Source organism: Nonomuraea zeae (assembly GCF_005889725.1).
In the GTDB taxonomy this organism is placed as follows: Bacteria; Actinomycetota; Actinomycetes; order Streptosporangiales; family Streptosporangiaceae; genus Nonomuraea; species Nonomuraea zeae.
On sequence record NZ_VCKX01000002.1, the window covers coordinates 55,169 to 111,666 of the forward strand.

The window sequence follows — 56,498 nt, forward strand, 5'->3', positions numbered from 1 at the left end:
CCGGGCGCCATCGCAACAGCCAGGTTGTGCACATCGGGCAGGTACGCGCTCGCATCCAGGCGGGCAACGTGCCTGGTCTCCGGACGCGAACAGCTCACCTGCGCGCAGAAGACGAGGGAAACGACGTCCTTGGTCGGACTGTCGTCACCGTTCACCGGCTCCTTGTCGGCGAAGGCGACGACTAGGCCGCCGTCCTTCCGTACGGCCAGCGCCACCCCTGTGTATTGCGACGGGTAGTACGCCCTCGCGATGTTCCAGCTGCCGGGGGTGGGCAGGCACTTGTTCGCCTCACACGTCAGCAGCCTGAGCGCCTGATGTGACCAGGTGGTCAGCAGGAGCCGCCCGTCAGGCAGGCGTGCGCTGACGGCGCCGGGAGCCGCGTCTGTATTGGTGTCCGGCGGCTCCGCCCACGTGAAAGTCGTCTTCCGGCAGGAGACGTCGGAACAGGTCAGCAGGCTGGCATAGTCCTCGAAGCCGTCGATGACCATGGTCGGGTCCGTGCCGCGGCCGGGGTGCACGTCCCGCAGGTCGAAGGGTCGCAACTCAGGCCCGTCGCTGGAGGAGCCGGAGCGCTCTGCCGACTGCCACGACTCGGTCACGTTCGTCTCGACGATCACCGGCCACGCGAACGGATTGACCAACACGACTCCGCTGAACAGCAGTCCGGGCAGCAGCGCCGCCGGCAGAAGGCCATGTCTTACCGGGCGTGGCGGCGGGCCGTCGGGCAGGCCGTGCGCCAGGTCCGAATCGTCCACCTCGGTGCGCCAGGCCATGCAATGGAGGAACTGGCGCGCGACCACGGCGGCCTGGAGGGGTGTCACGCTCAGCGCGAGCATGGTCCCGGCCAGGCCCCATCCGAAAGTTGCGAGCGGGCCAGGGAGCAAGCCCAGTCCTGACTCGAGAGCCCACGCCGCCGCGCCGGGGACAAGCACCACCCCCAAGGCGAGCGTCAACGCGGTCGGCAGGAATCTCAGCTCGGTCAACCGGTAGGCGCGGCGGATCGAGCCCAGCCCCGAGCAGTCGCGCAGCAGAATGCCAGGCACGGCCAGCAGGCCCGGCATCGCCGCGTACGCGGCCACCATCAACACCACCGTGGCCAGCCACCGCTGATCAGTCGCCATCAGTACGCCGGCCCCCGCGGCCGCGGCCGCCCCGAACGCCAGCGAGCCCGCCATGAGCAGGACGAGCAGGGACGGCAGCCGCCGCACCGTCGTCCGCAGCGCCCCGATGGGCGACACCTGCCGGTCAACCAGATGACCCGCGGCGATGATCACCGTCGCGGGGAACACCACGATCTCCCCGGCGAGCGCGACCGCCGCCAGCACAAGCGTCCACATCAGCAGCGGAGCATCGGAGGTCCCGACCAGCTCGAACCGCCCATTGACCACCGCCGCCGAGTCACCGGACGCCACCGTCAGCGCCAGCAGGGACAGCACGGCGAGCGGCACGTGCACCAGCACACCGGGCAGCGCGAGCCGCACAAGGTGCCGCCCGCCGTCCAGATGGCTCCGGAACAGCACGCCGTTCTTGCGCAGCCGTTCGACGTGCTTCATCGAGGTCACCGACTTTTGTGTCATCGAAGGGTGAGCGGCGTGGTCACGACCAGGTCCCAGTCATCCCCACGCTTGTCTATCCAGGCGAGCACCAGCCGGTCGCGGCCGTCCAGCGTCATGGTCAGGCCGTAGTCGCCACCGCGCGAGATCGTCGTGACCGGGGTACGTGTGCAGTGCGTTCCCGTACAGGTGGCGATGACGATCTGCTTGCGGCCGAGTTCCTGGAACGCCACCAACGCGCGCCCCGCCCGATCCAGCACCATCGCCGGCCCCGCGTGACGCTCGTCAGGTGCGGTCAGCGTGGCCGTGTCAGCCTGTGAACAGGTGCGTGTACGGCAGTCGAGCAGCTTGATCGTGTCATCGGCCACGTCCTCGTAGGCGATCAGCGGACGACCGTCGGCGCGGATGGCCATCTCGGCGTGGGGCTGGTTGCGGCGGTCGAACAGGTAACCGGGCCGACCCTTCCCGACGGGCTGCTCGACGCTCGCCCTGGTGCAGGTGGGGTCGTCGCAGGAGACCACGTGGATGGCGCCACTGTCCCGGTCCAGGCGGAGCACGACAGGGCGGTCGTCGTAGGCGACGGCGGCGATGAGGTCGCGTCCGCCTCCCGTACGCGTGTTCACGGGGACCTTGGCGACCTTCCTCATGCGCGGACGGATACACGCCGGATCGTCGCAGGTGGTCAGCGAGAGCACTTCCTCATCGGCCTCACTCCCCGCTGGGAGCCCGTGGAGTTGGGCGACCACCAGGCCGCCGCCCGGCCGCGCCGCCAGGGCGACCACCTTGTTCCGGCCGCCCCACCTCACCTCCGCCAGAGGCTTGCCCCCGGGGGCCGGCGCACAGGCCGTCGCGTCGCAGATCAGCAGTCCGAGCCGGGCGCGCCAGTTCTCGTCGTAAACCCGTCGGTAATGCTCATCGATCGCCCATGTCGTCACGGCGATGCGGCCGTCCGCAAGCTGGGCGCTGACCGCTGTTCGCTCGCCGTCCACGGCGGGCGGCTCGGCCCAGGAGAGCCGGGGGCGGGCGCAACCGATGTCCGCGCAGGTCAGCAGCTTCGCCTCGCTGGAGCCGTCCATGAGCATGATGAGACGTCCGCCCGGCCCGGCGTACAGGGCCTGCAGGTCCGACGACTCCAGGCTCGGTTGCGGCGGGCGGCCGTCCACCTCAGGCGCCTCGTCGCCTGAGCCGTGGGGCAGGTTCGCCGTGACGGCCGTCTCGGAGACCTCCAGCCAGCCGAGCGGGTTGACCAGCGCCGCGCCGCCGTACAGCAGGCTCGGCAGGAGGAACGCCGCGAGCACCAGGACGGGCCTGGCCCGGCGTGGCGTGCTCGGTGGCAGGCCGTCGGCGATCTCCTTGAACTCGGTGGTCATCCCCGCGAGCGCCAGGCGGTGCAGGAACAGGCGTGCGATCACGCTCGCCTGGAACGGCACCGCGACCAATCCCAGAACGAAGCCTGTCCCCGCCTGCAGGACGGGGTTTCCGGACGTGGCCCACTCCAGCACCTGCTGGATCAGCGCGGGAAAGATCACCACGCCGAAGGCCAGCGTGAGGGCAGTCGCCCAGGGGGCGTAGGACGTCAGCCGGTAGGCGAGCGCGAGCGCGCTTCTCGCGGACCGTTGCTTCAGCACCACGCCCGGCACGGCCAGCAGGCACGGCAGCGAGAACAGGAGCAGGAGCACCGTCATGGCATAAGCCGGGACCTGCGCCCCGTTCCACGCGAGAATGCCAAAACCGACCGCCAGGTCCGCCACGATCACGACCACGCCGACCAGGACCAGTGCCAGCATCGCGGGCCAGCGCCGGGCCGCGGCCCGCATCGCGCGCAAGGTGGAGACGTTCTTGCCGACCAGTCGCCCAGCGGCGAGCATCGTCGTCGCGGGCAGCACCACCATCTGCCCGGCCACTGCGGCGGCCAGCACCACCGCCGACCACCTCAGCAACGGCGCGCCAGGCGAGCCGATGAGTTCGAACCCGCCGTTGACCACAGCTGCCGACCCGTCCACGACCATGACCAGTGCCGATGCGGCGATCAAACCGAGGGGCAGGAACACCAGCAAGGCCGGCGCCGACAATCTGATCAGGTTCCGCGCCGTGAACGCGTAGGCCAGCCAGACCACGCCGAGTCGCCGTACGTCGTTCCAGGCGTGCGGGTGGCGGTCATCCTTCGGGTTCTCGTCGATCAGCTGGCTCATCGGCCGTCCCGTCGCCCCAGGTCTTGGGCCCGCTCCGTGCCCGTGACCGGGATATTCAGGGCGCAGGAGCAGGAGCTGCACCCAGAGGCGGGCCCGCGCCAGCCTGGCCCGTGACCTGGCGATCAGTTGATCGGGCATGGACATGGATGCCTCCAGCGGGACAAGGGGTGGCCATGAGCCTAAGATCCGCGCCGATCGTGAACAGGGCCGAAGACCTCCTCGGCATCGGATCGAACCCGGCTCTGGACGCGTTCCGTACTCCAACGGCACGTACGGCACCTTTTCGGCCTACTGCACAGTGAGGAGCAGGCAAGAATGAAACGGACACGGATTCTTCTGCTGCTGGCGCTGATCTGCACGGCCTTGTCCGCGTGCCAGAGGGATACGGAACCGGTTGACCTCAGCCCGTTGCCCTCCGTCCCCCCGGACCCCACTTCTTACGGGCGTACATCTGCGATGAGGAAGATGCCGTCATTCCAGCCAAGGCGGTGGAGCGCCTGCACCTCGGCTGTACTTCTACGACGACACCTCGGCCACCGGCCTCCTCTACGTCGGCTGGATCGGCCCCCACCTGGCCAGTGGCCGGACAAACTAAGACCTCTCCGACTGCAACCCGACCTGTCACCGGACCGCCTTGAGGCAGGTGGCCCGGTGATCAAGACGTGGCTGCGGCGGCAGCCGAACGTGCTCACTCTGTCCGAGGCAGCGGGCGCGCATGACGATGGTCGAGAAAGGCTTCCTTGGCCGCGGCCCGTGCTTCGTGCAAGTTTTCAAGAGTTTGCCGATGCAAGTTGGGCTCTGTCCGCTCGTCCGTGAGGTAGACGAACTCCCTGTAGAGCTCCACTTTCCTTCGGTGGAGGTTGAACTGCTCGCCAGCCTTCGTCTGTGACGGTGGGATCCCGTCGAGTTCGGCGATCCGGTTGTCGAGGTGCCGCAGTTCGTCATGGATGGAGAGGCGGGTCAGCCCGTCCGACGGTCGTTCCCCTACGGGCCAGTCCGGAGTCGGCGCCACTTGCTTGTACCGGGTCAGCCAGAAGTCGAGCTGACGGGGATTCGTCTCCGGCCTCGACGAGATTCGGCGTGCGGCCCGCAACCGGCGCCGCACGTCCTTCGTGGTCTGATCGAGACTGCGAGCGATGTCTTCCTCGTCTCGGCCATGCGCGGCGAGGTACGCAATGCCCATGTCCAGTACCTGCTCGGAAAGCAGAGCTATCTGGTGAAGAGCCTGATCGAAGGACTCCTCATTGATGCCGGTCTGGGTATCGGCGGTCGGAACGGCTACCAGTCTGGCGGCCTGATCGGCGAGAGCCTGTGCCAGCAGGCAGGTCTGTAGGCGAATCTGCTCCAACGATGCCAACTGCTTGGACTTTGCCGGATTCCGGCCCCTGCCGGGACCCTGGCTGGGCATGGACGCTGCGAGTCTGTCCAACTCCGACACGGCATCTTCCACGGCCTTGATCGTTATGAAGGCCCGTGGCAGACACGTCAACACCTCTGCCTGCAGCCACCTCTTCGGGCGCTTCTGGATTGGCTCTGGAAGAGCTCCTCTCTTCACTTCCTGATACACGGCAGCCGGGGACGGGATGCCTGTCTCCGCCATCAGGCCCTGCTCGTCGATCAGTTCCTCGTCGGCGAAGCCGTCGCCGGCAGACCCGCTCTTCACCAGTTCCTCTTCAGGGACACGGTGAGACGAACGTCGAGGGTGAGCTGCGGGATTGCCGCCGCCGACCTCGCGCGAGACCTCTTGGGCGGAAGCAGGACGAGAAACAGCATCGCGAAGACGGCCAGCCAGGGCGCATGCGTGGCCAGGGCGCGGCCAAGCTCTTCGAGGAGGGCGACGTGTTCGCTGGAAGCCTCAACAGGCATCGAGTCTCCTTTGGGGATGATCACTTGTTTCAAGGCACCATCATGGCCGTCGGGCATGCCAAAGAGATCGGATAGCGCAATGTTCGCCCAAACCCAACATAGTTAGGATGTGCCAAGGACCTGCAGAAACAGGGCTGATCTCGGGAGCTTGTGACACCGGAAGAGGTGCGTTCGGGTCAAGTGGGCGGCACGCCGCCGACGGGCCGAGAGATCGCTCGCCTGGAACCGAGGACTAGGAACTTCGCCATCGCGGCGTTGCAAGCCGCGCCCCACTGTGTGGCGCTGGGGAAGGCGGCGGGCAAACTCCGCCGTCCAGCTATGAGCGCAGTGGGTTATCCAGCGTCGTGTGCATCCCGAAGAGCTAGTAGCAGGCGAATGGGCTGCATGGCGAAGCGCTCTCGTGTCCGGCCCGACCTCAAGGGAGCGTTCGTCTCCGTGACCACTACGGTCGATCACGTCGTACGGCGCTCGCCACCCTCTCAGCCGCCTCTTCAGGGTCCTCGTGCTCCCAGACCCGGATCACTGTCCAGCCTTCGGCCGCCAGGAATCGATCCGTCTCAGCGTCGCGTTCCTGGTTGCGGCGAACCTTCTCGGCCCAATATTCCGAGTTGGTCGTCGCGACGGTGTGATGCTGCGGGCAGCCATGCCAGAAACACCCGTCCATGAAGACCGCGACCCTGGCGCGGGTGAAGAGCAGGTCCGCGGTCCTTCGTATGCCGGGTAGAGGACGAGCGGACACGAGGTAGCGCAGGCCACGGGCGTGAACGGCTCGCCGGAGAGCGAGTTCGGGCTTTGTGTCGCGAGACCTGTTCGCCTGCATGCTGGCCCGAACGGAGGCACTGGACGCCCACGAGGTTGTCGCCACAAAAATCACCCTACAGGGGCGCATATCGAGCCGCCTGATGTCTGGACGGACGATCCGGCGGCACCCGAACCGACGAAACGTGTTGCGGCCGGGACTCCCGTCTGTCACCGTTAACCGCTAACGCATTAGTGGTTAACGGATAAGGGGGTGTCATGGAGAGCGCCAACGAGCGTGGCGAAGGCTCCGAGGACAAGCCGGGTGACGAGTACACGGGTCCCGTAGTCCCCTGGCTAATCCCCGGAACCGGCAAGGGAAGCGAGGAGGTGCTGGACGGCTCCATCGTCGACCGGCCTGTTCGCGAGGGGGAGCAGGCCGGGACGAGCGACGACGACTACGAGCTGCTGGGCACGGTGATCAGCGACGGCGACTCGCCGACCTTCCAGGAGATCCACTTCCGGCTGACCGCTGACCAGGCGGTCAGCCCGGGAGAGTTCGTCGCCGTGGAGGGCCGTGACCGGCAGGGGTCCCTGGGCTGCTGGGTGCTGTGTCGGGTGCTGAACGTGCACGAGATCAATCCGCACGAGGATCCGCAGAGCGCCACGGTACGCGACGTCCTGCCGTTCGACAGCACCTACGCGACCGAAGGGGAGTCCACGGTCATCTACCGCCTGGTGCGGTGCGAGCCCATCGAGGAGTTGCCGGTCGTCGGGCGGAACGTGGGCGATCCGACCGAGATCCGGACGCTGCCCCGGGCTGGCGACGCGGTCGTCCGCGCCCGGCCTGGGATGGTCACCGCCGCAATGGGCTTCCCTGCCGACCCCGACGACGGACTCCACATGGGGAGCCTGCATGGCGAGGGCTCGATCCCGGTGACGCTGGACAAGGGGGCGGTGCAGCGGCACATCCTGATCGTCGGCGGCATCGGAAGCGGCAAGAGCTACACCAGAGGTGTGCTGGGCGAGGAACTGCACCGATTGGGTGCGCCTCAGGTCAACATCGACGTGAACGGCGAGATGATCGAGGCCGCGCTGCAGATGGGCGGAATCAACGTCAAGCCCGGCGCTGGCTTCACCCTGCCGCTGGGCTCGCTCACCCGCGAGGATCTGCTGGACGCGGTGTCCGGGGTGAACCGCGGCACCAACATCGAGACGTTGATCGGGTACACCTTCGACGTGCTGCGCCGCGAGATCGGCCAAGGCCGACGGGGCGCCTTCAGCGTGGACGATCTGGTTGAAGAGCTGGGCAGGCAGGCTCCGCATCTGAAGATGGAGGACGCCCGCACCCTCCGCCCTGCCGAGCAGCGGGTCAAGGCCTTGGAGAGGCTGGACTACATCGGCCGGCGTTTCGACTGGGTCGGCACGCTGCGCCCGGGCGCGTTCGTCAACATCGACTGCCGGGGCAGGCTGCTGGGCGACCTGCGCGTGATCGTCGCGGCGGTGGCGCGGGACTTGCAGGACCTGGCCAGGCAGAAGAAGATCCCGTTCACCGTGCTGTCGATCGACGAGTTCCACCTGGTCGCCCCGAACGACGACAAGATCGTCTCGACCCAGGTGCTGCGTGAGATCGCCCGCATCGGACGGCACTATCGTCTGGGACTGGTGCTGACCACCCAGAGCCCCGCCGACGTGGACCGGTCGGTGCTCAAGCGGCTGCTCACCCGGTTCGTGCACGCCATCGAGCCGGACCAGCTGGAATCCCTGCGCGGCATCTTCGCCGACGCGCCCGCGGAGATGATCCGTTCGCTCCCGAAGCTCCCGCAGGGCGTGTGTGTGCTCACCGGCGTCGCCGAGACCGTCCGGCACGCCGCCGTTGTCGACGTCCGCGAGCGCGTCACCGCGCACGGCGGCGCCACCCCGGACGCTTTCGGTGACCTGCGCGAGCGCGGTTGGCCGGGCAAGAAGCCGCTGTCGGATATCCTCGATCAGGACCGTCGGGAGAACGGAGACGACGGCCATGTCAGTTGAGCAGCGCAAGCTCGACGTCGTCGAACGCGAGCAGGCGATCTTCAAGGTCCTGCGCGGGATCGACCCCGCCGTCGGTGCCACCGTGCGTGAGCTCCACGAGCACCTGACCGTGCGCGGGACCGACCTGGCTACCACCGGCCCGGTGCGCGACACCGTGACCGTCCAGGCCTACCACAAGTTGATCGCCCGTTTGGTGCTGGACGGCCGGCTGGTCGAGGTCGACCCGCCTGCCGCCGACGCGCAGCGGTACGCGCTCGCGCCGGCGGTGCATGCCGACACCGCGATGAGCCTCGACGACATCGAGCAGCTTCTGGCCGGGCTGCGGCCCACCGAGGCGATCGCCGCGCTGATCGAGGCCCGTGAGAGCATGCGCGGCGACCGCCGCGACATCCTGCGCAAAGCGGCCGTGGCGCTGCAGAAGGTCGACCCGCGCGACCTCATCCGCGACGTGATCGCGAGGAAGGCCGAGCTGTACAACGCCGACCTTGCCGCGTGGCGCGCCCACGGCGGCGACGACGAACGCCACCTGCAGCGTCTCAAGGCCGATCGCGGAGAATTGGAACGGCTGTGCTACCGCGGGCTGGGCTTGAGCCACCAGGCCGTGTACGTGCCGCCCGCCAGCGCAGCTCCCGACGGAGACAGGTCCGAGATGCGCGTCACGCTCTCGCGGCTCGAGGCCGAGCTGCGGCGGCGCGTGTTCGGCGACACGGTGATCCAGTGTCTGCGGGCCGACAACGCCGCCGCCCCGAAGGACTGGTCGAACGTCGTCGTGGCGGGCAGCGACGGGAGCACCTACTCCAGCGTGATGAGCATCGACACCGCCAGGGCGTTCGTCGACGACGGCGGCAGCGAGGTCGTCACCTTCAACAACTCCATCGTGTTCCTGCGCATGGAGGGCCTGAATCGGGACCGGCACCGCAGCCCGCTCTACAGCGTGCCCATCACGCGCAGCGCCATCGACAGCCCGGACAACGCCGGCATGGTGATGGCGCCCTTCATGTACCGCGATCTGGACGAGAGCGAATACGAGCACATGGCCAAGTGCGCCACCGACGTGGTGCAGTGGCGTGCCGACGAGCGCGTCTTCACGGGCGTCGCCCCCGCCCTGGGATCGGGCGGCACCGGCCAGTTGCTGCCCCCGCCCCGCGTGCACCTGCGCGACGGCACGGTGACCCTGCAAGAGCGCGAGTCGCACCACTACATGCGCAACGACGCCTACGGCGACATGGTGCGCTCCGGGGTGCACCTGTCCAACAAGATCCTCACTCACATCCAGTCACGGCGAGAGCCCCCGGTCTTCGCCGGCGCGGTCAAGGGCAGCCAGCTCCACTTGTTCGGCACATTCATCAACTGGTTCATCACCCACGGTCATCCTGCCTCCGGCGTCGAACCGATCGCCGTCGACTGGAACGTGTCGAAGGCATCCCTGATCGCCGACAACGAGATGGTCAGCTCCTTGCTGGCCACCCTGAATCCCGACCGTGACCGCGACGAGTACTTCTGCACCTTCGCGCTGCTGCGGCCCTTCCACGCGCTGACCGACATGTATCGCGACTACGCGCGGGAGGAGGAGGGGTTCTGGACGGACAAGATGGACAAGCGCCGGCACGAGCACATGAGCAGGCCCACGATGGACAGCTACTGGAAGACGGTAGACGTCATCGAGGACGACCCGTACGTCCGCATGTGCGAAGAAGCCGACTACGTCCTGTTCTACGTAGGGCATGTCCATGGAGACCCGCTCCCGCTGGCGCCGCGTTACGAGTTTCTGGAGTCGCTGCGCTTCCGCGGCGACGCGCAGGCCGCAGCCCGGGTGCGCCGCAACGTCGAGCTGCTGGTCGCGTCGCTGCACCACGTCGCCTTCACGACCGACATGGACCACAATTTTCTGACCGGCAAGCGGCTGGTCAAGGTCGTCCCCAGCGTCATCTACCGGGCGCACGAGTACTGCAAGGCGCTTGGCCGGCAGTTGGAGAGCGAGCTCAAGTCGATGATCGTCGCTCAACTTCACCGGCTTGGCCTGGCGCGTCGCGCCAACGACTCTGCGATCAGCCTGCGGCCAGAGCCCGCACACCGCTTCGCCGACCGGCGGGCTCGCCTGAGCGGTGGCCGTCGGCAGATTGAGCGCGGCGAGGAAGGGCGGCAGACGGGGTGAACCCGCGGCGGCCCCGGCTGCGCCTCGCCTCAGCGGTGCAGCGCCTCGCCCAGTTCGGCCGCGACATGGCGAGCGATCTGTTCCGCCCACAGCGGGGGAAAGGCATTGCCGACCAGGCGTTCCTGCCCACTCGCGTGCCCGACGAAAACGAAGTCGTCGGTGAAGCCCTGCAACCGAGCCGCTTCGCGGACCGTCAGCGTGCGCGGCAGACGGTAGTGCAGGAACCGCCCACTCCCCGGATTGTGGAAGTTGGTGGTAATGGTCCGGGCCATGCCCCTGCGGTGCAAGCGGGTGTAGGCCTGGGAGTAGTAACGCCGCTGGTTGGTCGCCTCGGCTGGAGGACGGCCTCCCTCAGGGACCAGCCTCATCCGGTCGATGAGCTGGCGTCCGTGCCCCCACGGCCGGTGGTTTTGCGGATCGGAGGTGGAGCCACGCAGCCTTCTGCCGTACGCCGAGACCCTTCGAGGGGATTCGGCGTCCAGATCTCCGACCGCGTCCCCGACGGTGACGAAGTCCGCCAACGCGGCCAAGTCGGCCGGATAATGCTGGCGCATGCTGTGCCCGGCGGCTTTGCGCACTCCGATCCGCGGTGCCGCTCCCAGCAAGGAGTCCAGCAGGTCGGGCGTCGGGCGGACCAACTGCTCGGTGCGGTAATCCCAGACGCGACGCTTCCCAGCATGGGTAGGCGGTGGAGGGGTCGGAATCACCCCGGTGTCACTGCGGTAGCCGATCACGATGGTGCGCTGCCGCGACTGCGGCAGCCCATAGGCCGCCGCGTTCAACACGCCATGCCACGTTCGGTACTGAGGAGCCAAGGCCCGCAGCGCCGCAGCGAGCTCTTCGCGGTCGCAGACACTGGGCACGTTTTCCATGACGAAGAACAACGGCTTGATGTCCGTCACGAGCCGGAAGAAGTCGCCCAGCAGCAGATTGCGCGGATCGCCGGCGTCCCGCTGCCCCGCTGCGGACCATCCCTGGCAGGGCGGACATCCCAGCAGCCCGGCCATCGGCCGTCCGTCGGCGGCCTCGAGAATCGTCGCGGCGGTCACGTCTTTCACATCGCGCAGATCGTAACGGGCGTGCTGACCGAAGTTGGTCCGGTAGGTGTCGCGCGCAAGTGGGTCGATGTCGTTGAGGTATGCGACCTCGAAGCCAGCGGCCCGGGCGAATCCGTGCGCGACCGACCCGACTCCGGCGAACACCTCGGCCACAGCCCACGGTGCTCCTGGCCCGAGGTCGACTCCGGCACCAGCACCGCGCTGCGGTGCCGCGCTCCTGGACGACATTTCCGCCAGCCTCTCGCGTCCCATGATCAACGTAGGGGCCCATCGTAGCGTGATTTATATAAAGTGAGCCAGAGAACCCCCTGGAAGACGGGCACGCCGCCATGGAGCAAAGCAGACGCAAGACCAGCCTGGAGTGGCCGGTCGCCGTCGACGATCGGCTGCGGGCACTCGTCGCGCTGGTTGAAGAGGCGGGCGAGACCGGTAAGACCAGTGCCTCGGAGCTGCTGGCCGCTTTGGTGTGCGGACAGCCTCTCGACGCATCTCGCTTGGCTCGCACTCTGCTGCGCTACAGGCGGATGTCCACCGAGGACATCGAGACGAACACCCCGCCGAACGTCCGTGCCGTCCCAAGGCGAGGACGTCCCCGTCGGCGCACCGCGAGCGCTGAGGCTCGCGGCCCGGGATGAACGGGCGCCATGTCGTGCGGCCAACAGACTTGAGCTCCCCACGATCATGAACCTGGCGCGGACGGCTTCGGCCTTCGATCGGATCCTTGCGAGGACGTCACGGTCAATGTCGTATATCGACGTCCGTTGTCTCCTATTCGAGATCGTCGGCGTTCTGGTTGTCGATCGTCCAGAGGTCGTCGGCGGTCATGATCTGTGCTCTGCTGCACAGCAAGCTTTGCTTTGCGCCTCCGCGCGTCTGTGGTGGCCGTGGAGCGGCTCTCAAGGTCTCCTTGGTGTCCAGGGATCCGGGGGCGGGAGAATCGCTCTCAGGGCCACGTAGACGGGTCCGCCTCTTCGGGCATCGGTCGCACTGCTCGGTGACGACCCGGCCGATGCGCTCGATCTCGGTCCACTGGTGGCGCTGCCACTTGAAGACCAGCAGCGGGAGCGGGCAAACATACACGGCGTCCGGGTGCGATGTATGCGCCGATCCAGATGTCGCGCGGCTCGATGTACAGCGCAGGGAGCCCAGCTGTAGACGACGGTCGCTGATCATCACAACACCGCCTCTCGCAGCTCGGTGCGGCGCTGCATGAGCATCCGGCCCAGGTGATTTGCTCCCGAGCCCTCGCACGAGGCGCGGCCGCAGTAGCAGTCGCCCCAGTGCTGGTCGTGCCACCGATTGCCCTCCACCAGCAGCGCGTTGCCGGTGGATAGCAGCACTGCAGCGGCTGGCGAACTGGGGGCGAACTTCGCCTTGAGCACCATCCGCATGGCGGCGTACCGGATGCGCTCGTCCCAGCCGGGCCGCAGGGCCACCCCGCGCCCGATCCGCTTCGCCTCACCCGGTGATGGTGCTGCGGCGATGGCGGCGCGCTCTGCGGGGTCGGTGGTCTTAGCCGCGTTGAAGGCGTGCTCGCCTGTCGAGTACACGATCTCGCGGCCTTCGAGCGTCGAGTAGATCGCGACCGGGATCGGGGCGAAGTTCGATAGCGCCTCGTACTCACCCCGAAAGTCGTCAATCACCTGCCGGGTGATGGTGGCCATGCTGGGCTCCTGATGAGGGATGTGGAGGATGTAAGGCTTCCGGCCAGTGCGGCAGCGGCTTACGCGGTAGCGCTGCCCAGGTGCCGGGTCATGGGCGTGCGGTAAGCCGCAGAACGGGCATGTGACGGCGGCGACGGTCCTGCCGCTGAACGGCAGCGTCATGAGTTCGGCGTGGACGCGGGTGGTGATGAGGCACACCTCGGCCTTGTAGGCATCGGCGGTGTGAGCGCAGATGGTGGCGCAGCGTCCACGGGTGGCAGGGCAGAGGGGCCAGGCGGGGGCTTCGGCCGGCGGCTCGGGTTCGCCGCAGGCGAGGCATTCGGGGGCGCAGGCGGTGAGTTCGTTCCACTCCTGGTCACGGCGGGGTGGCCTGGGGTGGCCATGGGGTCGCTCCAGGTGGGTGTGCACCTGAGGGGGCATGTCGGCGGGGCCGGGCGTTCCCTCGCTCCAGAGGGATGGCTGTTCCTCGAGCAGCGCGTTGCGGGGCACCGCCGTCTCCTCGTTTCGGTGACTGTGAGTAGGTGTCCGGGACATCCGGGACATCCGGGATGCGGGGAAGATGGAGAATTGAAAATCGATGGCTCTGCGTAGAGCACGGACGGGATATCTATACAGTAAGTAATAATGATCTTGTTTCTCTTCTTCTAGACGGATGTCCCCAATGCCACCCCTGACCTGCGACATCCGGGATGTCGAGGACCACATCCGGGATGTCCGGGACGACGTCCGGGACATCACACAAAGTGACATCCGGGGTGTGGCAGTCGAAGGCTCGGCCCGATCCACACTTGCACCGCATCCCGGATGTCCCGGATGTCCCGAATGTGGCAGTTCCAGCAGGTCACAGGCTTGCGAGACGTTCGGGACGCACATCCCGAGCACATCCCGGATGTCCCGGATGTCTCCAGCCACGGATCGGCCGTCATGAACGCGCCAGCGCGCAGCGTCACCCGTCATGCCCGCCCACCGAAGATGCCCGGGTGCGGCACGAACAGCGGATCCGCCAAGCGGCGCCCGGCGGCGTCTCGCCGCGCCACCGTCGCCAGCCAGCCCTCGGCGGACAGGGTCAGCAAGACCGCGCTGACGCCGGCCGCCTTGTGCTCCTTCACCCACGAACGGCCCTTCAGCCCTTGCCGCACCTGCTCGACGGTGAACTCGGCTATGCCCTTCTTCCGCACCCACTCCAGGACGTGGCCGGTGGCGGCCTGCAGCCAGGCGGGACGTCCGGTGACCTGCTGCTCCTGGGCGTCGCCGAGGATGGCGATGGCGTGCGGGATGCAGTAGTCGATGAGGGTGAGCGCGTCGGCCATGACCTCGGCACCGACGGGCATCTGCGGGTCGTGGCCTCCGGCGAGGTGGAGCAGGGCGGCGAGCCGGTAGGCGGAGCCGGGTGCCCGGGACATCCAGCCCTTGATGTGGACGAGGTCGCCGGTGTCGGGGTCGAGGCGGCGTTCGTGGCGGGCCCGCCAGTCGAGCATCAGTTCCTCGGCGTCCTCGGCCACCTGCATCGGGGTGGGCGGGAGCGGGGTGCCGTCGTCGTCGAAGAGGGCGCCGTCGGGGCGGACGGCGTAGAAGGCGCGGTGCACACAGCCGCTCCACGCCTCGGCGAGGTGGGGCGGCACGTGCGGTGGACGGACGTCGCGGCTGCCGGCGAGCGAGGTCGGGTGGGCGAGTAGGAACCGGTTGAGCAGTCCCTTGTCGGTGACGGCCTTGGATTCGATGGCGTCGGTGATGACGACCGGCTGCACCGACAGGGACAGTGTGAGGCTGGGCCGTTCCAGCTCGAAGCTGTCGCGGCTGATCCGGTCGGGCCGCCAGGGTTCGGAGGCGTCCCAGGCGACCAGGACGAACTCCAGGTTGGGCTTGCCGTTGTTGTAGCGGCCGCAGATGTTGCCCAGAAAGGTGCCTTCGGCGGAGACGATGCCGATGTGCCCGCCGACCTTGTGCATGAGCTTGGCGAGCGCCTCGGGTAGCACGTCGCCGACGAGCAGTTGCGGGCGGGGCGGGCCGGTCAACTCCTTGATGGAGTCCTTGATGGAGTCGAGGTCGGCGAGCAGGTCGTTGCGTCGATCGCCACCCGCGTTGGCCAGCTCCTTGATCAGCTTGTCGCGGGTGAGCTGGGCGATCTCGAGCTGCTCGAAGTTGTCGCCGTACTCGATGTCCCACTTCTGGCGCAGGGTGGCCTCGAGCCGGTAGATGGGCGTGTTGACGGCCTTGAAAGCGCGGGACTTGCCGTCGCCGGAGTCGGCGATCGAGGCCAGGAACAGCGCGAGCGTCTCTTCGGTCCACTGGCCGGTGATGGTGGCGTGCGAGCCGACGACGGTGGCCAGAGCACCGAGCGCGGCGAACGCGGCGATCTCGGGCGGCGTCTGGGTGTAGGTGGCGACGGCCTGCACGAACTTGCCGGTGTCGCCGGGCAGCGTGTTGAGCGGGAAGGCGGGCAGGACGGGCGGCGCGGTGTCGTCGCTGCCGGGTGTGCTCCACGGCGCTGCTTCGACGTGCTCGACGGTGGGGAAGACGCCGTCCCAGATGGCCTGCTCGGTCGCGGCGGCCATGGCTCGCCGTACGTCCATCTCGGCTTGGGGCGGCGCGGGCGCGGGCGTCTCGATCGAGACCTCGCTCGGCGCGTCGTCGTGCTCCGTGGTGTCGTGCTCGGGCCAGGGGACGTCGTCGGCGGGTGGTGGCGTGCTCGGTGTCCAGAGGCGGACGCCGCAGCGGGCGCGGATGTGCTCCAGGACGGCGGGGCGAAGCCCTGCGGCGGCTGCGGAGGCGCCGGGCTTGCGGGCGGCGGCGAGCAGCAGGTCCTTGCCAGCGGCACTGGCGTCGCCGCGGTGGTGCCAGTGGGCGAACACCTTGCCGTGGGTGAGCTTGTTCCCGGCGCCGACGGGCAGGTCGAGCGCGTCGGAGTGGTTGACGCACACGTGTGGCCAGGCCCGCACGGAGTAGGCGGAGGTGGCGCCGTCGCGCCGCCACAGCTCGGCGCCGTCGCGTTCGGAGCCGACGTAGGCGAGACCGTACGGCTCGAACAGGTCGCGCCATTCGCAGATCTCGTCGAGCGCGTCGAAGGGGCCGACGGTGCCGGGCTTGACGTGAGTGGGCCGGGGTCGCGCGGGCGGCACGGAGTAGGCGGGTGGTTCGGGGTCGGGCAGGTCGATCGAGTAGAGCAGGGTGGCAAGCTCGTCGAGGCTGTAGGTGGTGCCGGAGGTTTCGACGACCTGGCAGGGACGTGACAGCCCGGCCTTGCGGTTGACGGTGCCGGGGACGCGCAGGACGCGGGCGAGGTCGCCGACGCCGCGGCCGTAGTGCCAGCCGAGCTGGCGTGCGCCGGCTTCGAGGACGAGCTGCCAGCGGGTGGACAGGGTGACGATGTCGTCGTAGCCCGCGGGCGTGATGGTGTGGGGCTGCTCGAGCAGGTGCCATGGGTAGAGGCCGCCGCCGGACTGGATCCACAGGGTGGGCTCGGGCAGCCCTGCGGCATGGAGGATCTGCCGGGCGGCGTCAGCGTCTGGGGGGAGCGGCAGGGCGACGTGGTTGTGGTTCTTGGGGCAGTCGCCGGGGCAGATGCCGTGCTTGTGACCGGGCCCGGCGATGTCGAGGTCGCCCCAGAATCCGGGGAAGGACAGCGAGTCGGCGGCGGAACCGCGGCTGAACTGCTCGGGAGCCCTGCGCAGGGTGGTGGCGCGGACGTAGATGCCCTCGCGGCCTTGCTGGTCGAGCTGGGCGATGTACGCGGCGGCGGCGTCGAGCCCTGCTCGGTCGGTGGCGAAGTAGTGCCCGGTCCAGGCATCGGTCGCGCAGACGTTGATGAGCCCGGGAGAGTCGCCGTGCAGCGTCGCGAGCCAGCGCCGGGCCTCGTCAAGGTCGGCTGTCGGCGGTTCCTGCGGGGTGGTCAACCGGTCCCCCTGGATGCTTCGGTGGTGCTTGGGCGGGAGGTCTCGCGGGTCTGCGCGGCGGGGTTCACTGCCGCAGCGGGGCGCTCAGAACAGCGGTTTCTGCTCGGGGTCTTCGAGGAGTTCCTCGACCACGGGCCCGGCTTTCTCGGCGAGGCGGCGGTGCCGAGGGGCGCAGTCGTCGCAGGACAGCACGCTGTAGCAGGTGCGTCGCGGGATCCGGCCGGTGATGATGCGGGTGGCCGGGCGTCGGCATGTGGAGCATCTGCTGGTCCAGGAGGCCATCGGTGTCCTCGTTCATGCCGCAGCCTCCTGGCGCAGGTGGGCGGGCAGGTCAAGTCCGCTTGTCGCGGCGACGACATGCATGGCCAGCAGCGGCGGAACGGCGTTGCCGATCTGCTCAAGCTGTTTTGTCCAGCTGCCCTGCCAGGGGTAGTCGGCGGGGAAGGACTGGAGGATCGCGGCGTCTTGGACGGAGAGGCGGATGGTGTCTCGCCGCCCGCCCCGATAGGCGGGCAGGTCGTCGGCATCGACGATGCGGGCGCAATTGATCCAGCGGCCTGCGTCGCGCTCGCCGTACAGGGTGGCGCGGGCGCCGGACCCGCCGACGCACGAAGGGTCGGGCCCGCCTGCGGCGGTGCCGACGGCGATGGTCAGCGCGGGGCGGGCGGTCATACCCCAGCCGATCGCGCTGGCCATGGACACCCAGGGGCGGAGCCAGAGGGCTTCTTGTTCTTGGGTGATGTCGTTGCGGTAGCGGTGATGGGTCGGCGCGGGCAGCCGCGCCTTCCCAGACAGGGACGCGGCGAGGAACGTTCGGAGTCGGGTCTGGGGTACGCCGTATTCTTCGGCGGACAGCCGCCCGGTTGCGACGCTGTAGCCTTCCGCACGCAAGATCCGGGCAAACGCGTCCCATACCGGCAGCACAGTGGGTACTTGCTCCAGCATCACCGTGTTGTAGGGGTGCCCGGCATCGATCGCTTCCAAGGTCCAGCGCAACGGTTCGAGCACCAGACCGGTCCGGTCGTCGTCGAAGCCGGCGAGGGCGCGGGTGATGCTCTCCCTGCGGGCGAGCTGTTCGGCCAGGCCGAGGACGGTGTCCAGAGCGGCGCGACCTCGCCCCTTCCCGCCGACCGAGTACGGCTGGCAGGGCGGGGAGCCGAGGAGGTCTGACGCTTCCGGGAAGTCGGCGGGTCCGTAGCTGCGGACGTCGCCTTCCACAGTGGCCAGACCGGCGGCGCGGCGCGTCTCGCACGCGGCGTGATCGTGTTCGATGCCAACGACTCCGAGCCCGAGCTGGGTTGCCGCATGGTCCCAGCCGCCCGGACCGGCGAACAAGTCGACGATCACGAGGCCGCCTCATCCTGGGCTCGATGGAGCAGCATGCGCAGCGCGTATGCGCCTTGCTGCGGGACAACACCGCCGCCGATCACCTTGAGCTGTGCGTTGCGGTAGCCGGGCAGGGACATGCCTTCCGGGCGCGGCACGCCGGTGACATGGCCCTCGGGGAGACCCATCATCCATTCGGAGAAGACGGGCGCTAGCTGATCGCGCCCAGATCGTCCAGGCTGGGTTGGTCGGGGTGCTCGCTGGCCGGACGCCGCTTCCCATCGCCGGATTGCGGGCCCGTATGGGCCCCAGTCGATATGGCCTCCGCCACCCCCGGCAGGAGCAGGTCTCCGTGGTTGTTCACCTTGTTGCCCGCTCCATTGCGCGTTGTCGGGGTCGGCAACAACTTGTTGATCGAGTCGAGGCTGTGCCTGACCGTCGCACCCCGGCTGGGCGACTGGTTGTTGCCGTACCGTGTCGCTGTCGGGGTCGGCAACAACGTCCCCTCCGCCACTGCCTTGGCGAGTCCGGGCAGCAGCAGTTCGTCCGACCGGCTCCCGCTTCTCGTCGCGTGGCCTCCGGTCGCGTCCGCGACGCTCGGCGTCGGCAGCAGGGTGATCGCCGTCCGCAGATCCATTCCGCCGGTCCCGTGCACCCCGATCCCGTGCGAGTCCGTTGTCCGTGGTGTCGGCAGGAGCTGCATGACCGCCGACGGCAGCATCAGATCCCCCGACGAACCCCTCTGCCCGGGGCCGCCCTTCTCCCCGTCCGAGGCTCGAGGCGTCGGCAGCAGGCCAGGCGAGGATGAACTCGCGCCACCGTTCATGGCATGCCTCGACATGGGGGTGGGACGCGGGTAGGCCGACCCATTCCGCATCGAACCCGAGGTCGGCCAGGTCTCCAAGTACGGCGCCAAGTGCTCGCAGCGCAGGTTGGGTTGTTCCGTCTCCCAGACATTCCGGGCAGGGTTCCACGTTGCTGTCGGCTCGGGCACTGAGCAACCCCCGTACGTTTTCGAGGTAGACGATGGGTCCGGGCTCGCCGGATGCGCGCATGGCGCGCTGGGCGGCGATGGCGGCGGCGACGTTGCGCCAGATGCCGGAGCGGGTGCCTGCGGCGAGGCCCTCGCGTTTGCCGGCGAGGCTGACGTCCTGGCAGGGGAATCCGGCGGTGATCCAGTCGACTTTGTTCACCGAGGTCCAGTCGATCTGTGTGATGTCGCCATGGTTCGGCACTTCGGGCCAGTGGTGGGTGAGGACACGGGCGGCGAACTGCCAGCGATCCTCCTTGCCGTCCTTACCAGGTGGCTCGTATTGGCAGAACCAGGCGGGCCGGGCGTCGATCACCTGCATGACGGCTTCGTCGAGCATGCCGGTGCCGGAGCAGATGGATCCGATGGTGAGCGGTTTCACAGCGCCACCCCGATTCTGAGTGGCTGGCAGGAGCGCAGGTCAATGACGGGATCGAGGCCGCGTGCGGCGGCTTCGATGATGTGGAGGCGGTCGCCGTATTGGCGAGGCGTGAGGCCTGCCGCTTTGCGGAGTTCGGGGAGTGCGACGGGGATGTCGCCGTCGGTGGCGAGGATGTGGCGGTCGTGCCTGAGGACGATGTGCTGGTCGAGCTGGTGGGCGTAGGCGACGGCGTGCTGGTAGTGGGGGCTGTGGCTGCCGATGTCCCACACGTAGATGGTGCAGCGGTGGACGCCGAGGTGCGCGGCGATGGCGGCCTGGGTGACGCCGGCCCGATCGCGGAGGCGTGCGAGCCTGGCCATGATCGGCGGCGTAGTGTGAGTGGAGTTAGGCATCGGCCACCTCGCCGGGGGCGGCGAGCTTTTGCAGCAGCGTCTTCTCGCCCCTCGTCGACCTGCCGGCCACCTTCCAGCCAGCTTTCTTGAAGCAGTAGCCGGGATTCGGAGATTTGATCTTGGAGTCCCAGACGTAGGTGAGCAGCCCGTCTGGTCCGATGTCGACGCCCAACTCGGCGAAGATGAGTTCGGCGTCCAGGATGAGTTCGCTGGACCGGATGGGCCCCTGACCGAGGTCGACGCCTTCGTTGCGGAAGATCGTGCATGTCCATCCGTCGAGCCCGTGCATCGACCTGATGCCCTGCTTGGGGCGATGCCAGGCGAACACGCCGCGGCCGTCGAGACTGAGCAGGACGATGGTGTGGCCAGGAGGCGTGAACTGCGACGTGCCGGGCTTTTGTCTGGAGTAGTGGGCGTCAGCGAGCCAGCGAGCTCTCCGCTCCGCCTTAGGTATCTGGAACCAGTAACGCAGCCGGGTCTGGCCTTCGAACAGGGGAAGTTGCAGAGGCGGTGGGGTGGAGGCTCTCATGATGCGGCCTCCTGCTCGAAGAGTGGGTTCTGGTCGGCCCGGGTCCACGGGATGGGCCGTACGGGGATGCCGGCGGCTCCGGCCCGCCGCATGCAGTCGCGGGTGCCGGGTCCGCGGCCGGGGAAGGCGACGCATTCGTCGGCGTGGAGTTGCACCATTTCGTCGTTGCGCCAGGTTCCGGCGTCCGGGCAGTAGGTGCCGCCGCTGCGGTGCTGCTTGCGATGCTCGGGGGCGCAATCAGGGGTGGAGCAGGTCTTCCAGTCGGCGGGGTGCGTTTCCTCGTAGATCTTGTTGGCGACGCACCACAAGTGGATGAGCCAGTCAGCCGACCGGTCGGGCCGTAGGCCACGGATCGCCTTGGGGTAGGCGGCGCCGTGGACGACGACCAGCCGAGGATGTTCTTTCCGGATGCCGTTGAAGACGCCCCAGACGAGCGGCTTGTCGTCGCGGTCACGTCCCCCCGTCGCGAGCACCCGCCACAGCGGCTGCTGCGCCGCCCAGGCACCACAGCGCGCGTCCGGCGAGCAATAGTGCCTGGCCGGGGCGCAGTACCCGCCGGCTGGCTCGGCCTGTCCGGCGAGGGCGGACGGGCTGTGGTCGGCGCAGAGGCGGCCTTGCGCGTAGAGCCGAGTGGGGGTGGCGCCGCAGCGGGTGCACGGCACGGTGTGCTGCTGGTCCGCGTGCCTGTTCATCGCGGCTTCAAGGGGGCTGCCAGGTACCGGAACACCTCGTCGGTGGAGGCGAGGATGACGTACCGGCCCGGCGCGGACAGGCCGATGACGGTGTGCTCGGTGTGGATGGAAGCGAGGGGCTCGATGATGAACGGTGGCTGGAACCGCAGTTGCATGGCGTCGCCATCGAGCTGGGCTTCCACGGTGTCGGCACCGCGCCCGATGAGGGAGATGTCGCCGGCGTGGATTCCGATGCAGTCGGCTTGGATGTCGAGGTTGATGGATCCCAGCCCTTCGGTGAACAGCGTCACCCGCTTGACCGCCTCGAGCAGGGCTTCGGTCTCGACGCGCACGGTCGTGGGGAGCGGCTTGGCGAGGCGCGGCTGGTAGTCGGCGTACTCCTCGATCTGGTACTGCCGGATCGTCGCCGTCTGGTCCGCGCTGGCCAGCGACACGAGGTTGTCGTTCGCGCCGAGCGTGACCGGCCCGGAGGAGAAGTCCTTGACGGCCTCGCGGAACTCCCGCACCGGCACGTGAGCGGCCATCTGGGCGTCCGGCGTGCCGGGACCCCACGGGGTGACCCTGGCCGCCATCCGGTAGTTGTCCGCACCGGCCCAGGTGATCGTGTCGCCGTCGATGTCGATCCGGATGACGGCGTGCTCGGGTTTCGCCGGCTTGTCCGGCTTGCACGCCCAGGCGACCTGGGCGATGGCCTCGCGCAGGTCGCCCGCGTCGATCTGCCCGACGGCGACTGCGGCCCGGGGCAGCCCGGGAAACTCGTCGGCGGGCAGCGCCCGGATCGTCATCACCGCGGTGCCGCAGGTGATGGTCGACTCCGCGGCGGTCGCCGCCAGTTGCAGGTAGTCGCGGCTCTTGGCCAGGCTCTTGGTCGCCTCGCCGAGCACCCGGCCGGGTAGCAGAGCGCGGCCGGGCTCTGCTACCTCGGCGGGCATGCTGGCCTTCAGCGAGGTGTCGCGGTTCTGCGCCGAGACGGTCAGCGTGTCGTCGGCGGCTTCGAGGAGGAGGCCCTTGAGGATCGGCTCGGTGGTGGATGTCGGGACATGGTGCCCGGCACGGCCTACCAGGTCGGCGAACAGGGACGGCTCGACGGAGACCTTCACGCCTTCGGCTCCTCTCCGCGGCCGTGCCGCTCCTTGCACGAGTCGCAGACTGCGCCCTTCGCGGGGTCGAGCCAGCCGGCACCCTCGCGCGGCTCGGGCTCGACGGCGAGGAGTCGCTCGCAGTCGATGTAGATGTGGCCCTCGAACTGGCCGCCGATGACGGCGCCGACGTACCAGGGGCGGATCCAGCCCATCCACTCTCGCCATCCGGTGCGGGTCGCGGCGGCGTCAGCGTCGGTGCTGGTGGTGGTGGTGTTCACGCGGAGGCTCCTTCGGTGAGGACGGCGAGGCGGGGGCCGCGCTGGGCGAGGTGCTGGGCGAGCGCGATGCGGGCGGCGCCGATGTCGCCGGTGATGGTGGCGAGGGCGACCAGCGCGGTGACGACGACGTCGCACAGTTCGCCGGCGACGTCGTGGTGGGTGTGGGTGATGCCCTTGCGCGGGTTCTGGCCGGTCATGCCGATGTAGGCCGAAGCCACCTCGCCCGCCTCCTCGACGAGCTTGAGCAGGCGCATGGCGACCTCGTGCTCGGTGCGCGCGTTGGCTTCGTCCACCCAGGCCAGCACGTTGCGTACGTGCTGCCACAGGTCGCTGGTGGTCGTCTGTCGGTCGAAGTGCGGAGCGGCGGCTGCGAGAATGCGCTCGACGGTCCGGTCGGCGCTGTGGACCTGGGTCTCCAGGAGTTCGGTGTTGGACTCGTCCTGCGCGGCCTGGAGTGCCGCCGGAGGTATGGCGTTCACGCTGCGGTCCTTTCGTAGCGGTAGCCGCCGTGGGCTCGTCGGCGCTCGGAGGGGGTCATGGCGGCCCAGATGCCGTCGGAGGTCCACCAGGGGTGTGTGATCGTGAACTGGCGGCAGTCCTCTAGCACGGGGCAGCCGCGGCAGACCGCTTTCGCGGCTTTCACGTCGGGGTGCCGGGCCTGATACCAGGGCAGGAAGAACATGTCGGGGTCGTGGTCGCGGCAGGTGCCGCGGGCCTCCCATGCCTTCGGTTCGGTACCCGGCCCCTCGACCTGGACCGGCTGCTGGCGGGCCAACTGGGCGTAGCGTTCGACAGTGCGCTCGCTCACGCCGAGCCGTCCGGCGATCTCCGCGTTCGACTTGTTCTTGCGACGCAGCAGGACGACCGACTCGAGCCGGGCCTGCTGGCGGGCGGTCAGCGTTTTCATGCGGCCCTCGCCGCCTGCACCTTGGCGATGCCGATCTCGTAGTCGAGCGCTGCGAAGTACCTCACCACGGAGTCCCAGCCGACCGGCTTGCGGTAGCGGGCCCGACGCTCGAGCACGCCGACGCGAGCCACGCTGACGTGCATGCGGTGGGCGACCTGCTGCTGGGTGAGCTTGCGGACTCGCCGGAAGGTCGACAGGTTGGGCAGCAGGCGGGCGAGGTCGTACATGCCTCTGCGGTCGCGCCCGACCATGAGGCGCCGCTCGACGAGAGCGGCGTAGGCGACCATCTGGTGGGCGGGCGGGTTGTCGTAGCCGTGTTCCCAGTGGCTGACCGTGTTCGCCGCCACGTCGAGCTGCGCGGCGATGTACTGCTGCTCAAGGCCGAGGTTCCGGCGCACGCAGCGCAGCCCTACGGGGACGACGGCGGACGCCTTGGTGGTCATGAAGCCACCGCCAGTTCCGGCCAGGCCACCCTGTCCAGCGCGGCGCGGTGCTTGACCGGCATCCCCGTGAGCGGGAGGCCGAGGTGGTCGAGACCCATGGCCATGAGCACGACGGCGTCGGCGGCGTTGTCGTCGCCGTCGGTCTTCCAGACCGGCCACCGGCGGGCGACCGCGTCGACCACCTCGGTCTTCTTCGGCTGGCTCTTGCCGGTGGCGTAGATGCCGCGCAGGTTCGGCAGCACCTCGACCACGGGGACCTGCCAGCAGAGCAGGCGGTGCACGACGCGCCACCACAGGCCGGCTCGCTCGTGCGCGCCGCCGTTAGAGCGGGAGTAGGCCGGGGCCTCGATGAGCACGAGGTCGGCGGTGGGGGTGACGGCGGCGGTGATGGCGTGCGCGAGCTGGTAGATGGCGGCGTCGCGGTCAGCGAGGGGCAGCGTGGTGATGCCGTCGCGTCCGATGACGTCACACCAGCCGCTCGAGGAAGCGATCCCAGAGCCGGTGAGGGACAGGTCTAAGCCGAAGACGCGCGGCGCTTGGCCGATGAGGCGCAGCTGCGAGTCGACGTACTCGACCCCTGCCTGCAGGGCGGCTCGGAGCGCCTCCTCGTGCGCGTGAGCGGTGGTCACGCAGCACCTCCGCGCGGCTCGGTGTGCGCGGCGACGAACTCGTCCCACAGGTCCGGGTTCCTGGCCTGCAGCAGGTCAACGGTGAGCGAGACGGCCTCGCTGCGGGCCCGCTGCACGTGGTCGGCCAGGGCGCGGATGCGCTGCTCCCGGTGCCTGAGGACGGCGGGCCTGATGACGTAGCAGGCGATCCCGGCCGCGGCGAGCACGGAACAGGCGACGACGGCGGCCGACAGCGGAGTCTCGGCGGCCATCAGGAGGACACCTCTGCGGTGGTGCGCTCGGCGATGGCCCTGCGGACGGCGTCCTCGACCCGCAGCTCCATCCAGCGGTCGGCGTGCCGGAACTCCTCCACAGTGAGCTGCTCGCCGTGCCCGTCCTCCGGGGCCGCGACCATCACCTCGGGAGGCTGTTTGCCTTCCTTCCAGGAGCGTCTGCCGCACGCCTCGAGGGCCTGCTCGCGGGTGTACCGTCCGGCGTCCCAGAGGTCGCCGGTGCAATTGGAGCCGTTCGGCCCCCACCAGGTCCTGGCGTCGTTCGACCAGACCAGCCACGTCTTGACCGTGTCTGTGGCGACCTCGCGCAGCTTGGCGACGACCTGGGCCTCGGTGCGGTCGGGCTGGTCGTTCCACTCGCCGGCCTTGACGATGAGCGCGTCGCGGCCCATCTCCTCCGGCCGGGTATCCGGGTAGACGTGCGCGAGGAGGGTGCGCAGCGCGGCGAGGGACGCGGCGCGGGAGACGAGCCAGCTGGCGTGCTCGGCCGGGTCCTCGCCGTCGCTGCACGGGGTGGGCTGGTCGTGCCAGTCGTCGAAGCTGAGCCCGGAGCCGTTGGCGATGGCTCCGCACACGTCGTATCCGCCGTCGATGTTGTCGTAGAAGTCGTCTTTGACGAGACCCCAGGTGTCGATGTCGTGGGCGGCGCTGAACAGGATGGTGCTGACGGCGCGGTCGGGGGAGTAACTCATCGGATGCCTCCAGAGGGGGCGCGCTGGGTGACGGCGTCCTGGTAGGCGGCGAAACCGGCGCGGAGGCGGAGCACCTCGTTGACCAGGTCCGGCGCATCGACGCCGATCAGGTGGGCGAGCACGTCGCGGTCGCTGCCACGCAGGACCGCCGGCTCGTCGGTCATGGGTTCGCCGCCGTCGGCGGCGAGCCATCGCATGTCGAAGGCGCGGGCGCGGATCGCGTCCAGGTCCAGTTGGGCCTTCGGTTCGAAGGCGAGTTCCTGGGTGGTCATGTCACTGGGCCTCCGCCTTGGGCGTGGCGGGGGACCTGGTGCTTGCTGTCCTTCAGTTCCGTCAGGAAGGTGTGCAGCTTGTCGGCGGTGGCTTCGCGGTGGCCGACGCCCATCGCCTTGCGGAACATGCTGGTGAGCTGCTGTCTGGTCCCGCCCCGGCTCTCCCACTCGCCGACGATCAGCGACAGGATCTGCTCGGTGTCCTGCGGCGTTTGCACGGGGGGCGCGCTGGGCTCCTGCCCATCCGGGTCGGGACCGGTCCCGGGCTCGGCGGGCGGTGGCGGGCTGTCGGCGGCGGGTGCCTCGGGCGGGGCTGGTGCCGCGGCTGCGGTGCCAGCGCTGGTGATCTCGTCGGCGGTCACCGGCTGGGTGGGGAACTCCTCTTCCTTGGTGACCTCGCCGCGGCGCAGGCTGTTGTAGATGACTTCGAGCTGGGCGACGTCCTGCGCCTTCCACCGGTCCGCAGGCCGGTCGAGTTTGCGCTCGAGCTGCTCCTGGGTGACGCCGCCGGCGGCGAATGCGGCGATGGCCTCGGCGACGCGGTCCTCGAGCGGTGTCCCGTCGCCCTTCTCGATGGTCTCGGTGCACAGGTCCTTGGCCCGCTCGACGACCCAGGGCGGCAGGACGGCGAAGATGGCTTCGCGGACGCGCCGCGCTGCGTTGTTGGTGTTGTTTTCGTAGATGTCGCGCATGTCCACCAGCGGCTTGACGCCCCGCTTGGTGTCGCGCTTGTGGGGGACGATGAACGTGGAGGAGACGCGAGAGTTCTTCTCGACGTCCCAGGCGAAGGCTTGCATCTCCGACTGGCCGTGCTGGTCGTCGCGGGACATCTCAGCGATGCCGTGCTGGATGTTGCCCCAGCAGCGGGCAAGCTCGCGGGCCAGGTGAATGCTTGGGCCCGTGACCGTCTCGTCGCCGCGGCTGTAGCGGAAGAACGCCCGCTTGGCCAGGGCGGGCTGGCGGCAGGAGCGCTCCATCTCGGCGATGGCCTGGTCGAGGTTGCGCGGGTACTGCCGGGCCATCACCATCGCGGCGTGCACCTCGGCGACCGCGCGGGATTGCTCGACGGCGGTGGCCTGGCCGACCCGGGCGGGTGCCGGGAGGTTCAGGGTGGCAGGCGTGTTGTTGCTGCTCACATGCACTCCTCGGGGTAGGTGGTCGCCCATGGCGGCAGGTCGATGAGGGTGATCTCGGGGTTGTAGCCGGGCCAGACGCCGGTGGCAGCGCAGTGTGCGTACAGCCGCAGGGCTCGCCGGTTCTCCTCGCGGCCGGAGTCCTCGGCTGCGTTGTCGAGCTGCACGATGTGGATCAGGAAGGGCGCGTGCTTCTCCTGGAAGATGAAGATGAAGGCGACGTCCTGGGCGAGGCCGAGGTCGCGTACGCCATCGACGTACCAGGCCTGCTGCTGGTGGTAGCGAAAGTTGGCGATCGTCTTGCGGATGGCCTCGCGGGCGGCGTTCGTCGTGGTCTTGTAGTCGCCGAGGATCAGCCGGCCGTTGTACAGGTGGGGCAGCCAGTCCGGGCGGGCCCGCCGCCACACCCCCGTTTCCGGGTCCTGCCAGATCAGCGTCTGCTCGGCGGCGCCGCGCGCCGGGTTGAACAGCGCGGAGGCGACGGGGTGCTGGCGGATGGCGTCGGCCATGGCCTGCACCTGGTCATGTTCGCGGGTGAGCAGCGGTACGAGCCCGGCGTCGTACGCGGCGTTGCGCGCCTGCTGCGCCTTCCTGGTCCTGTAGTCGGGAGCGTCGATGATCTGGAATTCGGGCCCGACGCCGAGCACCAGCTTGTGGGCGGCGTGACCGAGTTCCCACTCGCGTTTCGGCGGCGCCGGGTGATCCTGCTCCCAGCGGAACCGGGCAGGGCCAGCGGGTTGGACCAGCGTGCGGGCGCCGGTGCTGGACAGGCTGCCGCCCGTGACTGGATCGGCATGGTAGGCCCGCTCGTCGATGTCGTGGACGCCAGCACCGAGCCGGTCGAGGCTGGCGATCGTCACGACGGCCTCAGCACGTTGAGCGTGAACATCAGCGCGTGCTCAGCCAGTCGGCCGAACGCGAACGCGGCATCGCCGAGCCCGTCCGCGGCCTGCATGGCGTCATGCATCTCGCTGGCCTCGTGCTCCGCCAGGTGTTCCTGTCCGGCCAGGTCTGCGGCGAGGGCGGCGTCGTTTTCGCGGGCGATCAGGAGTTTCTCGGCTCGCTCGTACTCGGCGTGCCGATTCCATCGGGTGAGGTGCTGCGTGATCGGCTCGCGGTAGTCGACGTGCCATTTGCCGTCCTCGCTGGTCATGGCGACGGCGGCGGGCGTTTCTCCGGCGATGACCCGCCTGGCGGCCCACGTGGCGCCGTTGGCGTAGACGAGCGCGGCTCGCTCGTACTCCTCCTGCAGGTCCCAGGTGAGCGTCTCGTACAGGCCGGTGATCCTGAACATGGCCTGGTCGTGCGGCCTGTCGTCGCTGACGTATCCGCTGTGAGCGACCTTCACCTGGCCGTCCACGGGACGGATCCGGTCCAGCTGGACGCCCCAGTACGCCGATTGAGCCAGGGACAGCGCGTGCCTGAACTCGTCAGCCGCGCGACCGAGAGCCCATACGGATTCCTGTAGCGCCTTGCGCCACGTCTCGCTCATGACCGCTCCAAGGTGTCGAGTACAGGGGCGACGACGCGGTTCATTTCGGCCACCAGGACCTCGACGTAGGCGCGGGCCTGCGCGGCCAGATCCGGGGCCGGGGCAGGTGGCAGTGCCGGGAGCGGCTGTGTGGGCAGTGGGAACACCAGAGCGGCACTGGCCATCAGGAAGCGCTGGCCGCGGCTGAGGTCCTCGCCACTGGGATCCAGATAACGGACGGTGTCGGAACCCCAGATCGTTTCGGTGGGCCAGTCACGCCACCACGTCCCGTCGGCCCGCCAGTCGCGGGAGGATGCCAATGGCAAGGGCCAAGGCGTGACCAGGGAGGCCATACCGACCAGCGATCCGTCCCAGTCGTTGACTTCGACCTGGCCCGACAGCAGCCGGGGGTTCCGACGGACGTAGCCGGGTGCCATGATCGGGCCGGTGGCGACGCGCCACGCGGTGGCCGCGAAGCGCGCCGGTCGTGACTCTTCCAAATCCCAGGCCTCGCGGAAGCGCTCGGCGCGGTCGCGCACGTAGTGCCCGTACCGAGATCGCCCATCGCTGGCCATCTCGCGGTCGTGGTCGGCATCGATCCAGAACGCCTGTGAGGAGTTCACGCCGACACCGCCGAGGCGGTCTCGACGTAGGTGGCGCCGTACGTCTTCGCTATGCCGCGCGCCACGTCCTCGATGGTGATCTTGTAACCCCACGAGACGTAGTCGGAGACCTCCGCGTCGGTGCTGCTGCACACCTTGGCGAGGCGACCGTGGTGCCTCTCAACAACCACGAGCGTGGCCTCGTCGGGCAGGTCGCTGTCGCGCCGCAGCTCGGGCGTGATGGGCTCGACGGTGATGGAGTGTTCGACGTGCGCCAGGTCGGGCCGCTCGTCGGCGTGCTGGCACGGCGGCACGGCAGGCTTGGGCGCCCCAGCGATCAGCCGGTCGGCGAACTGGCGCAGAACCATCGTTGCGCACCGGCCGAGCATGCGATCCCAGTCGATTTCCTGCATCGCGGCCCGCTCGACGTCGGTGATGTCGGACGTGCTGGGCGCGCTGGACGCGAGGCGGTGCACGATCCACATGTCTTCGGGCCACGCCTTGCCGTCGGCGACGCGGTGCAGGGCGGCGGCGTCGTGCGCGGCCAGCCAGGCGTGTTGCACGTCCTCGCCCACGTGGGGGAGCTGTCCGGACAGGTTGAGCAGGCGGTCGGACGCCCGGTTGTTCAGCGGCAGCAGCAGGTCGCCCTTGACGATTGCGGCAAGCAGGATGCAGTCGTCTCTGCCGAGTTCGTTCCAGTAGGTGACCAGGGCCAGTGCCTGCCGGTCGCGAGGGTTGAGGCTGTCGCAGTTCCAGCGGACGACGTTGCGGATGGCCTCGGCGAGGTCCATCACGTCGAAGTCGGTCAACAGACCAGCGTGCTTCTGGCCGTCGGGGAGAGTTGCGATGATGGTCATGACTTGCGGTCCCTTGATCGAGTAGGGGATGGCGGGTCGTGCGCGGGGCTCATCCGGTCGCGACGGGTGGGCCCTGCGGCGTGAGGTCAGGGGTTGTGGACGGGTGGCAGGCTGCGGATGTAGTCGTGGACGGCATCCAGCGGCACACGCAGGAGCGTTTTTGTGCTGCCTTCCTCGGCCATGTCGACGGCTCGGAGCCGTCCGCTGCGGATGCGGCTGTAGACGGCGTCCCTGCTCTTGAGGCCGAGCAGCCTGCAGGTTTCGGGGATGGTCAGCAGCAGGGGCATCTGGCTGTCGGGCTGCTGCTTGGTGGCGGTCGCCTTGCCGGCGCGCTTCACGAGGCCACCGATTCGCGCTCGTGTCCGGTGTCGAAGAGGTGGCTGAGCAGCTTCTTGACGTCGGGGGTGCCGACGGCGTGCAGGACTCCGATCACGTAGAAGCCGCTGATCTCTTGCTGCTGGCCGTTGAGGGCGCGGTGGTGTTCGGACGTGATGACGCCGATCTCTCTGGCCTGCGCGCTCTGGGAGGTGAGGCCGTGCTCGGCAGCGAGGGTCTCGAAGGGGCCGCGGCGGAGCTTCGCGTATCGCGTCACGCGTCGCGACATCTGTGCCTCCTGTGGTGAATGACGAAGCAAACTTTGTTGTGCAACAAAGTCATAGACAGAACATAGGCTTTGCTGTACAACAAAGCAATGTGTCGGCCTCAAGATTTTTTGGAGGCAAATCTGGGCTTTCACGTGGGTAAACCCAAACGTTCAGAATTCGCTCGCCGACCAGGCAGTATCGCTATCTGAGGTCAGGGCGGTATCATCTTTGCTCGTGGGCAAAATCGCTGGTCCGCTAGGCGTTTGGCTACGCAGCGAGCTGACGCGACGTGGCTACGACCTCGCAAAGGGAGGTCAGAGCCGGTTCGCGCGCGAGACGGAGATCCACGTGTCCGTGCTCAACCGCGTCCTCAACGAGGGACGCGGTGTCGAGATCGACGGCCTGAGGCGCATGGGCAAAGCCCTCGGCTACTCCCTCGGAGAGATGCTCATCTTCGCCGGTCAGGCCGAGCCCGACGAACTGCCGGCGCGGCCACTGGAACCGCCGCAGACCACTCCGCAGTACGCCAATCCCCAGGAGCAGAAGATCTGGGAGATCGAGGGCATCGAGGACGGCCACAAGAAGACGCTGATCCGCATGCTCCGCGCGCTGCGGGCCGACGACGACGCCGACGAGCGTCCGGCCGCGAGGGTCACCGAGCTCCGCCGTCCCTCCTGAAAACAGCGAAGCGGGGTGCCGTCGGCACCCCGCTTCTTACTGTCCGTGGTGACCCCAGGACGCATGATTGTGCGTCAGTCGTGCGTTGCGATCGACCGACAACGGTCGACACCGGCCGACATTATTCGACCGTTTTCGCAGGTAGCAGCACTTATGAGTCACACTCACCTGTGCGTCTGTCTTCGTTCGCATCGAAGGGGTCAGGGGTTCGAATCCCCTCATCTCCACCAGGAAGATCCAGGTGGGAAGGGTCTTTGGAGCAATCCAAGGGCCCTTTTCTCATGTCTGGAAGTCGATGGGAGCCAACGCACTAGGACTCTCTACCCGCGCCGGCTGTCGCCGAAGATGGTGTTCTCGTCTGGGCACCTTTGGCGATCACCGGCCCCGAGTGGTCACCTTCGGGCCATCCCCGCGCGGGGATGGCCCGAAGGCGCGTGATCGTCCCCGACGTGAAGCCATCTCCGTGGACGCTGGACGCCTATGCACCAGGTCGTGCCCGGGCTCGGTCCGGCGACCACGAGCAGGCCATCGGCGACTACACCGCGGTCGTCACCGTCGACCCCGAACGAGTCACGCGCCTCTTTCGAGCGCACTGCCCTCCACCGGGACCTCGGGCGCCTGACCGAGGCGCCGAACGGCTACGACCAGGCCGCCCGGCCGGCCCCCGCCGTCCTCCGAGGTGGTCCGCAACCGCGGCAACGTCCGCGGCAACGTCCACGGCAACGTCCGCGTGGACGTCGGAGAACTGGGCGGGGGCGTCCAGGTCTCCGTCCTGGTCGGCCGACGCATCGCGGGACGCCTCGGCCCGCCTGGAACCGGCTGCGACCGCGGCTGACAGGGCCGCCGCAGCAGCCGGAATGTCGTGGTCCCCGGCCAGGAGCCGGCCGCGCAGGCACAGCAGGCGGGGATCGGAGGGTACGAGCGTCCGTCCGGCCCCGACGTCGCGCCGGACGTGGACCCTGTCGCCCAGGCCGCGCAGGAGCCCGGCCCGGTTCACGTAGGCGTCGACGGCTCCATCCCCCGTGTGGACCTCCAAGGATCCCAGTACGTGAAATCTCATCATTTGCCCCCTCGTGTCGTGCTGGAGATCTAAGGTCTAAGGCGGCCCAGGGATGTCCGAAATAGCCCTCGGTGGGTCCAGGACAACGCGGCGAAGACTCCGGACAACGAGAGGTGAATGCACATTGGGGCGGCCCGAGCAGCCGGTCGATCCGTCGGCCGGTCCCGTCGAAAGGCTCGCCTGGGAGTTGCGCCAGCTGAGGGACGAGGCCGGGCGACCGAGCTACCGCGTACTCGCGGAGCGCGCGCATTTCTCGCGGAGCACCCTCGCCGAGGCGGCCACCGGGACGCGGCTGCCCACTCTTGAGGCGACACTGGCGTACGCCGCCGCGTGCGGTGGCGACCCCGCCGAATGGGAGCGGAAGTGGCAGCTGGTCGCCGCCGAAATCGAGCGGTCGCAGCGCCGTTGCCCTTACCCCGGCCTGCTTCCGCTGGACGTCGACGCCGCCGACCTGTTCTTCGGCCGGGACGACCTTCTCGAGGTCCTGCTGAAGGCCGTGAAGCAGGGACCGCTGACGGTGGTCCGCGGGGCCACCGGCAGCGGCAAGTCCTCATTGCTGCGGGCGGGGCTGGCCGCGCGGCTGGCCGCCGGCGGAACTACCGTCACGTTGCTCACTCCGGGCGCGCACCCGCTGTCCCGGCTGCACGCCTCCGACGCGGACGGCGCCGCCGTGATGATCGTGGACCAGTTCGAGGAGACGTTCACGCTCTGCGCCGACGAGCGGGAACGCGCCGGCTTCCTCGACGCGCTGAGCGAGCTCGTCAGCGGTCAGGACGGCCCGGCGCTGGTGATCGGGATCCGCACCGACTTCTACGAGCGCTGCATGTCGCATCCCGGTCTGGCCGCAGCCCTCCTCGACAGCGTTCACCTGCCGGTCGGGCCCATGTCCGAGCAGGAGATGCGCGCCATCATCACCGAACCCGCCGCCCGGGCGGGGCTGAGCGTGGACCCGGATCTGGTGGTCACCATGGTGGCCGAGGCCGCCGAGCAGAAGGGGGCGCTCCCGATGGTCGCGCACGCGTTGCGCGAAACGTGGAGCAGGCAGCAGGGAGACACGCTGGCGCTGGCGGACTACCGGGCCGTGGGCGGCGTGTCCGGTGCGATCGCGCGGACCGCCGAGCACCTGTACGCCGATCTGGAGGCCGACCAGCGGGAGCTGCTCCGCGCCGTGCTGCTGCGGCTCGTCGCCCTGGGCTCGGGCAGCTCCGACACCCGCCGCGGTCTCGACCGGGACGAGCTCGCCGGTATCGGACCCGCCGGCGAGCTGGACGCGGTCCTCGACCGGCTCGCCGCCGCCAGGCTCATCGTCGTGGACCAGGACCTGGTCGACATCGCGCATGAAGCGCTCCTCACCGGCTGGCCCCGGCTGCGGGAATGGCTCGCCGCCGACCGTGAGACCCTTCTGCGGCACCAGCGGCTCACGTCTGACGCGGCCGAGTGGGACCGCAACGGGCGCGGCGAGGACTACCTGTACCGCGGCACCCGCCTCGCCCTCTGGGACGGCGAGGCGAGCTTCGTGCCGCTGAACGAGCTGGAGCGAACCTTCCTGGCGGCCTGCCACTCGAACGCGGCCGAGCGCGACCGAGCCCGCCGCCGGACCCGTCTCGCCTTCGGCGGGCTGCCGGTCGCCGCCGCCGCGGTCATCGTGCTGGCCGCGCTCGTCCTGGTCCAGGTAAGCAACCGGGACGTCGAGCGCGACCGTGCCGCCTCGGTACGGCTGGCCGCCGAAGCGCGCCGCCAGCTCCAGCAAGACCCGGAACTGGCGTTGCTGCTGGCGATCGAGGCGTACGAGGGGGAGCCCACTCCGGAGGCCGACCTCGTGCTCCGCCAGGCCACTGCGGACTCCCGGCTGCGCGGCTCCACCCCGGTCGGCCTGCGCCGGGTCACGGGAATGACGGCCACCCCGGATGGCCGGAAGATCGCGGTCTGGGGCGCCGGCGCGGGCCCGGCCGGCCTGGAGATCTGGAGCCTGGACGGTGCCGCACCGCGCCGGGCCGGCCCTGCGCTCCAGGCGGATCGGACGGACGGTATCCAGAGCGCCGCGTTCAGCGGGGACGGCCGGCAGCTCGTCACCGGAGGCCCCCGGGGCGAACTGGTGCTGTGGGACCTGGCGTCAAGCGCTCCACCCGTGGTTCTGGGGACCGTTGACGGTAGCGTCAACGGCGTCAGCGTCAACCGGGAGGGCAGGGTGGCGAGCGCGCACAACGACGGCGTGCGCATCTGGAATCCGGGACGCTCCAAGCCCGTCAAGCTCAGTGTCCCTGGCCGCGCGGTCAGGAGCGTCGCGTTCAGCCCCAGCGGCCGGCTGCTCGCCACCGGGGGCAACGGATCGCCGCTGCGACTGTGGGACATGACCCGGGACCGGCCCGTTCTGCAGCGCACGGCCACGCGCGGCGAGCCGGAGCAGGTGGCCGTGAGCCCGCGTGGACCATGGGTCGCGACCGTCGAAGGCGACGTTCCCCGTGTCTGGGACGCGACGGAGACGCCGGCCGGCGACTGGGTCCCGCAGATCGAGCTGGCCGGCCACGCACCGAAGCTGAACGGCCTGGTGTTCACCGCGGACGGGGATCGTCTGGCGACCTACGGTGCCGACGGCGTGATCCGCGTCTGGACGACGGGCAGCGACGCCGACCCACTGGTGTTGCGCAGCCCGAAGGGGAATCCGCGCGGGGCGGCGTTCACCCCGGACGGGAAGTCATTGGTCAGCGTCGATGCGGACGGTTCCCTGCGGACGTGGGACGTCACGGTGGGCGACCCGGCACCGAGCGAGGGCAGGCCGCTGGCGTTCAGCGCTGACACGAGCACGGTGGCGGTCAGCGCAGGGCCGACTTCACTCCTCAGCCCGCAGGACGTCCGTATCAAGCTATGGAGCGGCACCACCCCGGCCGAGGTGCGCGGCCCGCGTGACAGCGGCTACCTCGTCGCGCTGAGCCCTGACGGCCGGCGGATGGCGGGCATCGGCCGGGCCGGGACCCTCAGCCTGTGGGACCTCACCACCGCCGGCGCGCCGGTCACCACACCCGCGTCCCTCCGCGGCCTCCCGATCGGCCTGGTGTTCAGCGCCGACGGAAAGCGGATCGTCGCGGGCGCCTACGGCACCGAGCCGCAGGTGTGGCAGATCTCCCCGACCGGCGGGCTGACCGCGGTCACCGGCTGGCAGGCCCGGCCCACCGGTCGCGCCGACGGCGATGTGGCACTCAGCGCGGACGGCATGAAGCTGGCCGACGCCCGTGACGATCACACCGTCGTCGTCTGGGACCTGACCGGCAAGAGCGAGCCGAAGATCCTCCGCGGCCATGCGGAGGACATCACGGGCCTCGCCTTCAGCCCGGACGGGCTGCGGCTGGCCGCCGCGGCCGCGGACGGCGCCATCCGGCTCTGGGACATCGACGGCCGGGGCGAGCCCGCGGACGTGCTGTACGGCGCCGAGAGCACCGTCCGCAAAGTGAATTTCAGCCCTGACGGCACCTGGCTGGTCACCAACGAACCCGCGGGCCACCTGCGGCTCTGGCGGGCGGCAGGCGGCGGCGAGCCGCTGGAGCTGACCGGCTGGGGCGCGACCGGCGGTCTCGCGGCGTTCAGCCCCGACGGTACGCGGATCGTCAGGGGGTTGAGCCCGCAGATCTTCCTCGGTCGCTCGCTGGGGACCGGTCTGGGCGGCAGCCTCGTCCGGACCCGCGCCTGCGAGGTGTGCGGCCCGGCCGGAACGGTGCTCGAACTGGCCAGATCACGCCGTACCCGCGAGCTGACCGCGGAAGAACGCCGCAGCCATCTCGGCCCGGACTCCTGACCTGCACCGTTGCCCCGGGGTGTGGGAGTCGTCGGCGGCGGCCAAGCGTGGTTCTGGCATCCATTCCGGTCGTCTACCGGGCGATCATCGATCTGATCAGCGCGCTCCCGCGCTCAAGTGCTTGACGGGGTCGGGAGCTTGCGGGAGGTCCTGGGCGAGCAGCACCTCCAGCTCCTCCTCGGTGAGGAGATGGACATCACACAGAATCCGAGCCGACTGGTGCCAGCGCTGCCGCGCCTCGTCCTGCCGTCCAAGATCGTGCAGGGTGTCGCCGAGCCCCCACAGAGTGCCGGCCTCCAGCGCTCGGGCACCGGCCTTGTGGTGGAGGTGGGCCGCCCTCCGGTAGCCGGCCTCGGCCTCGACCAGCCTGCCGGCACGTCGGTAGGCATCGGCCAGCGTGTCGGTCGCCGTTCCCTCGCCGTAGGGATTGTCGAACTCCGCCCAGATCTCCAGGCTTCGCCGGCTGGCGTCGATCGCGTCGTCCAGCCGGCCCATTCTGATCAGCACCGCGGCCCGGCCGTTGAGGATCATCGCCTGGTAGTCGCGCAGGCCACTGGCTGTCGCCGCCGCTGTCGCCTCGTCCTGGGTGGCGAGCGCGTCGTCGAACCGCCCCAGCTTGCCGTACGTCGTACCGAGATTGTGGAGGGTGCCCGCCTTGCGCAGGGGCAGACCTGCTCGATCCCAGCACGCGAGGGCACGCTCGAACTGCTCGACCGCAGGCTCGAAGCGACCCTGGTTCTTGTGGATGAGGCCCAGATGGTTGTGCCCGCGGGCTTGGCCCGCCCAGTCACCGGTCCGGGCGGCCACGTGCAGGGCGTGGTGATGGATCTCGGTCAGATCGGCGAGCCAGCCTCTGTGGCTGAAGGGTCTGTTGAGGCTGGCGGCGAGGCCTTCCACCGTGCCGGGATCGTCGGTGCGGCTCGCGGCCTGCCGGGCGACGGCGATGAGGTTGTCGCGCTCCAGCTCGATCCAGTCGATCGCCTCCCGCGGTGTGTCCAGGCGAAGGCCCGGCTGGTCGGCGCGCAGATCTCTGACGATGGGGGAAGTGGGATCGAGCAGAAGGCTGGCCGTTGTGGCTGTGGCGAGGTAGTGGTGCAACGCTCGGCGGGTGGCGGCCACCCGATCGTTCTCCTGGACGATGTCGTCCGCTCGCTCGCGGGCGTAGAGGCGGACGAGGTCGTGCATCCGGTAGCGGCCCGGGCCCGCCGATTCGAGCAGCCGGGCGTCCAGGAGGCGGTCCAGCGCATCCGCCACCGTGCGCTCGGGCCGATCAGCGAGAGCGGCGGTGGCCGCCGGGGTGTGGGTGGGCGTGTCGAGGAGGCCGAGCAGGGCGAACAGATGGGCGGCGTCCTGGCCGGCGGGCTCCTCCTTGAGGTGATGGAGGCTGACGGCGATGCCGGCGCGGACGGCCAGGTCGGCGTGCTCCAGCGTGTCCAGGCGGCGGGTGGCGTCAGCGAGCCTGTCGGCGAGGTAGGACAGCGTCCAGTCGGGGCGGGCGGCCAGACGTGCCGCCGCGATGCGAAGGGCGAGGGGCAGGCCCCCGCAGAGCCGGACGATCCGCCCGGCAGCCTCCGGCTCGGCGTGGACCCGGCCGGGGCCGGCGATCCGGGCCAGCAGCGCGGTGGACTCGGACGGGTCGAGCCCGGGCAGGTTCAGCTGGCTCGCCCCGTCGACCGAGGTGAGAACCTGCCGGCTCGTGATGACGACCGCGCACCCCGGCCCGGCGGGAATGAGCGGGCGGACCTGGCGGGTGTCGAGGGCGTTGTCGAGGATGAGCAGCACGTGCCGCGCCGAGGTGAGGGATCGGTAGCGGGCCGCTGCCTCGTCGACCGTGGTCGGTACGGCGGAGCCGTCCAGGCCGAGCGAGCGTAAAAGCCGGCCGAGCGCCTCGAGCGGCGACAGCGGCCGGAGACCGTCGGTGGCGCCGTGCAGGTCGATGTAGAGAACGCCGTCGGTGTAGCGGTCGGCGACGGCGTGCGCGAGATGTACGGCCAGCGCGGACTTGCCGATCCCGCCGGGACCGCCGATGGCGACGATCGCCGGCGTGCCGGCTTCCGAGGCGGTGAGCGCCTTGTCGAGCCAGGCGAGCTCGACATCGCGGGCGGTGAAGGCGCGGGTGTCGGCGGGCAGCTCGGCCGGGGCGACGGCGTCGCCGAGCGTGGCATCCTGCGCCGGAGCGGTCAGATCGAGGACGGGATCGCGAGCGAGCACCGCCTGCTGGAGCCGGCGCAGCTCGGCACTCGGCTCGAGGCCGAGCTCCTGGATCATGACGCGGCGAGTCTCCTGGTAGACCGCGAGCGCTTCCGACGACCGTCCGGCGCGATACAGCGCCAGCATCAGCTGCGCATGCGGTCTCTCCCGCAGCGGGTGCGCCTCGATGTGGACGGTCAGACCCGGTATCACCGCATGGTGATCACCCGCCGCCATCCGCAGATCGACGTGATCCTCCAGAGCGGTGAGGCGTTCCTCCGTCAGGCGGGTGGCCTCGATCTGGCCCCACTCCGCCGACAGGCCCGTCAGGGCCTCACCCCGCCACAAGGCCAGAGCCTGCCGGAACGACCTGTCCGCCGTGCCGATCTCCCCCCTGGCCCGGCCGGCACGCGCTTCGCGCACCAGCCTCATGAACAGGTGAGCATCGACGTGATCAGGTGGTATGTCCAGGCAGTATCCACTCGGCGCGGTCACGATGACCTCGTCGAGCGCCCGAGGCGCAAGGAACTCGCGAAGCTTCGACACCACGATGTGGAGCTGCTTCGGCGCCGTCGCCGCCCGGCTCTCGCCCCACACATCGGTGAGGAGCTGGTCGGCGGTGACCACCCGGCCGGCGCTCAATGCCAGCCGGGTCAGCAGGCCGATCCGCCGGCTGCCGGTCAGCGGCAGCACGTCGCCGTCTGCCGTCAGCTCCCACGGGCCCAAGATCTTGATCCCCAGTCCCATCGCACAACCCTCCATAGGCAGGACCAGCGTTTCATCGGTCATGACCGTTACCTGTAGGAGGGCCTCCTCCGCGATGTCTGAGCGGCAGGTGACGAACCTACCGGAACACATCGCGCGTTGGCACGCTGTCGCCGTGTCGTTGCGGGCGCGGGCCGCTCCAGCTGCCATGGCTTCGGCCTCGATGAAGAGAACCCGGAAATTCCCCGCTGGACGGACCTGCGCGCGGACTGGCTCAGCCGGTACGCCCGATGTGCGCCAGTCCGGGCGGAAAGGTCCTGACGGAGCTCGTCCAGGTGGCCGCGCGCCGATGACTTTCGGACGGTACGGGTGTCTAACACCGCAGCGGCGGGTCCCAGGCGCCGTGGCGACGCGAGCGCTGCGGCCCGGGACACGCACGTCCCCTTAGCGAGCGCGGTCCCCAGGCGACCCGAGACCACGGAGATTTGATCATGCGGAAGCTGATAGCGACAGTGTTCAACTACTCTCTCGACGGCTTTCTCGCCGACGAAGGCACCGAGTTCTGGAAGTTCTGCTTCGACCTGCCCGAGAACCGTCAGCCCGACGACCCGGCGCACCTCGAGTTTCTCCGGAGCGCCCACGCGCACGTCATGGGCCGCACCGCCTACGAGGGCATCTCCGAAGGCATGACAACCTCCACCGACCACCCGTTCGCCGACATCCTGAACGCCGCGCGCAAGGTCGTCTTCTCCCGGACCCTGAAGACGGCCGACTGGGCCAACACCACCATCGCCACCGGCGACACGACAGAAGAGATCGACAAGCTCAGGCTGGGCGGCGACGGCCACATCGTGGTCTGGGGCGGTGTCAGCCTCTGGCGGTCGCTCATGCGGCTCGACCTGATCGACGAGCTTGAGGTGAGCATGTTCCCCTACGTCGCCGGCGAGGGCACCCGGCTGTTCGACGGCGTTCCCAAGTCCTACCGGCTCGACCTGGTCTCCAGCACCGGCTCCAGCAACGGGATCGTATATCTGCGGTACCGGCGACACCGCTGACCCGGCGGCCGGCATGGACACGAGCGGCGATCAGTCAGGCGATCGCCGCTCCCTGTCCGAGGAGTCCGTGGCCCGAGCCACACCAGCCGGCGATGCCGGTCCGAGTGTCAACGCTGCTGGAGCGTCCGGCGGGCACGCTCCAGATCGTCTCTTGCGCTTTTGGTCAACTTCTGCTCGGGGCCCATGACGGCCTCGAATCGGCCTGCCACCCATTCGTACTCATCCAGGGCTTCCGCGGTCCGTCCCGCCGCCTCGTACGCCGCGGCCAGGCCATGCCGGGTGATCAGGGTGTCGGGGTGATCGGCACCCAGCACTGTCGCCTGCCTTTCCGCGACGCGTTCGTACGTGTGGACGGCCTCGTCAGTCCTGGCTGCCGCCTGGTAGGCCCGAGCCAGCTGCCCCTTGATGACCCAGGTCTCGGGATGGTCCGCACCGAACAGTCGCTCGTGATCGGCTATCAGCCGCCGGAACAACGTGATCCCTTCCTCGGGCCGGCCCGCCTCGACCTTGGTGCAGGCCTGGAAGAACCGCGCTCCGAGCAGGGCCGCGTGGTCGGGGTCGAGTACCCGCCTCTGGTCGGCCAGAACCTCGTCCAGCAGCGTCACCGCCTCGGATGCTCTGCCTGCCTTCGTGTACGAGAACGCCGCGCAAGCGCGTGACCACAACGTATCCGGATGATCGTCACCGAGGATCCGGGCGCGCTCGGCCGCGGCGCGGTGATACAGCGCGGTGGCTTGCACCGACCCGTCCTCGGATGCGTGGGCGAGCGTGTGCAGAGCAGTGAGCGTGTCCGGGTGCTCGGCGCCCAGGAGCTTCTCCCGTCCGAGAGCGACCGCTTCGGCGATCGGGACGGCTCTGACCTGGTCGTTGAGATAGATGAGATGGTGGGCCACGGTCAGGCGGACATGCAGCACGACCTCGGCCGCCGCCCGGACCTGCGCCCATTCGTCGTCGGGAGTCTGCTCCACGGCCTCCCACAGGGCCGTCGCATGGTCGGCCACCGCCATGATCATCGGGAACTTCCGCCAGGTGTCCTGGTCGGCGACATCCTCGACGGCCACGCGCAGCCGCCGGGCGGCAGACTCGATCATCGCGGCCAGGGTGCCGTCACGCTCAGCCTGGTCGCGTACCGCACGCCGGATCAGGCGGTGGACGAACGCGGTCGTGTCGTCGCGGCTGAAGGTGACCAGCGATCGGGCTCCCAACTCGGCCAGAGCCGTCTCCGTCCGCGGGTCGAGCAGGTCGCGCCCGACGCCAGACGTGGACAGCACCGACAGTTCGCCGAGCAGATGTGCGGCTGCGGGGCCGATCTCTCCGGCCGACAGCATGATCGCCTGTGCGACCCCTCTCGGGTAGGGCTCGCCGCGGGGCCGGGCGAGGAGCACCTCGATGGGGGTGGAACGCAGCCGTACGAGATAGGCGCCGCAGGGCAGGCGGGGCGGGCCCACCAGGGTCGCGGCGGCGATCGCCAGGGCGAGTGGCAAGCGGTCCAGCTCCTCGGCGAGCGACCGGAAGCCGTCGCCGTCGCGTGTGCCCACACGCGTGCTGAGATACCTCACCGCCTCGTCCTCGTTGAACTGCTCCACCGTGACCAGCGTGCCAAGCCGTTCAAAGGAATGATCATTCGTGGTGATCAGTACGCGTGCTCGGCCGTACGAGGGGATCAAGGGGGCGAGCACGTCGGGGTCCGTCGCATTGTCGGCCACGACCAGGTACGGCTCCTGCCGCTCCTGGAGCCAGGCCCTGACCTTGCGCGCCACGGTCGCCGCGTCGTCGGCATCGCCGCGTAACCCGAGTTCGTCGGCCATCTGATCCACGGAGCCGTGCAGCTGATCGACGGTCTCGGCGTGCAGCCACGCCACCGGGACGCCCTGCTCGATGCAGTGCCGGGCATAGGCCGCTGCCAGGTGGGTCTTGCCGACTCCACGTCCCCCGGCCAGTGCGCATACCGCCGCCACTTGGCGCGCGGAAAACACCTGTTCGACCCGCGCGCTCAGCTCCGGCCGCGGCTCGAAGGCCTTCGGCTCGCGCGGCACTTCGCCGATCACCGCAGGCATCGGGTGCAGGTCACTCTTCGGAGCGGGCAGCGGGCCGGGATTCGACTCTGCCTGCCCGGCCCAGATGGCGAGCGGGGTCCCTGGGAGGAGGACGACCAGGCCCACGACGATGCTGGTGATGTCCAGTCCGAGCCCGCCGGCCGCGCAGATCCACCAGGCCGTGACCCCGGCCATCGACGGCACCACCGCCGCGATCACGACTTTGAGCCAGCGCGGCATCTCCGCCCTTCCTGCTCAACGAACGTTTCCCGAACGCCGTACCCGATGAGTGTCACATGCCGACAGCCGCTTGTCGCCGGACGGACAGGTGACCGGACGGGGTGGCGGGCGGATGGCCGCTCCGGGTTGGTCGATGGCGGTTTGTCCAGAATGCCGTGATGAAGTAGCGTGATCTACGTGACTGCCGGGTCGGCCTTGGGCCACGAATCAGAGAGCAGCCCGGCTGACGCTTGATCGCCGGGCGGGCCCGCGGTCCGCCGTCTTCTTCTCCATTCAGTACGGCACAGCACCAACCCCCAAATGGAGAAGAATGGATTTCAACAAACAGGTCATCGACGAATTCCGCGCCAACAACGGCCAGGTCGGCGGCTATTTCGAGGGAGCAAGGCTGCTCCTGCTCACCACCACCGGCGCCCGCTCGGGCAAGCCGCACACGACTCCGCTCGCCTACCTGCCCGACGGCGGCGAGCGCATGCTGGTCATCGCCTCCGCCGCGGGAGCGCCTAAAAACCCGGCCTGGTTCCACAACCTGAGGGCCGGCTCGCGCGCCACCGTCGAGACCGGCGTCTTCACCTTCGATGTCGAGGCGGAGGTCCTGGAGGGCGCCGAGCGTGACGCGGCGTTCGCCCGCGCGGTGGAAGGCGACTCCGGCTGGGCCGACTACCAGGCCAAGACGACGCGTACCATCCCGGTCGTCGCGCTTCGCGTGGCTGGGCCGCCCCGGGTCAGCGCGCCGTCGGGCGGTGCGTACCTCAAGCTGGTGCACGACGGCTTCCGTCGCGAACTCGCGCTGATCCGCAAGGAGCTGTCCGACTCGGGACGGCCGGGCCTGGGCGTGCAGCTCAGGATCAACTGCCTGACCGTCTGCCAGGGCCTGCACCATCACCACATGGGCGAGGACACCATGATGTTCCCCGGCCTGGCCGAGCAGCATCCCTCGCTCGCTCCGGCCCTGGCGCGGCTGGCCGGGGAGCACGAGCGCATCGCCGTGCTTCTGGACGAGCTCAAGCAGGCCCTTTCCGGTGGGGATCCGCTGAAGGTACGGGCCGAGATCGAACGGCTCATCGATGAGCTCGAAGCCCACCTGACGTACGAGGAGGAGGAGCTGATCCCGATTCTGGACCTCGCCTGAAGTCCGAGGCCGCTTCCTGGACGCGGGAGGTGGCCTTCGGCGTTGCTGGGGGAGGGCCGTCCGTGGTGCCGGCCGTCCCTACGGGCTCGGCCCCGGGCGAACGGCAATCCGGCGTCGTACGCGAGTGCCTGCCGGTTTTCTGCGATCACACACTGAAAAGTCGGCAGACTGTGGGCGCATGGAGATATTTCCTGGCACGGGCGTGCATCTGGTGCAGGTCGGAGATCGGCGAACCGAGGTCGAGAGCCGGATCGGTGGCCCGGTGCATGACCGGAGCAGCAAGAACGTCTACGACACCGCCCCCATGCTGATCATCCATTACGCCCAGGACGACCGGGTCGAACTGGTGGAGATCGGCTACTCCGGCTCCGGCGGCGAGGAGGTCTTCTTCGACGGTGTTCAGCTGACCTACCGGTTCATGGATGAGGTGGTTTCCGACCTGGCCGCGAAGGGCCACGCGGGCACGCCCTCCGATATCGGAGTCACCTTCCAGGCAGGCTTCTCCGTATGGTCGATGGGATCTCTATGGGCCGGGGATCTGGATCCCGAAGCCGATGAGGACGACGAACGCTCAATCGTCGAAGGGGTATCGGTCGCCCCCTACTCGTACTGGGACGAGGGCTGAGCGGGGCCCCTCCGGGCCGGCCGCACGGTCCTCCCTACTGAGCCGCCCCGCCAGCCTGTGCGCCGCCGAACACCTCCTGGACGAGCCTCAGCGTCGCCTTCTGGAACGTCTCTCCCATGGACAGCGCGGCGTCGTCCACATAGTTCAGCGAGGCGGTCAGGGTCGTGCTGCCGTCGGGGGTGCTGTACATCAGCCCCGCGTGGCCACCGTGGCCGCCGTTGTGGGTGATGAGGGTGCCGCCGTTCGGGCTGTCCTGGACGAACACGCCCAGGCCGTAGCCGACCTTGGCCTCCGGCGTGCACATCTCGGCCAGCAGCGGGGCGGGCAGGAGCTTGCCGCCCACCAGCGCGGAGATGAACGTGTGCAGGTCCTGCGTGGTCGAGATCATGTCTCCGCCGCTCGAGATCCAGGACGGGTTCTGGCGGGTGACGTCGGCCGTCTTCTGCTCGCCGTCCTCCTCGTAGCGGTAGTAGGCGTGGGCGTGCGGTGCGGGGAGGTCCGTCTGGGTGGTCGGCGCCACGGTTCCCGACAGTCCGAGCGGCCCGATGATCAGCCGCTGCATCTCTTCGGCGTAGGTGCGGCCGGTGACCTTCTCGATCAGCAGCCTGGCCAGCACGTAGTTGGTGTTGGCGTAGCTCCAGTCCGTTCCCGGCTCGAAGCGTGCGGGCTTGGACAAGGCCAGCTCCACCAGCTCTTCCGGCCGGTAGGTCCTGAACCGGTTGTCCACCCACTCCTGGCCCGACCAGGCGATCCCGGGCGCGAACGTCCCGTCGGGGAAGTACTCGCCGGTGAAGTTGAACACGCCGCTGGTGTGCTGCAGCAGCATCCGGACCGTGATCCGCCGGTCGAGGCCGAGCTCGGGCAGGTAGTCATCCGCCGGGGTGTCCAGCTCGACCTTGCCCTCGGCCACCAGTTGCAGCACCAGGGTCGCGGTGAAGGTCTTGGTGACGCTGCCGATCCGGACGTGTCCGTCGATCGGCGGCTTGGCGGTCCCGCCCAGCTCGGCCACCCCGGCGCTGCCGGCCCACTCGCCCCGCTCGTCGTGCACGCGCAGCGTGATCCCGACGAAACCGGAGTCGACGATCTCCTCGATGGTCTTCTGCAGCTCCGGGCGGTCCTGCCCGGTAAGGGTGTTGGACATGGTGGTGTGCTCCTTCGAGTCTGTAGGGAAATTCGAGTTGCCGTTCTGGCGACCGCTGCTGACGTGCTGCGGGAAGCAGGCAGCCGGCTTGCCGGGGCGAGGATCGGCGCCGCGTCACGGGGTCCGGTGAAGGACCCCGTGACGAGCTGTGGCTGCGCAGGTCGGCATCTTCGTCAGGCGGCGTCGAGGGCCTCGGTGATCTTGCGGGCCATCTCGGTCAGGGTGGGGCTGGGCCGGCCCTCGTGGATCCGGGCGGCCGCTTCGATGGTGACGATGACGGTGCGGCGGAAGTTGTCGGCCTCGGCCGGGTCCTGCTGCTTGAGCAGGCTCATGCTTGCCGTCAGGGCCGGCAGCACCTGGTCGGCCAGGTCGGCCACGGTCTTGCCGTACTTCACGCCCTTGGGGGCCTTGCTGAGCACGTGCCCGACTGGGCCGGTCGCGGAGGTCAGGGCGATGGAGCCCTCGGTGGCGACCTTGTGGGCCGAGCCGGCGGCGCCGGCGGCGGACATCAGGGAGACGGCGCCCCACGCGGCGATCCGGAGGGTGAGCTGGTCCTGGTCGGTGAGGGTGATGGACATGGTGGTGTGCTCCTTCTGAGCTGATAGGAAATTCGGGTGAACGGTCGGCCCGGCCTTGGGGGCCGCGCCCGGTGAACCGTTCATGCGTTTACGATCGCCGACCGCCCTGATACCGGGCCGTCGCCGTCCTGACGCGCCTGCTGACACGACGCCGGACGCGGGAGATCAGCCGACGCCGGGGTGGCCGCCGGGTGCGATCCATTCGGTCAGCTCGACGACGATGCCGTTGGGGTCGGTGAGACGCGTCAGCCACTCACCCCACGGGTTGCGCCGCAACTGCTCGGTGATGGGTGCGCCCTCGGTCATCAGGCGCGCGTGTTCCCTGGCCAGATCGGTGACCGCGAAGGCCACGACCGGCTGCGCGGCCCGCTCTCGCGGCCGTTCGAGGTCGCGCCGGCGCAGCAGGATGTCGGCGGCCGCATCGTCGCGGCCCAGCCAGGTGAAATCCGGGGTGTCGAGCACCTCGCGGAAGCCCAGATAAGTGGTGAAGAAGTGGCGGGAGCCGGCGAGATCGTCGACGGTGAAGACGACTGTCGAGGCGACAATGTTCATGGTTCTGGTCGTATGCGGCTCTTGGTCACGATGTTCCTCCTGTCATGGATCAAGGCTGCTGGTACGCCCCGGCCGGGGCAACGCCGGATCCTGCAACGCTGCGTTAACCGCCGAGGAGATCCGCGGCTGACGAGGGTCGCGGGCGGTGTCAGCCGGCGAGCGGACCCAGGTCGCGGACGACGTCGGCGAAGGCGCGGATCATGTCGTTCTCCGCGGCGCTGAGCCACACCAGCCCGAACGGCAGCGCGGCCATGTCCTTGACGGGCAGGTAAGTGATGTCGGGGCGGGGGTAGTACCAGCGCACGTGGACCGGGAAGAGGGTGACGGCCTCGCCCAGGACCGTGGCCATGAAGGCGTCCTCGAGGTTCTCCACGCTGATGGCGTGGTCGATGGCCCGGCCCCTGGGGGTGAGCTTCGGGACGTAGTTCTCGAACCAGTAGCCGGGTGCGGAGTCGAGGGCCACGTGCTGGAAATCGCCGACCGCCTCCAGGGAGACCGAGGACCATCGGGTGAGCGCGTGGTCGTTGGCCACGGCCAGCACCCTCGGCTCGGCGAAGAGCACCGGGCCCACGGTGAGATCGGGCTCCTCCACGGGCAGCCAGGTCACCAGGATGTCGGCCTCCCCGTTGCGGAGCTGGGCGAACGGATCCTGGTAGCCCGACATCCGCAGGCGCAGCTCCCACTGCGGGTGCCGGGCGCGGAAGGTGTCCCCGTAGCGGCGCAGCTCCTGGATGTTCGCCGGGAACAGGCTCACCCGGAGCGTGCCGGTCTTGCCGCGTGCGGCCTGCCGTGCCCGCTCCAAGGTCTGCGCCAGGCCCTCGTGCACCTGGCGCAGATCGTCGCGCAACTGCTCGCCCAGGCGGGTGAGCCGGACGCTGTGGCTGTTCCTCGCGAAGAGCTCGGCTCCGATGGCTCGCTCCTGCTTCTTGATCGCCTGGCTGACCCGGGCCACTGAGACGTGCAGCCGCTCGGCTGTACGTCCGAAGTGCAGCTCCTCCGCCAACGTCAGGAAGATCTCGATGTCCCGTAGCTCCACAAGCCCCATTCGCCCATCTGTGCCATGTGGTGGAAAGTGTGGCATATCGGGTAAATGGGAAGTTCGGCTGACCGGGCCCGAACCCGACCGTACCCAGGTCCACTCGGCCGTGACCGCGTTGGGCAGCAAGAGCGCCACGACCGGGGTGATTCAGGCGTCAGGCCGCTTCGGCGCTGAGGGTCTGCGCCACGGGCCGGCGGGCCGCCAGGCGGGCGGGCAGGGCGGTGAGTGCCGCCGTCGCCACGAGGATCGCGAGCATGGCGCCGAGCAGCCAGGAAGAGGGTGGTTCGGCGGCATTCCTGGCGGCGAAGAGCGAGAGCAGGCCGCCGCTCAGAGGGACGCCGATGACGGCACCGGGCAGGCTGGGCAGGAGCTGGGCGACGGACAGCCCTGCGGCGATCTGCCCGGGGGTGGCGCCGAGCGTACGCGCGATGGCCATGTTCGCCCGGGCCTCCATGGCCATGGTCCAGGTGAGCGTGATGGTGTTCACGACGGCGAGTGCGATCAGCAGGATGGTGACGGCGAGCATCAGGCGGCGGTCGTGCTCGCCGCGCAGGTTGGGCAGGGCGGAGGAGCCGTCCAGGCCGTAGCCCCTCTCGGGCTGGACATGAAGGGTCAGCAGGGCGACGATCGCGATCGCCGTGGTGGCGGTCGAGCACGCCTGCAGCACGGCGCGGCCCGGACGGCGGGCGGTCAGCCGCAGCCCGAGCAGGAGCGGCGTGGGCAGCAGCGCGGACAGCGCGGTCAGCCAGGGCCGGTGACGGGGCTGGTGAGCGGTGACGGTCAGCGCCGTGACGGTCGCCGTACGCATGGCCCGCAGCGTGGGACGCAGCGTGGACAGCACCGCCACCGCCACGGCGAGGACCGTCGCCGTGACAACGGTGGCGGTGCCGGGGCCGGCCGCGTCACCGATCCGGCTGGCAGTGGGGCTGGCGATGGCGGGCACGGCCAGGCGGGCGATCGCCAGCCCCAGCGCGTCGCCCAGCAGCGCCACGGCCAGGTACTCGGTGAGCAGGACGGCGGCGATCAGCCCGGGGGTGGCGCCGACGGCCTTGAGCAGCCCGGCCCGCCGGGTCTGCTGGATGGCGCGGCCCGCGGCCAGGGCCGCCACTCCGGTGATGGCCAGGAAGCTGAGCAGCCAGCTGCCGACGATCAGGATCGGCTGGGTGTCCCTGAGGATGACCAGGTCCTGCCGGGCCGTGAACTGCCAGGTGTGGAAGTTCACCCTGAGAGTGGGGTCGCGGTGGGCGTCTATGTAGGCCTGCGCCGCGGCGGGGTGGCGCAGCTTGAGGTCCACGGCCAGGGACACCGGGAGATCCTGGGACGCCGCCAGGGCCCGGGCGTCTGATCGGGTCATCCAGGCCAGGCCGCTGTAGTCGCTGGCACCACCCCCCGGCCCGATCTGCGCCGCCCATGGGTAGATGGAGGTGGCCGCGGTCACGGCGATCCCGACGACAGGGTACGGGCGGCCGGCGATGGTGACGCGGTCGCCGACGCCGACGCCCAGCGCCGTGGCGAAGCCGCGTTCGAGTACGGTGCCGCCGGAGCGGACCCATCGACCCGAGGTCAGCAGCGGCCGGTTGATCGCGCCGGGCTTCTCGCCGAAACCCTGCACCACCACCGGGGACGAGATGGAATCGCGCGTGGTGAGGTCGGCGTAGACGATGCGATAGGGGCCATGGTGGGCGACGACCTCGGGCTCGCTCGCCAGCGCGGCCATGGCCGAGGTCACGGCGGAGCCCGATGCGCCGGTGAGCGCCACCATGTCCGGGCCGGCGGTGGCCGCCCGGGTCTGCTCGTACATGGCGTCGCTCACGCCGCGCACCGACAGGCCCAGGGCCATCGTGGCGGTGGCCACGGTCACCGCGAGCAGGAGCATCGCGGCCTGTGCCCGGTGCCGGCGCACGTCGGCCAGCACCAGGCGTACGACGAGCACGACGGAGCCCATCACGTTCAGCCCTCCAGCCCGATCAGCCCGCCGAGCCCGCGCGGGTGCAGGCCGGCCATCCGGGTGTCGTCGACGAACATCCCGTCGCGCATCGAGATCAGCCGGTCCGCGGTGGCCGCGACCCGTTCGTCGTGCGTGACGATCACGAGGGTCTGCCCGGCGGCCCGCAGGTCCTCGAAGATCCTCAGCACGTCGAGCGTCGCCGCGGTGTCGAGGTTGCCGGTCGGCTCGTCGGCCAGCACCACCAGCGGGTCGTTGACCAGCGCGCGGGCGATGGCGATCCGCTGACGCTGCCCGCCGGACAGCTGCGAGGGGAGATGCCGGGCGCGGCCGGTGAGCCTGACCCGTTCCAGCAGGAGGCTCGCGCGCCGCCGGGCCTCGCGCCGTGAGCGCCCGGCCAGCAGCGCGGGAAGCTCCACGTTCTCGGCCGCCGACAGCTCCTCCATCAGATGGAAAGCCTGGAAGACGAAGCCCAGCGACCGGCGCCGCAGCCGCGCCAGGGCCCGCTCGCTGAGGAGGTCGGTACGTCGGCCGGCCAGCCACACCTCCCCGGCGGTGGGCCGCTCCAGGCCACCCAGCAGGTGCAGCAGGGTCGATTTCCCGCAGCCGCTGGGCCCCATGACCGCCAGCGTCTCGCCCTCGGGCACCTCCAGGTCGACCTCGTCGACCGCGCGGACGCGGCTCTGCCCCTGACCATGCTCCTTCACCAGCCCGCGGACCCGGACCACAGCACTCTCCACGTTCACCATGCATCCTCAGCTTTGTCTCCGGCCCTGGACCAGGCCCGCTCGCAGGCTTCCAGCCAGCGCAGATCCGCGCTCAGCCGCAGCACGACCCCCTCCAGCAGCAGGACGGCGGCCGATCCCGCCGGCTCGGCCAGCACCGCGTTCTGCGCCTCACGCAGGCGGCGCAGCAGCTCACGGCGCTGGGCCGCCACGAGCTCGACCGGGTCGGCCAGCCGGGTCGCGCCCGCTGCGACGAGCTTGAGATGGAGCTCCGCGAGGTCGGGTTTCGGCCAGCCCACTTCGGAGAGCCAGGCGGTCACCCGTTGCTGCCCGGCCGCCGTCAGCGCGTAGACCTTGCGCTCCGGCCGCTCGGGCAGGCCGTCGGCCTGCTCGCAGACCACGAGCCCCGCCTTCTCCAGCCGGGCCAGGGTCACGTAGATCTGGCCGGGGTTCATCGACTCGCCCAGCGGGCCGAGACTCTGCCGGAGCAGGGCACGCAGGTGGTAGCCGTGCGACGGTTCTTTGGCGAGCAGCGCCAGCACTGCGTCCTGCATTCCACCCCCTAACGGTTAGCCAATAGATAGCGGTTAGCCGGAGAGAGTGTCAAACGATCGTGCCGGGGCGGTGCCGAGCGTGGGACGCCGGCCGGAGCCCGGGCCGGCGTCGCGGTCCACCCGAGCCGGCGCGGCCGGCGCTGCTCACAGGGCGTCGGAGAACACCCGTTCACGTGCCTGTTCGACCCCGATCCGCAGAGCCCCGCGCACCACGGGCCGGTCCGTGATCGTGCTCGCCACCACCCGGGGCCGGGCCAGGCACATGCGGCCGACAGCCCGCTGAACGCGACCGGCCAGCTCGTCGCCTCCGGCGGAACCGACGTGACTGCCCAGCACGACCAGCTCGGGGTCGAGCACGGCGCAGATGGAAGCGACTCCCAGAGCGATCCGCCGGGCCAGCTCGTCAAGGAAGGCCGCCCCCGCCGCACCTCCAGCGGCGGCGTCGGCGGCCGCGGCCGCCACGCTCCGGGCGGCACTGCCGGCGGCGATCCCATGCTTCTCGGCGAGCTCTCGCACTGCCCGCCAGCCCACCAGGGCCTGGAAGGCGGCGCCCACCTCGTGGCGGTCGCGATCGAAGCCGCCGTCGCTCACGGGCGCGCCGGGCACGGGCATCCAGCCGAGCTCGCCGGCCGCGCCCACCGTCCCCCGCAGCAACTGATCGCCGACCATGACGGCCGAGCCGGGCCCGCGCCCGATCCAGACCAGTACGAAGTTGCGTACGTCGCTCGCGGCTCCCAGCGCGCGCTCGGCCATCGCGGCGAGGTTGACGTCGTTGTCGATCGTGACGGGCAGCCGCAGCCTCTGGCGGAGACCATCGATCACGTCCCCGCACCAGGCGGGCATGTCATAGCAGAAGTGAATATGGCTGGTCACCGGGTCGATGACGCCAGGGAGGCCGATTACGCACACCTGCACCTGCGCCACGTCGATCCGGGCGGCCTGGGCGAGCTCCGTCACGATCGCGTGCACCGCTTCGGCCGGATCCGCGGTGACGTCGGTGGGGACGGTCGTCTCCGCCAGCACCCGTCCCGTGATGTCGGCGAGCACGGCGGTCGTCGTGTCCAGGTAGACCTCGACCGCGATCACGTAGCCGGACGCCGGGTTGAGCCCGTAAAGAGCGGCTGAGGGGCCGCGGCCTCCGTCCTGCTCGCCGACCTTGACGACCAGGCCGCGCTCCTCCAGCCGGGACACGACGTGGTTGGCCGTCACCTTCGACAGTCCGGTCAGCTCGCTCACCTGCCCCCGCGTCAGCGCTCCCGACGAAGCCAGCAGCTCCACCGCGGCGCGGTCGTTCAGCTCGCGTAACAGACGCGGACGCCCAGGATTTCCGTTCATGTGATCAATCCTGACCGGCCGCGCGTCCCCGGTGAAGCAGAATTCCGCGCCGGAAGTTTCGCCGCCGTGCCGATGGCCGATAACCCGTCGCCAGGGTTGGCGCCGGGCACCTATATTGCCGCCCATGGCGGATGGTCATTGCGATTGCGGTGCGGCTGCCGGCCCCCTGGGCGGGTGCGCGGACTATTACCACGCGATTCTGGCCGAGGAGCAGGCCGATCCGGAGATGTACAAGTGGCACACTCCCGTGGTCTGCGCATATCTTCTGCAGCATTCTTCCGGAGTCGGCGAGAAGCAGCTCGACAGCCAGTTCCGCCTGCTGCAGCTTTACCTTGACGCGGGTCTCGACGCGCTGCTTCGCGTGGCGGCTCACCAGGTGGCGCGCAACAATCACCGGGCACGGTCGGGTTATGACATGAGGCCGTTGACGGCGTTCGCGCCGCTCCCGCCCGGTGCGGCTCCGCGCCATTTCCGCGCCACGTTCTGCGGTCTGCCGCTCAGGGACGGCAGCTTCGTGTTCGACGGGCACGCGGCGTACGGGAGCAGGATCGAAACCATCGCCGGCGCGACGGTGGAGTCCTGGAAATCCGCTCGCTGAAGTTGGCGGCGGTGGGCTGACCGTCACCTGACGAAAGTCGGGGTCAGGGCCGGTCGATAGTGCAGTGTGCCGCACCCCGGGCGACTTCTACCGTTCGTTCCCAGCGAACGGAGAGGAACCCGATGAAGATGCGGAAGATCGCGGCGGTGGCCGGCCTGGCCGGGGTACTGCTGGCGACGGGGGTGACGGCGGCGCCCGCTTCGGCGCTGGCATCGGGAGCCGGAGACCTGAGCGCGCGTGCGATCGACGATTACGTGCGTGACTATGCCGAGCGGACCCGGCTGCCCGGGGCCTTGGTCGCCGTCACGAAGGGCGACCAGGTCGTACATGCCGCGGGTTATGGTCATCTAGCGGGTGGGGAGGCGATCACGAAGGCCACCCCGATGCCGCTCGCCTCGATCTCCAAGTCGTTCACGGCCCTGGCGGTCCTGAGCCTCGCCGACCAGCACAAGATCAGTCTGGATGCTCCTGTCCGGACCTATCTCCCCGAGTTCACCATGGCCGATCCACGGGCTGCGAAGATCACCGTGCGCCAGCTGCTCCAGCAGACCTCGGGGATGAGCGACCGGAGCTTCCCGGAGCTGACGCTCCCCGCGCCGGACACCCTCAAGGACGCCGTCGCGATGCTCCGAACCGCTCCGCTCGACACCGAGCCCGGCACCCGGATGGCCTACCACAACCCCAACTACGCCGTCGCCGCGCGACTGGTCGAGGTGGTGGCCGGGGTGCCGTTCGCCGGCTACCTGGCCTCCGCCGTGTTCCGTCCGCTCGGCATGACCTCCACCACGACCGTCGACACGACCGGGGAGCTCCCCGGCGGGGGAGCGGGCTACATCCGGGCCTACGGCCGGCTCATCGAGCGCGCCCATCCGAAGTGGTTCATCAACGGCTCCTTCGGCGTCGTCAGCACCGCCGACGACCTGGCCAAGTGGCTCATCGCGCAGAACGGCGGGGGCCGAATCTTCCCCGAGAGGACTCTGAAGATCGCCCAGACCGCGTCCGGCGTGGCCGGCAGCACCTACGGCATGGGGTGGGTGGCCGGTGCCACCGCAGGCGGAGCGCCCCGGCTCCAGCACACCGGCTGGCTGCTCACGCACAACTCCGCCCAGACGCTGCTTCCCGCGAGCCGGTACGGCATCGCCGTCGTCACCAACACGGGGATGATCTCCGGTGACGACGCGCTCATCATCACCGACGGCCTGATCGATCTCATCGAGGGGAGATCCGGCGCCGGAGCAGCGCCGTTCACCATGACCGCGGACCTCTGGCTGGCCGGCCTGACCGTGCTCACCCTCGGGCTCGGCCTCCTGGGCGTCCGCCGTGCCCCTCGCTGGGCCCGTCGCTGGGCCCGCCGCAGCTCGGGCCGGGCTCTCTGGCGCCCGCTCGCGCGGTTGGTTCCGTACGTGCTGCCGATCGTGCTCTTCTTCGGGCTCGCGGACCTGATGGGCCTGCTGATGCGCAGGTCGGGGACGCTGGAGCAGATCACGTACGTGTGGCTCGCGCTGTACGTCTGGGCCGCCACGGCCGCGCTGGCGGCTGCCGGAGTCATCGTCGCCCGCCTCGTCCATCTCGTTCGCGCACGTGGACGTGTGCTCGACCCCGGGACGCAAGCGTCTCGCGGCAGGGATCGCGTCGAGGGTCACGCCTAGGAGGGGCGGACGAGGCATGTCTCCCATGCGTGGACCGCGGCCGGCGTTCCGGCTCGGCGGCCACCGCCTGATCGGCGACATGTCCGTATATCGAAGTACTTCGAATCGTCGGTGAGCCTTTATCATCGGATTCATGGCCGAGACCGTGACCTCCCCGGACCCAGACCTGGTCGACGCGTTGCGGGCGCTGGCGAACCCGACGCGGCTGCAACTGCTGTCCTGGTTGCGGGAGCCCGAGCGGCACTTCGTGCTGGACGGGGCCATCGCCGACCCGGTCGAGGTGGGGGTGTGCGTGAGCCACATCCAGGCCAAGGTGGGGCTCGCGCAGTCGACGGTGTCGGCGTACATGGCCGAGCTGCAGCGCGCGGGGCTGGTGCGGGCGACGCGGGTGGGCAAGTGGACCCACTACAAGCGCGACGAGCAGCGCATCGCCGACCTGGTCGCCCGGCTCGGGCAGACGCTCTAGGACCACCTTCTGTTTTGGGGACGTACCCGCTCGGGTCTTCTCATATCGATAATCTGCGATATGTTGATGTGACTGACAGAGGCATTTTCACGGAGGAGATGTGCCATGGGCGGCATCACCGGCATGGACCTCGGCGCGTTCGGGGTCTACACCTTCGACTTCGAGCACCAGCCGGCCGCGCGGCTGAAGGAGTCGGTCCAGGAGTTGGAAGAGCAGGGGTGGCGGTCGATCTGGATCCCCGAGTTGCTCGGGCGTGAGGCGTTCACGCACGCCGGCTTCCTGCTTTCCGCCACCGAGCGGCTGCACGTCGTCAACGGCATCGCGCAGATCTGGTCGCGCGGCGCCCGGTGGACGCATGGCGCCGCCCTCCTGCTGGCCGACGCCTATCCGGGCCGGCACGTGCTCGGGCTGGGGTTCGGCGGGGAGCCGCGGCCGGGCGTCAAGCCGCTGGCGGGCATGACCGCCTACCTCGACGAGATGGACGCGGTGGAGACGGTCAACCCCGCGCCGACCGTGCCGATCCGCCGCATCCTGGCCGCGTACGGGCCCAAGATGCTCGAACTGGCGCGTGACCGGGCAGCCGGCGCCCAGACCTATCACGTGAACGTGGCGCACACCGCGCAGGCGCGGGAGATCCTCGGGCCGGAGGCGTTCCTGGGCGTCGAGCACCCGGTGCTGTTCGAGGCCGACCCCGCCACGGCTCGGGCGATCGCGCGCGAGCATCTGCGGCCGTACCTGAGCACCCCGTACAACATCGCGAAGTTCCGCCGGCTGGGCTACTCCGAGGAGGAGATCGCGAACGGCGGGAGCGACCGGCTGGTGGACGACTTCGTGTTCTGGGGCGATCTGGGGACCGTCGTCCGCAAGCTGCACACCCACCTCGAAGCCGGTGCCGACCACGTCGCCGTGCAGGTGATCGGGGTCGAGCCGGGCCGATCCGCGATGCCGCACTGGCGCCGGCTCGGCGACGCGCTCCTGCCCCAGCGCACCGGCGCCTGACCTGCACGCGCCGCCGGAGCCGGGGTGTCACACCAGCGGGCCCTATTTCGTCTTTGTCATGAATGCAGCTGGACATGGCACAGCGAGGTGAATCATGGCGGTCTCCCCATACACCGACCCCGACTCCTGGCGGATCGCGCTGGACGCCACCGAGGCGACGCTTTCGGTCCATACCCGGAAAGGTCCGCGCACCCTGTACGTGGTGCCGCGCATCGACGGTGCCTTCTACCTGCGCCCGGACGGACCGCTGGCGGGATTCTCACTGCAACTGCCGCTGCCGTCGTCGCGCGGGGGTGACGCGCCGGTGTTGTGGTGGGAGTCGGCGGACCTCGACCTCGACGGGGCCGCGTGGCTGCGGCTCGGCCGGCAGGAGGCCCGCAGCCAGGTGTCCGTCCTGCGGGCCGAGATCCCCGGTGAGCGGCCCTACCTGAAGATCGTCATGGAGACGGTGTTCCCCTCCTGGAGCTTGCGGCTGCCCGCCCTGGCCTGGCACCCGCCGCGAGCGGTGACGCTCAGGCTGTTCAGCGAGATCCGTTCGGCCGAGGGATGAGTCCGCGCAGGAGATGAGGTCCTTCCTGCGTGCGCGGACGAAGAGAGGAGCGCCGGCTCGCGCGCTGACCTCGATCGGTCAACGGGGCTGTTGTGTCAGCGCGTCCAGTGCGGCTCGGCCCTCTTCTGCGCGG

At 69.5% G+C, this 56,498-nt stretch carries 55 protein-coding genes (2 of these 55 running past the window's edge); 13 read left to right on the top strand and 42 right to left on the bottom strand.

The genetic code is table 11. The annotated features are described in order from the left end of the window. The 5 genes from ETD85_RS00910 to ETD85_RS00930 form a co-directional block, all read right to left on the bottom strand. Positions 1–1,553, bottom strand: the 5' portion of a protein-coding gene (locus ETD85_RS00910) for a hypothetical protein (protein ID WP_138687631.1). Its footprint begins 565 nt before the window's first position; the window shows 1,553 of its 2,118 coding nt (coding positions 1–1,553); the start codon lies at positions 1,551–1,553; its stop codon lies beyond the left edge, outside the window. A gap of 20 nt (positions 1,554–1,573) precedes the next feature. Then, on the bottom strand, positions 1,574–3,889 hold the full coding sequence (locus tag ETD85_RS00915) for a hypothetical protein (protein WP_138687632.1): 2,316 nt from the start codon (positions 3,887–3,889) through the stop codon (positions 1,574–1,576). Positions 3,890–4,433: 544 nt separating this feature from the next. Further along, positions 4,434–5,408, bottom strand: a complete 975-nt coding sequence (locus ETD85_RS00920; RefSeq protein WP_138687633.1) for a helix-turn-helix transcriptional regulator — start codon at positions 5,406–5,408, stop codon at positions 4,434–4,436. Next, positions 5,405–5,644, bottom strand: a complete 240-nt coding sequence (locus ETD85_RS00925) for a hypothetical protein (protein ID WP_138687634.1) — start codon at positions 5,642–5,644, stop codon at positions 5,405–5,407. Before ETD85_RS00925 ends, ETD85_RS00920 begins: the two co-directional genes overlap by 4 nt. Before the next feature lie 409 nt (positions 5,645–6,053). After that, positions 6,054–6,500, bottom strand: coding sequence for a very short patch repair endonuclease (locus ETD85_RS00930; RefSeq protein WP_138687715.1), 447 nt, complete (start codon positions 6,498–6,500; stop codon positions 6,054–6,056). A gap of 128 nt (positions 6,501–6,628) precedes the next feature. On the opposite strand from ETD85_RS00930, the gene ETD85_RS00935 reads away from it, so the two are divergent. After that, complete coding sequence (locus ETD85_RS00935) at positions 6,629–8,380, top strand: ATP-binding protein (protein ID WP_138687635.1); 1,752 nt, start codon at positions 6,629–6,631, stop codon at positions 8,378–8,380. Then, positions 8,370–10,535 carry a hypothetical protein gene (locus ETD85_RS00940; protein WP_138687636.1) on the top strand — a complete coding sequence of 722 codons (2,166 nt, stop codon included), beginning with the start codon at positions 8,370–8,372 and terminating at the stop codon, positions 10,533–10,535. The genes ETD85_RS00935 and ETD85_RS00940 overlap by 11 nt, the downstream gene beginning before the upstream one ends. A gap of 29 nt (positions 10,536–10,564) precedes the next feature. On the opposite strand, the gene ETD85_RS00945 is transcribed toward ETD85_RS00940, so the two are convergent. The 26 genes from ETD85_RS00945 to ETD85_RS01065 form a co-directional block, all read right to left on the bottom strand. Continuing rightward, positions 10,565–11,746: a DNA cytosine methyltransferase gene (locus ETD85_RS00945; RefSeq protein ID WP_170246443.1), complete on the bottom strand. Its 1,182-nt coding sequence runs from the start codon at positions 11,744–11,746 to the stop codon at positions 10,565–10,567. Positions 11,747–12,361: 615 nt separating this feature from the next. Next, positions 12,362–12,766 carry a hypothetical protein gene (locus ETD85_RS00950; protein ID WP_138687638.1) on the bottom strand — a complete coding sequence of 135 codons (405 nt, stop codon included), beginning with the start codon at positions 12,764–12,766 and terminating at the stop codon, positions 12,362–12,364. Beyond that, positions 12,766–13,746 carry an NADAR family protein gene (locus ETD85_RS00955; RefSeq protein ID WP_170246444.1) on the bottom strand — a complete coding sequence of 327 codons (981 nt, stop codon included), beginning with the start codon at positions 13,744–13,746 and terminating at the stop codon, positions 12,766–12,768. Before ETD85_RS00955 ends, ETD85_RS00950 begins: the two co-directional genes overlap by 1 nt. A 464-nt stretch (positions 13,747–14,210) precedes the next feature. Continuing rightward, positions 14,211–17,150 carry a YfjI family protein gene (locus ETD85_RS00960; protein WP_138687640.1) on the bottom strand — a complete coding sequence of 980 codons (2,940 nt, stop codon included), beginning with the start codon at positions 17,148–17,150 and terminating at the stop codon, positions 14,211–14,213. A gap of 84 nt (positions 17,151–17,234) precedes the next feature. Further along, the gene (locus ETD85_RS00965; protein WP_138687641.1) at positions 17,235–17,432 is read right to left on the bottom strand and encodes a hypothetical protein; all 198 of its coding nucleotides are present in this window, start codon (positions 17,430–17,432) and stop codon (positions 17,235–17,237) included. 12 nt (positions 17,433–17,444) lie between these two features. Further along, positions 17,445–18,497 carry a DNA cytosine methyltransferase gene (locus tag ETD85_RS00970; protein ID WP_138687642.1) on the bottom strand — a complete coding sequence of 351 codons (1,053 nt, stop codon included), beginning with the start codon at positions 18,495–18,497 and terminating at the stop codon, positions 17,445–17,447. Beyond that, the gene (locus ETD85_RS00975) at positions 18,494–19,888 is read right to left on the bottom strand and encodes a DNA cytosine methyltransferase (RefSeq protein WP_206058006.1); all 1,395 of its coding nucleotides are present in this window, start codon (positions 19,886–19,888) and stop codon (positions 18,494–18,496) included. Before ETD85_RS00975 ends, ETD85_RS00970 begins: the two co-directional genes overlap by 4 nt. After that, positions 19,885–20,247 (bottom strand): helix-turn-helix domain-containing protein, encoded by a 363-nt coding sequence (locus ETD85_RS00980; protein WP_138687643.1) that lies wholly within the window; start codon positions 20,245–20,247, stop codon positions 19,885–19,887. Before ETD85_RS00980 ends, ETD85_RS00975 begins: the two co-directional genes overlap by 4 nt. A 25-nt stretch (positions 20,248–20,272) precedes the next feature. Then, positions 20,273–20,809: a hypothetical protein gene (locus tag ETD85_RS00985; protein ID WP_138687644.1), complete on the bottom strand. Its 537-nt coding sequence runs from the start codon at positions 20,807–20,809 to the stop codon at positions 20,273–20,275. After that, positions 20,806–21,501, bottom strand: a complete 696-nt coding sequence (locus tag ETD85_RS00990) for an SLOG family protein (protein WP_138687645.1) — start codon at positions 21,499–21,501, stop codon at positions 20,806–20,808. The genes ETD85_RS00985 and ETD85_RS00990 overlap by 4 nt, the downstream gene beginning before the upstream one ends. Then, the gene (locus ETD85_RS00995; protein ID WP_170246445.1) at positions 21,498–22,601 is read right to left on the bottom strand and encodes a DNA polymerase III subunit beta; all 1,104 of its coding nucleotides are present in this window, start codon (positions 22,599–22,601) and stop codon (positions 21,498–21,500) included. Before ETD85_RS00995 ends, ETD85_RS00990 begins: the two co-directional genes overlap by 4 nt. Further along, on the bottom strand, positions 22,598–22,861 hold the full coding sequence (locus ETD85_RS62800; protein ID WP_170246446.1) for a hypothetical protein: 264 nt from the start codon (positions 22,859–22,861) through the stop codon (positions 22,598–22,600). Before ETD85_RS62800 ends, ETD85_RS00995 begins: the two co-directional genes overlap by 4 nt. Next, positions 22,858–23,340 (bottom strand): MazG-like family protein, encoded by a 483-nt coding sequence (locus ETD85_RS01000; RefSeq protein WP_138687647.1) that lies wholly within the window; start codon positions 23,338–23,340, stop codon positions 22,858–22,860. The genes ETD85_RS62800 and ETD85_RS01000 overlap by 4 nt, the downstream gene beginning before the upstream one ends. Continuing rightward, entirely contained in the window at positions 23,337–23,768 is a 432-nt protein-coding gene (locus ETD85_RS01005) for a WhiB family transcriptional regulator (protein ID WP_138687648.1), read from the bottom strand. Before ETD85_RS01005 ends, ETD85_RS01000 begins: the two co-directional genes overlap by 4 nt. Further along, entirely contained in the window at positions 23,765–24,211 is a 447-nt protein-coding gene (locus ETD85_RS01010) for a helix-turn-helix domain-containing protein (RefSeq protein ID WP_138687649.1), read from the bottom strand. Before ETD85_RS01010 ends, ETD85_RS01005 begins: the two co-directional genes overlap by 4 nt. Continuing rightward, positions 24,208–24,840: a hypothetical protein gene (locus ETD85_RS01015; RefSeq protein WP_138687650.1), complete on the bottom strand. Its 633-nt coding sequence runs from the start codon at positions 24,838–24,840 to the stop codon at positions 24,208–24,210. The genes ETD85_RS01010 and ETD85_RS01015 overlap by 4 nt, the downstream gene beginning before the upstream one ends. Further along, on the bottom strand, positions 24,837–25,091 hold the full coding sequence (locus tag ETD85_RS01020) for a hypothetical protein (RefSeq protein ID WP_138687651.1): 255 nt from the start codon (positions 25,089–25,091) through the stop codon (positions 24,837–24,839). The genes ETD85_RS01015 and ETD85_RS01020 overlap by 4 nt, the downstream gene beginning before the upstream one ends. Continuing rightward, positions 25,091–25,804 carry a DUF6197 family protein gene (locus ETD85_RS01025; RefSeq protein ID WP_138687652.1) on the bottom strand — a complete coding sequence of 238 codons (714 nt, stop codon included), beginning with the start codon at positions 25,802–25,804 and terminating at the stop codon, positions 25,091–25,093. Before ETD85_RS01025 ends, ETD85_RS01020 begins: the two co-directional genes overlap by 1 nt. Beyond that, positions 25,801–26,076 carry a hypothetical protein gene (locus tag ETD85_RS01030; RefSeq protein ID WP_138687653.1) on the bottom strand — a complete coding sequence of 92 codons (276 nt, stop codon included), beginning with the start codon at positions 26,074–26,076 and terminating at the stop codon, positions 25,801–25,803. Before ETD85_RS01030 ends, ETD85_RS01025 begins: the two co-directional genes overlap by 4 nt. Continuing rightward, positions 26,073–27,212, bottom strand: a complete 1,140-nt coding sequence (locus ETD85_RS01035) for a hypothetical protein (RefSeq protein ID WP_206058007.1) — start codon at positions 27,210–27,212, stop codon at positions 26,073–26,075. The genes ETD85_RS01030 and ETD85_RS01035 overlap by 4 nt, the downstream gene beginning before the upstream one ends. Further along, positions 27,209–28,069 (bottom strand): PD-(D/E)XK nuclease-like domain-containing protein, encoded by an 861-nt coding sequence (locus tag ETD85_RS01040; RefSeq protein WP_138687654.1) that lies wholly within the window; start codon positions 28,067–28,069, stop codon positions 27,209–27,211. The genes ETD85_RS01035 and ETD85_RS01040 overlap by 4 nt, the downstream gene beginning before the upstream one ends. Continuing rightward, on the bottom strand, positions 28,066–28,701 hold the full coding sequence (locus tag ETD85_RS01045; protein WP_138687655.1) for a hypothetical protein: 636 nt from the start codon (positions 28,699–28,701) through the stop codon (positions 28,066–28,068). Before ETD85_RS01045 ends, ETD85_RS01040 begins: the two co-directional genes overlap by 4 nt. Further along, the gene (locus ETD85_RS01050; RefSeq protein ID WP_138687656.1) at positions 28,698–29,303 is read right to left on the bottom strand and encodes a hypothetical protein; all 606 of its coding nucleotides are present in this window, start codon (positions 29,301–29,303) and stop codon (positions 28,698–28,700) included. Before ETD85_RS01050 ends, ETD85_RS01045 begins: the two co-directional genes overlap by 4 nt. Then, positions 29,300–30,139: a hypothetical protein gene (locus ETD85_RS01055; protein WP_138687657.1), complete on the bottom strand. Its 840-nt coding sequence runs from the start codon at positions 30,137–30,139 to the stop codon at positions 29,300–29,302. Before ETD85_RS01055 ends, ETD85_RS01050 begins: the two co-directional genes overlap by 4 nt. An 86-nt stretch (positions 30,140–30,225) precedes the next feature. Beyond that, positions 30,226–30,477, bottom strand: a complete 252-nt coding sequence (locus ETD85_RS01060; RefSeq protein ID WP_138687658.1) for a helix-turn-helix domain-containing protein — start codon at positions 30,475–30,477, stop codon at positions 30,226–30,228. Continuing rightward, entirely contained in the window at positions 30,474–30,743 is a 270-nt protein-coding gene (locus ETD85_RS01065; RefSeq protein WP_138687659.1) for a hypothetical protein, read from the bottom strand. The genes ETD85_RS01060 and ETD85_RS01065 overlap by 4 nt, the downstream gene beginning before the upstream one ends. Positions 30,744–31,071: 328 nt before the next feature. Between ETD85_RS01065 and ETD85_RS01070 the strand changes: the two genes are divergently transcribed. From ETD85_RS01070 to ETD85_RS01075, 3 genes are all read left to right on the top strand, one after another. After that, positions 31,072–31,401, top strand: a complete 330-nt coding sequence (locus tag ETD85_RS01070) for a hypothetical protein (protein ID WP_138687660.1) — start codon at positions 31,072–31,074, stop codon at positions 31,399–31,401. Positions 31,402–32,080: 679 nt separating this feature from the next. Beyond that, positions 32,081–32,236, top strand: coding sequence for a hypothetical protein (locus ETD85_RS62805; RefSeq protein ID WP_170246447.1), 156 nt, complete (start codon positions 32,081–32,083; stop codon positions 32,234–32,236). A gap of 349 nt (positions 32,237–32,585) precedes the next feature. Further along, positions 32,586–36,251: an nSTAND1 domain-containing NTPase gene (locus ETD85_RS01075; protein WP_170246448.1), complete on the top strand. Its 3,666-nt coding sequence runs from the start codon at positions 32,586–32,588 to the stop codon at positions 36,249–36,251. 96 nt (positions 36,252–36,347) lie between these two features. On the opposite strand, the gene ETD85_RS01080 is transcribed toward ETD85_RS01075, so the two are convergent. Further along, complete coding sequence (locus tag ETD85_RS01080) at positions 36,348–39,188, bottom strand: AfsR/SARP family transcriptional regulator (RefSeq protein WP_170246449.1); 2,841 nt, start codon at positions 39,186–39,188, stop codon at positions 36,348–36,350. Positions 39,189–39,637: 449 nt separating this feature from the next. Between ETD85_RS01080 and ETD85_RS01085 the strand changes: the two genes are divergently transcribed. After that, positions 39,638–40,201, top strand: a complete 564-nt coding sequence (locus ETD85_RS01085) for a dihydrofolate reductase family protein (RefSeq protein WP_138687663.1) — start codon at positions 39,638–39,640, stop codon at positions 40,199–40,201. 107 nt (positions 40,202–40,308) lie between these two features. Here ETD85_RS01085 and ETD85_RS01090 read toward each other — a convergent pair whose 3' ends face one another. Beyond that, the gene (locus ETD85_RS01090; protein WP_138687664.1) at positions 40,309–42,456 is read right to left on the bottom strand and encodes a tetratricopeptide repeat protein; all 2,148 of its coding nucleotides are present in this window, start codon (positions 42,454–42,456) and stop codon (positions 40,309–40,311) included. 331 nt (positions 42,457–42,787) lie between these two features. Between ETD85_RS01090 and ETD85_RS01095 the strand changes: the two genes are divergently transcribed. Both ETD85_RS01095 and ETD85_RS01100 read left to right on the top strand, forming a co-directional pair. Next, positions 42,788–43,609: a nitroreductase/quinone reductase family protein gene (locus ETD85_RS01095; RefSeq protein ID WP_138687665.1), complete on the top strand. Its 822-nt coding sequence runs from the start codon at positions 42,788–42,790 to the stop codon at positions 43,607–43,609. Between the two features lie 178 nt (positions 43,610–43,787). Further along, positions 43,788–44,234, top strand: a complete 447-nt coding sequence (locus ETD85_RS01100; protein WP_138687666.1) for a hypothetical protein — start codon at positions 43,788–43,790, stop codon at positions 44,232–44,234. Between the two features lie 34 nt (positions 44,235–44,268). Here the strand turns inward: ETD85_RS01100 and ETD85_RS01105 are convergent, their stop codons facing one another. The 8 genes from ETD85_RS01105 to ETD85_RS01140 form a co-directional block, all read right to left on the bottom strand. Beyond that, a complete protein-coding gene (locus tag ETD85_RS01105; RefSeq protein ID WP_138687667.1) occupies positions 44,269–45,375 on the bottom strand; it encodes a serine hydrolase domain-containing protein in 1,107 nt (368 codons plus the stop codon). A 173-nt stretch (positions 45,376–45,548) separates the two neighbouring features. Beyond that, positions 45,549–45,953: a hypothetical protein gene (locus ETD85_RS01110; protein WP_138687668.1), complete on the bottom strand. Its 405-nt coding sequence runs from the start codon at positions 45,951–45,953 to the stop codon at positions 45,549–45,551. Between the two features lie 165 nt (positions 45,954–46,118). Then, positions 46,119–46,505, bottom strand: a complete 387-nt coding sequence (locus tag ETD85_RS01115) for a VOC family protein (RefSeq protein ID WP_138687669.1) — start codon at positions 46,503–46,505, stop codon at positions 46,119–46,121. 148 nt (positions 46,506–46,653) lie between these two features. Beyond that, positions 46,654–47,550, bottom strand: coding sequence for a LysR family transcriptional regulator (locus tag ETD85_RS01120; RefSeq protein ID WP_240778728.1), 897 nt, complete (start codon positions 47,548–47,550; stop codon positions 46,654–46,656). 148 nt (positions 47,551–47,698) lie between these two features. Then, positions 47,699–49,489, bottom strand: a complete 1,791-nt coding sequence (locus ETD85_RS01125; protein ID WP_138687717.1) for an ABC transporter permease — start codon at positions 49,487–49,489, stop codon at positions 47,699–47,701. Between the two features lie 5 nt (positions 49,490–49,494). Continuing rightward, positions 49,495–50,235 (bottom strand): ABC transporter ATP-binding protein, encoded by a 741-nt coding sequence (locus tag ETD85_RS01130; RefSeq protein ID WP_206058015.1) that lies wholly within the window; start codon positions 50,233–50,235, stop codon positions 49,495–49,497. After that, complete coding sequence (locus ETD85_RS01135) at positions 50,232–50,768, bottom strand: PadR family transcriptional regulator (RefSeq protein WP_138687671.1); 537 nt, start codon at positions 50,766–50,768, stop codon at positions 50,232–50,234. The genes ETD85_RS01130 and ETD85_RS01135 overlap by 4 nt, the downstream gene beginning before the upstream one ends. Positions 50,769–50,912: 144 nt before the next feature. Beyond that, positions 50,913–52,103 carry an ROK family transcriptional regulator gene (locus ETD85_RS01140; RefSeq protein ID WP_138687672.1) on the bottom strand — a complete coding sequence of 397 codons (1,191 nt, stop codon included), beginning with the start codon at positions 52,101–52,103 and terminating at the stop codon, positions 50,913–50,915. 124 nt (positions 52,104–52,227) lie between these two features. On the opposite strand from ETD85_RS01140, the gene ETD85_RS01145 reads away from it, so the two are divergent. The 5 genes from ETD85_RS01145 (at position 52,228) to ETD85_RS01165 (ending at position 56,365) form a co-directional block, all read left to right on the top strand. Then, a complete protein-coding gene (locus ETD85_RS01145; protein ID WP_138687673.1) occupies positions 52,228–52,701 on the top strand; it encodes a DUF5946 family protein in 474 nt (157 codons plus the stop codon). Between the two features lie 122 nt (positions 52,702–52,823). Next, positions 52,824–54,350 (top strand): serine hydrolase domain-containing protein, encoded by a 1,527-nt coding sequence (locus ETD85_RS01150; RefSeq protein ID WP_138687674.1) that lies wholly within the window; start codon positions 52,824–52,826, stop codon positions 54,348–54,350. 133 nt (positions 54,351–54,483) lie between these two features. After that, the gene (locus tag ETD85_RS01155) at positions 54,484–54,816 is read left to right on the top strand and encodes an ArsR/SmtB family transcription factor (RefSeq protein ID WP_138687675.1); all 333 of its coding nucleotides are present in this window, start codon (positions 54,484–54,486) and stop codon (positions 54,814–54,816) included. A 105-nt stretch (positions 54,817–54,921) separates the two neighbouring features. Continuing rightward, complete coding sequence (locus tag ETD85_RS01160) at positions 54,922–55,815, top strand: TIGR03620 family F420-dependent LLM class oxidoreductase (protein ID WP_206058008.1); 894 nt, start codon at positions 54,922–54,924, stop codon at positions 55,813–55,815. Positions 55,816–55,909: 94 nt separating this feature from the next. Then, positions 55,910–56,365 (top strand): hypothetical protein, encoded by a 456-nt coding sequence (locus tag ETD85_RS01165; protein WP_138687676.1) that lies wholly within the window; start codon positions 55,910–55,912, stop codon positions 56,363–56,365. Between the two features lie 78 nt (positions 56,366–56,443). Here the strand turns inward: ETD85_RS01165 and ETD85_RS66650 are convergent, their stop codons facing one another. Further along, a protein-coding gene (locus ETD85_RS66650; protein WP_170246450.1) for an ATP-binding protein crosses the window boundary here: on the bottom strand, positions 56,444–56,498 show its 3' portion. 2,828 nt of this gene lie beyond the right edge of the window; only the last 55 of its 2,883 coding nucleotides appear in the window; the start codon falls outside the window, past its right edge; the stop codon is at positions 56,444–56,446.

Bases quoted from the DNA above. Each gene is read 5' to 3' on its own strand.
- ETD85_RS00915 (WP_138687632.1), bottom strand. From the start codon at position 3,889: ATGTCCATGCCCGATCAACTGATCGCCAGGTCACGGGCCAGGCTGGCG.
- ETD85_RS00930 (WP_138687715.1), bottom strand. From the start codon at position 6,500: ATGCGCCCCTGTAGGGTGATTTTTGTGGCGACAACCTCGTGGGCGTCC.
- ETD85_RS00935 (WP_138687635.1), top strand. From the start codon at position 6,629: ATGGAGAGCGCCAACGAGCGTGGCGAAGGCTCCGAGGACAAGCCGGGT.
- ETD85_RS00940 (WP_138687636.1), top strand. From the start codon at position 8,370: ATGTCAGTTGAGCAGCGCAAGCTCGACGTCGTCGAACGCGAGCAGGCG.
- ETD85_RS00950 (WP_138687638.1), bottom strand. From the start codon at position 12,766: ATGATCAGCGACCGTCGTCTACAGCTGGGCTCCCTGCGCTGTACATCG.
- ETD85_RS00965 (WP_138687641.1), bottom strand. From the start codon at position 17,432: ATGGCCTCCTGGACCAGCAGATGCTCCACATGCCGACGCCCGGCCACC.
- ETD85_RS00980 (WP_138687643.1), bottom strand. From the start codon at position 20,247: ATGGCCAGGCTCGCACGCCTCCGCGATCGGGCCGGCGTCACCCAGGCC.
- ETD85_RS00985 (WP_138687644.1), bottom strand. From the start codon at position 20,809: ATGAGAGCCTCCACCCCACCGCCTCTGCAACTTCCCCTGTTCGAAGGC.
- ETD85_RS00990 (WP_138687645.1), bottom strand. From the start codon at position 21,501: ATGAACAGGCACGCGGACCAGCAGCACACCGTGCCGTGCACCCGCTGC.
- ETD85_RS01005 (WP_138687648.1), bottom strand. From the start codon at position 23,768: ATGAAAACGCTGACCGCCCGCCAGCAGGCCCGGCTCGAGTCGGTCGTC.
- ETD85_RS01010 (WP_138687649.1), bottom strand. From the start codon at position 24,211: ATGACCACCAAGGCGTCCGCCGTCGTCCCCGTAGGGCTGCGCTGCGTG.
- ETD85_RS01020 (WP_138687651.1), bottom strand. From the start codon at position 25,091: ATGGCCGCCGAGACTCCGCTGTCGGCCGCCGTCGTCGCCTGTTCCGTG.
- ETD85_RS01025 (WP_138687652.1), bottom strand. From the start codon at position 25,804: ATGAGTTACTCCCCCGACCGCGCCGTCAGCACCATCCTGTTCAGCGCC.
- ETD85_RS01030 (WP_138687653.1), bottom strand. From the start codon at position 26,076: ATGACCACCCAGGAACTCGCCTTCGAACCGAAGGCCCAACTGGACCTG.
- ETD85_RS01045 (WP_138687655.1), bottom strand. From the start codon at position 28,701: ATGAGCGAGACGTGGCGCAAGGCGCTACAGGAATCCGTATGGGCTCTC.
- ETD85_RS01055 (WP_138687657.1), bottom strand. From the start codon at position 30,139: ATGACCATCATCGCAACTCTCCCCGACGGCCAGAAGCACGCTGGTCTG.
- ETD85_RS01065 (WP_138687659.1), bottom strand. From the start codon at position 30,743: ATGTCGCGACGCGTGACGCGATACGCGAAGCTCCGCCGCGGCCCCTTC.
- ETD85_RS01080 (WP_170246449.1), bottom strand. From the start codon at position 39,188: ATGGGACTGGGGATCAAGATCTTGGGCCCGTGGGAGCTGACGGCAGAC.
- ETD85_RS01085 (WP_138687663.1), top strand. From the start codon at position 39,638: ATGCGGAAGCTGATAGCGACAGTGTTCAACTACTCTCTCGACGGCTTT.
- ETD85_RS01095 (WP_138687665.1), top strand. From the start codon at position 42,788: ATGGATTTCAACAAACAGGTCATCGACGAATTCCGCGCCAACAACGGC.
- ETD85_RS01100 (WP_138687666.1), top strand. From the start codon at position 43,788: ATGGAGATATTTCCTGGCACGGGCGTGCATCTGGTGCAGGTCGGAGAT.
- ETD85_RS01105 (WP_138687667.1), bottom strand. From the start codon at position 45,375: ATGTCCAACACCCTTACCGGGCAGGACCGCCCGGAGCTGCAGAAGACC.
- ETD85_RS01110 (WP_138687668.1), bottom strand. From the start codon at position 45,953: ATGTCCATCACCCTCACCGACCAGGACCAGCTCACCCTCCGGATCGCC.
- ETD85_RS01115 (WP_138687669.1), bottom strand. From the start codon at position 46,505: ATGAACATTGTCGCCTCGACAGTCGTCTTCACCGTCGACGATCTCGCC.
- ETD85_RS01120 (WP_240778728.1), bottom strand. From the start codon at position 47,550: ATGGGGCTTGTGGAGCTACGGGACATCGAGATCTTCCTGACGTTGGCG.
- ETD85_RS01125 (WP_138687717.1), bottom strand. From the start codon at position 49,489: ATGGGCTCCGTCGTGCTCGTCGTACGCCTGGTGCTGGCCGACGTGCGC.
- ETD85_RS01135 (WP_138687671.1), bottom strand. From the start codon at position 50,768: ATGCAGGACGCAGTGCTGGCGCTGCTCGCCAAAGAACCGTCGCACGGC.
- ETD85_RS01140 (WP_138687672.1), bottom strand. From the start codon at position 52,103: ATGAACGGAAATCCTGGGCGTCCGCGTCTGTTACGCGAGCTGAACGAC.
- ETD85_RS01145 (WP_138687673.1), top strand. From the start codon at position 52,228: ATGGCGGATGGTCATTGCGATTGCGGTGCGGCTGCCGGCCCCCTGGGC.
- ETD85_RS01150 (WP_138687674.1), top strand. From the start codon at position 52,824: ATGAAGATGCGGAAGATCGCGGCGGTGGCCGGCCTGGCCGGGGTACTG.
- ETD85_RS01155 (WP_138687675.1), top strand. From the start codon at position 54,484: ATGGCCGAGACCGTGACCTCCCCGGACCCAGACCTGGTCGACGCGTTG.
- ETD85_RS01160 (WP_206058008.1), top strand. From the start codon at position 54,922: ATGGGCGGCATCACCGGCATGGACCTCGGCGCGTTCGGGGTCTACACC.
- ETD85_RS01165 (WP_138687676.1), top strand. From the start codon at position 55,910: ATGGCGGTCTCCCCATACACCGACCCCGACTCCTGGCGGATCGCGCTG.